53 protein-coding genes (2 of these 53 only partly in view) are annotated in these 57,671 nt (G+C 43.0%); 20 read left to right on the top strand and 33 right to left on the bottom strand.

The genetic code is table 11. The annotated features are described in order from the left end of the window. Both dnaK and grpE read right to left on the bottom strand, forming a co-directional pair. On the bottom strand, positions 1-62 hold the 5' portion of the coding sequence (dnaK, locus tag AC2VOY_RS10080; RefSeq protein ID WP_491831213.1) for a molecular chaperone DnaK. The gene continues 1,858 nt to the left of window position 1, outside the view; the window shows 62 of its 1,920 coding nt (coding positions 1-62); its start codon is at positions 60-62; the stop codon falls past the left edge of the window. 378 nt (positions 63-440) lie between these two features. After that, entirely contained in the window at positions 441-1,073 is a 633-nt protein-coding gene (gene grpE / locus AC2VOY_RS10075) for a nucleotide exchange factor GrpE (protein WP_491831212.1), read from the bottom strand. A gap of 223 nt (positions 1,074-1,296) precedes the next feature. Here grpE and nadK point away from each other — a divergent pair, with 223 nt between their 5' ends. From nadK to AC2VOY_RS10060, 3 genes are read left to right on the top strand one after another with little or no spacing between them, the layout of a single operon-like run. Next, positions 1,297-2,181 (top strand): NAD(+) kinase, encoded by an 885-nt coding sequence (gene nadK / locus AC2VOY_RS10070; protein ID WP_491831211.1) that lies wholly within the window; start codon positions 1,297-1,299, stop codon positions 2,179-2,181. 16 nt (positions 2,182-2,197) lie between these two features. Beyond that, a complete protein-coding gene (locus AC2VOY_RS10065; RefSeq protein ID WP_491831210.1) occupies positions 2,198-2,521 on the top strand; it encodes a hypothetical protein in 324 nt (107 codons plus the stop codon). A 7-nt stretch (positions 2,522-2,528) separates the two neighbouring features. Beyond that, positions 2,529-2,978, top strand: coding sequence for a YaiI/YqxD family protein (locus AC2VOY_RS10060; protein ID WP_491833075.1), 450 nt, complete (start codon positions 2,529-2,531; stop codon positions 2,976-2,978). A 47-nt stretch (positions 2,979-3,025) separates the two neighbouring features. Here the strand turns inward: AC2VOY_RS10060 and AC2VOY_RS10055 are convergent, their stop codons facing one another. Together AC2VOY_RS10055 and syd are read right to left on the bottom strand one after the other, a co-directional pair. Beyond that, entirely contained in the window at positions 3,026-3,808 is a 783-nt protein-coding gene (locus AC2VOY_RS10055) for a Zn-ribbon-containing protein (protein WP_491831209.1), read from the bottom strand. A gap of 58 nt (positions 3,809-3,866) precedes the next feature. Then, entirely contained in the window at positions 3,867-4,412 is a 546-nt protein-coding gene (syd, locus tag AC2VOY_RS10050) for a SecY-interacting protein (RefSeq protein WP_491833074.1), read from the bottom strand. 108 nt (positions 4,413-4,520) lie between these two features. Here syd and queF point away from each other — a divergent pair, with 108 nt between their 5' ends. The 4 genes from queF to xni all read left to right on the top strand — a co-directional run bounded on the left by queF (position 4,521) and on the right by xni (position 10,318). Further along, entirely contained in the window at positions 4,521-5,426 is a 906-nt protein-coding gene (gene queF, locus AC2VOY_RS10045) for an NADPH-dependent 7-cyano-7-deazaguanine reductase QueF (protein WP_491831208.1), read from the top strand. A gap of 15 nt (positions 5,427-5,441) precedes the next feature. Then, positions 5,442-7,790, top strand: a complete 2,349-nt coding sequence (locus AC2VOY_RS10040; RefSeq protein WP_491831207.1) for a tetratricopeptide repeat protein — start codon at positions 5,442-5,444, stop codon at positions 7,788-7,790. 226 nt (positions 7,791-8,016) lie between these two features. Continuing rightward, positions 8,017-9,372: a nucleotide 5'-monophosphate nucleosidase PpnN gene (gene ppnN / locus AC2VOY_RS10035; RefSeq protein ID WP_491831205.1), complete on the top strand. Its 1,356-nt coding sequence runs from the start codon at positions 8,017-8,019 to the stop codon at positions 9,370-9,372. A gap of 148 nt (positions 9,373-9,520) precedes the next feature. After that, positions 9,521-10,318 (top strand): flap endonuclease Xni, encoded by a 798-nt coding sequence (gene xni, locus AC2VOY_RS10030; protein ID WP_491831204.1) that lies wholly within the window; start codon positions 9,521-9,523, stop codon positions 10,316-10,318. 12 nt (positions 10,319-10,330) lie between these two features. Here the strand turns inward: xni and AC2VOY_RS10025 are convergent, their stop codons facing one another. The 7 genes from AC2VOY_RS10025 to thiI form a co-directional block, all read right to left on the bottom strand. Further along, a complete protein-coding gene (locus tag AC2VOY_RS10025; RefSeq protein ID WP_491831202.1) occupies positions 10,331-12,103 on the bottom strand; it encodes a sodium:solute symporter family transporter in 1,773 nt (590 codons plus the stop codon). 161 nt (positions 12,104-12,264) lie between these two features. Continuing rightward, entirely contained in the window at positions 12,265-12,918 is a 654-nt protein-coding gene (gene ompW, locus AC2VOY_RS10020; protein WP_491831201.1) for an outer membrane protein OmpW, read from the bottom strand. A gap of 265 nt (positions 12,919-13,183) precedes the next feature. Further along, positions 13,184-14,275 carry a 23S rRNA (cytidine(2498)-2'-O)-methyltransferase RlmM gene (gene rlmM / locus AC2VOY_RS10015; protein WP_491831200.1) on the bottom strand — a complete coding sequence of 364 codons (1,092 nt, stop codon included), beginning with the start codon at positions 14,273-14,275 and terminating at the stop codon, positions 13,184-13,186. Positions 14,276-14,299: 24 nt separating this feature from the next. Then, on the bottom strand, positions 14,300-14,701 hold the full coding sequence (locus AC2VOY_RS10010; protein WP_491831199.1) for a DUF423 domain-containing protein: 402 nt from the start codon (positions 14,699-14,701) through the stop codon (positions 14,300-14,302). 43 nt (positions 14,702-14,744) lie between these two features. Then, the gene (locus AC2VOY_RS10005) at positions 14,745-15,491 is read right to left on the bottom strand and encodes an alpha/beta family hydrolase (RefSeq protein ID WP_491831197.1); all 747 of its coding nucleotides are present in this window, start codon (positions 15,489-15,491) and stop codon (positions 14,745-14,747) included. Positions 15,492-15,493: 2 nt separating this feature from the next. Beyond that, a complete protein-coding gene (locus AC2VOY_RS10000; protein ID WP_491831195.1) occupies positions 15,494-16,429 on the bottom strand; it encodes a transcriptional regulator GcvA in 936 nt (311 codons plus the stop codon). Between the two features lie 575 nt (positions 16,430-17,004). Then, positions 17,005-18,453 (bottom strand): tRNA uracil 4-sulfurtransferase ThiI, encoded by a 1,449-nt coding sequence (gene thiI / locus AC2VOY_RS09995; protein WP_491831193.1) that lies wholly within the window; start codon positions 18,451-18,453, stop codon positions 17,005-17,007. 166 nt (positions 18,454-18,619) lie between these two features. Here thiI and xseB point away from each other — a divergent pair, with 166 nt between their 5' ends. The 3 genes from xseB to dxs all read left to right on the top strand — a co-directional run bounded on the left by xseB (position 18,620) and on the right by dxs (position 21,842). Beyond that, complete coding sequence (xseB, locus tag AC2VOY_RS09990) at positions 18,620-18,967, top strand: exodeoxyribonuclease VII small subunit (RefSeq protein WP_491831191.1); 348 nt, start codon at positions 18,620-18,622, stop codon at positions 18,965-18,967. 17 nt (positions 18,968-18,984) lie between these two features. Beyond that, complete coding sequence (gene ispA, locus AC2VOY_RS09985; RefSeq protein ID WP_491831190.1) at positions 18,985-19,872, top strand: (2E,6E)-farnesyl diphosphate synthase; 888 nt, start codon at positions 18,985-18,987, stop codon at positions 19,870-19,872. Between the two features lie 83 nt (positions 19,873-19,955). Beyond that, positions 19,956-21,842, top strand: coding sequence for a 1-deoxy-D-xylulose-5-phosphate synthase (gene dxs, locus AC2VOY_RS09980; protein WP_491831188.1), 1,887 nt, complete (start codon positions 19,956-19,958; stop codon positions 21,840-21,842). A 120-nt stretch (positions 21,843-21,962) separates the two neighbouring features. Here dxs and pgpA read toward each other — a convergent pair whose 3' ends face one another. The 8 genes from pgpA to nrdR all read right to left on the bottom strand — a co-directional run bounded on the left by pgpA (position 21,963) and on the right by nrdR (position 28,177). Beyond that, positions 21,963-22,475, bottom strand: a complete 513-nt coding sequence (gene pgpA / locus AC2VOY_RS09975; RefSeq protein ID WP_491833073.1) for a phosphatidylglycerophosphatase A — start codon at positions 22,473-22,475, stop codon at positions 21,963-21,965. A gap of 28 nt (positions 22,476-22,503) precedes the next feature. Further along, positions 22,504-23,562, bottom strand: coding sequence for a thiamine-phosphate kinase (thiL, locus tag AC2VOY_RS09970; RefSeq protein ID WP_491831187.1), 1,059 nt, complete (start codon positions 23,560-23,562; stop codon positions 22,504-22,506). Positions 23,563-23,664: 102 nt separating this feature from the next. After that, positions 23,665-24,132, bottom strand: coding sequence for a transcription antitermination factor NusB (gene nusB, locus AC2VOY_RS09965; protein ID WP_491831185.1), 468 nt, complete (start codon positions 24,130-24,132; stop codon positions 23,665-23,667). A gap of 18 nt (positions 24,133-24,150) precedes the next feature. Then, entirely contained in the window at positions 24,151-24,618 is a 468-nt protein-coding gene (gene ribH, locus AC2VOY_RS09960) for a 6,7-dimethyl-8-ribityllumazine synthase (protein ID WP_491831184.1), read from the bottom strand. Between the two features lie 108 nt (positions 24,619-24,726). Then, positions 24,727-25,833: a bifunctional 3,4-dihydroxy-2-butanone-4-phosphate synthase/GTP cyclohydrolase II gene (gene ribBA / locus AC2VOY_RS09955; protein ID WP_491831183.1), complete on the bottom strand. Its 1,107-nt coding sequence runs from the start codon at positions 25,831-25,833 to the stop codon at positions 24,727-24,729. A 47-nt stretch (positions 25,834-25,880) separates the two neighbouring features. Continuing rightward, complete coding sequence (locus AC2VOY_RS09950) at positions 25,881-26,540, bottom strand: riboflavin synthase (RefSeq protein WP_491831182.1); 660 nt, start codon at positions 26,538-26,540, stop codon at positions 25,881-25,883. A 61-nt stretch (positions 26,541-26,601) separates the two neighbouring features. Beyond that, entirely contained in the window at positions 26,602-27,699 is a 1,098-nt protein-coding gene (gene ribD / locus AC2VOY_RS09945; protein WP_491831181.1) for a bifunctional diaminohydroxyphosphoribosylaminopyrimidine deaminase/5-amino-6-(5-phosphoribosylamino)uracil reductase RibD, read from the bottom strand. A 28-nt stretch (positions 27,700-27,727) separates the two neighbouring features. Next, positions 27,728-28,177 carry a transcriptional regulator NrdR gene (nrdR, locus tag AC2VOY_RS09940; protein WP_491831180.1) on the bottom strand — a complete coding sequence of 150 codons (450 nt, stop codon included), beginning with the start codon at positions 28,175-28,177 and terminating at the stop codon, positions 27,728-27,730. A 381-nt stretch (positions 28,178-28,558) separates the two neighbouring features. Between nrdR and AC2VOY_RS09935 the strand changes: the two genes are divergently transcribed. Then, positions 28,559-29,830, top strand: a complete 1,272-nt coding sequence (locus AC2VOY_RS09935; protein ID WP_491831179.1) for an OmpP1/FadL family transporter — start codon at positions 28,559-28,561, stop codon at positions 29,828-29,830. A 177-nt stretch (positions 29,831-30,007) separates the two neighbouring features. Then, on the top strand, positions 30,008-30,661 hold the full coding sequence (locus AC2VOY_RS09930) for a lipocalin family protein (protein ID WP_491831177.1): 654 nt from the start codon (positions 30,008-30,010) through the stop codon (positions 30,659-30,661). A gap of 116 nt (positions 30,662-30,777) precedes the next feature. On the opposite strand, the gene AC2VOY_RS09925 is transcribed toward AC2VOY_RS09930, so the two are convergent. Beyond that, a complete protein-coding gene (locus AC2VOY_RS09925; protein WP_491831176.1) occupies positions 30,778-31,869 on the bottom strand; it encodes a permease in 1,092 nt (363 codons plus the stop codon). Positions 31,870-32,029: 160 nt separating this feature from the next. On the opposite strand from AC2VOY_RS09925, the gene AC2VOY_RS09920 reads away from it, so the two are divergent. Beyond that, entirely contained in the window at positions 32,030-32,386 is a 357-nt protein-coding gene (locus tag AC2VOY_RS09920; protein WP_491831175.1) for an ArsR/SmtB family transcription factor, read from the top strand. Positions 32,387-32,443: 57 nt separating this feature from the next. On the opposite strand, the gene fghA is transcribed toward AC2VOY_RS09920, so the two are convergent. Both fghA and AC2VOY_RS09910 read right to left on the bottom strand, forming a co-directional pair. Continuing rightward, a complete protein-coding gene (gene fghA / locus AC2VOY_RS09915; RefSeq protein ID WP_491831173.1) occupies positions 32,444-33,289 on the bottom strand; it encodes an S-formylglutathione hydrolase in 846 nt (281 codons plus the stop codon). An 11-nt stretch (positions 33,290-33,300) separates the two neighbouring features. Continuing rightward, complete coding sequence (locus AC2VOY_RS09910) at positions 33,301-34,431, bottom strand: S-(hydroxymethyl)glutathione dehydrogenase/class III alcohol dehydrogenase (protein ID WP_491831172.1); 1,131 nt, start codon at positions 34,429-34,431, stop codon at positions 33,301-33,303. A gap of 177 nt (positions 34,432-34,608) precedes the next feature. On the opposite strand from AC2VOY_RS09910, the gene AC2VOY_RS09905 reads away from it, so the two are divergent. Beyond that, positions 34,609-35,487, top strand: a complete 879-nt coding sequence (locus AC2VOY_RS09905; protein ID WP_491831171.1) for a LysR family transcriptional regulator — start codon at positions 34,609-34,611, stop codon at positions 35,485-35,487. Positions 35,488-35,503: 16 nt separating this feature from the next. Next, positions 35,504-36,616, top strand: coding sequence for a Gfo/Idh/MocA family oxidoreductase (locus AC2VOY_RS09900; RefSeq protein WP_491831169.1), 1,113 nt, complete (start codon positions 35,504-35,506; stop codon positions 36,614-36,616). A 134-nt stretch (positions 36,617-36,750) separates the two neighbouring features. On the opposite strand, the gene AC2VOY_RS09895 is transcribed toward AC2VOY_RS09900, so the two are convergent. Then, complete coding sequence (locus AC2VOY_RS09895) at positions 36,751-38,586, bottom strand: ABC transporter ATP-binding protein (protein WP_491831168.1); 1,836 nt, start codon at positions 38,584-38,586, stop codon at positions 36,751-36,753. 257 nt (positions 38,587-38,843) lie between these two features. Between AC2VOY_RS09895 and AC2VOY_RS09890 the strand changes: the two genes are divergently transcribed. The 4 genes from AC2VOY_RS09890 (at position 38,844) to fhuB (ending at position 45,052) form a co-directional block, all read left to right on the top strand. Next, a complete protein-coding gene (locus AC2VOY_RS09890; protein ID WP_491831167.1) occupies positions 38,844-40,934 on the top strand; it encodes a TonB-dependent siderophore receptor in 2,091 nt (696 codons plus the stop codon). Positions 40,935-41,135: 201 nt separating this feature from the next. Beyond that, complete coding sequence (locus AC2VOY_RS09885) at positions 41,136-41,918, top strand: ABC transporter ATP-binding protein (protein ID WP_491831166.1); 783 nt, start codon at positions 41,136-41,138, stop codon at positions 41,916-41,918. A gap of 28 nt (positions 41,919-41,946) precedes the next feature. Then, positions 41,947-42,867, top strand: a complete 921-nt coding sequence (locus AC2VOY_RS09880; protein WP_491831165.1) for an ABC transporter substrate-binding protein — start codon at positions 41,947-41,949, stop codon at positions 42,865-42,867. A 217-nt stretch (positions 42,868-43,084) separates the two neighbouring features. Beyond that, positions 43,085-45,052, top strand: a complete 1,968-nt coding sequence (gene fhuB / locus AC2VOY_RS09875; RefSeq protein ID WP_491831164.1) for a Fe(3+)-hydroxamate ABC transporter permease FhuB — start codon at positions 43,085-43,087, stop codon at positions 45,050-45,052. Here fhuB and AC2VOY_RS09870 read toward each other — a convergent pair. The 10 genes from AC2VOY_RS09870 to AC2VOY_RS09825 form a co-directional block, all read right to left on the bottom strand. Continuing rightward, positions 45,023-46,306, bottom strand: coding sequence for a DUF2254 domain-containing protein (locus tag AC2VOY_RS09870; RefSeq protein WP_491831163.1), 1,284 nt, complete (start codon positions 46,304-46,306; stop codon positions 45,023-45,025). The two genes, fhuB and AC2VOY_RS09870, sit on opposite strands and share 30 nt — an antisense overlap. 175 nt (positions 46,307-46,481) lie before the next feature. Then, positions 46,482-47,279: a siderophore ferric iron reductase gene (locus AC2VOY_RS09865; protein ID WP_491831162.1), complete on the bottom strand. Its 798-nt coding sequence runs from the start codon at positions 47,277-47,279 to the stop codon at positions 46,482-46,484. A gap of 234 nt (positions 47,280-47,513) precedes the next feature. Next, on the bottom strand, positions 47,514-49,697 hold the full coding sequence (locus AC2VOY_RS09860; RefSeq protein ID WP_491831160.1) for a TonB-dependent siderophore receptor: 2,184 nt from the start codon (positions 49,695-49,697) through the stop codon (positions 47,514-47,516). Positions 49,698-49,836: 139 nt separating this feature from the next. After that, complete coding sequence (locus AC2VOY_RS09855; protein ID WP_491831159.1) at positions 49,837-50,727, bottom strand: GyrI-like domain-containing protein; 891 nt, start codon at positions 50,725-50,727, stop codon at positions 49,837-49,839. Between the two features lie 56 nt (positions 50,728-50,783). Beyond that, positions 50,784-52,073, bottom strand: coding sequence for a tetratricopeptide repeat protein (locus tag AC2VOY_RS09850; RefSeq protein WP_491831158.1), 1,290 nt, complete (start codon positions 52,071-52,073; stop codon positions 50,784-50,786). 8 nt (positions 52,074-52,081) lie between these two features. Continuing rightward, on the bottom strand, positions 52,082-52,921 hold the full coding sequence (locus AC2VOY_RS09845; protein WP_491831156.1) for an energy transducer TonB: 840 nt from the start codon (positions 52,919-52,921) through the stop codon (positions 52,082-52,084). Between the two features lie 29 nt (positions 52,922-52,950). Beyond that, entirely contained in the window at positions 52,951-53,355 is a 405-nt protein-coding gene (locus AC2VOY_RS09840; protein WP_491831155.1) for an ExbD/TolR family protein, read from the bottom strand. Beyond that, on the bottom strand, positions 53,346-53,882 hold the full coding sequence (locus AC2VOY_RS09835; protein ID WP_491831154.1) for a MotA/TolQ/ExbB proton channel family protein: 537 nt from the start codon (positions 53,880-53,882) through the stop codon (positions 53,346-53,348). Before AC2VOY_RS09835 ends, AC2VOY_RS09840 begins: the two co-directional genes overlap by 10 nt. A gap of 1 nt (position 53,883) precedes the next feature. Then, positions 53,884-55,269 (bottom strand): MotA/TolQ/ExbB proton channel family protein, encoded by a 1,386-nt coding sequence (locus tag AC2VOY_RS09830; RefSeq protein ID WP_491831152.1) that lies wholly within the window; start codon positions 55,267-55,269, stop codon positions 53,884-53,886. Further along, positions 55,269-56,240 (bottom strand): DUF3450 domain-containing protein, encoded by a 972-nt coding sequence (locus tag AC2VOY_RS09825; RefSeq protein WP_491831151.1) that lies wholly within the window; start codon positions 56,238-56,240, stop codon positions 55,269-55,271. Before AC2VOY_RS09825 ends, AC2VOY_RS09830 begins: the two co-directional genes overlap by 1 nt. Positions 56,241-56,583: 343 nt before the next feature. On the opposite strand from AC2VOY_RS09825, the gene AC2VOY_RS09820 reads away from it, so the two are divergent. Further along, a protein-coding gene (locus AC2VOY_RS09820; protein ID WP_491833072.1) for a phospholipase A crosses the window boundary here: on the top strand, positions 56,584-57,671 show its 5' portion. 4 nt of this gene lie beyond the right edge of the window; 1,088 of the gene's 1,092 nt are visible here — the first part of the coding sequence; it begins with the start codon at positions 56,584-56,586; the stop codon falls past the right edge of the window.

Below are 57,671 nucleotides of genomic sequence, written 5' to 3'. Positions count from 1 at the left end.
CCGTCAAGTACTGCAACACATGAGTTAGTTGTACCTAAATCAATACCAATGATTTTACCCATTTGAGATTCTCCAAAGAAGTTCGTTATTCAATTTTTGCCTTCCCCTTTAATTGGGGTATTTCGATTAGGTTTCAAGCCTAATTGATGCAAATTCTGTATTTTATTTACGTGGTGTTATCAACACTTACCTATCTATTCAATCATCATCTGGTAAGTGAATAACCTTATGCTCCATAGATAAGGGCGTTTATTTGCTTTTCAAGGGAGAAATTTATTTTTTTTCAAAAAAACCTCAAAAATAGCCCTATCTGTACAAAATATTCGCAAATTCCCCCCTTTCAAGAGAAAGGTTATAAATAACAGGCAATAAAAAAGAGCACACCCGAAAGTCTGCCCTTTTGTTTTAACGCAGTTAGATCGCCAAGGATGACGAGTATGTTATTTAGCAACCATCACCATAGCCGGACGGATCACACGACCATTAAGCTCATAACCTTTTTGCATCACAAGCATCACTGTGTTTGATTCGTGATCTGGGCTTTCTTGCATGCCCATTGCTTGGTGGAATTCTGGATTAAAGACTTCACCTTCTGGGTTAATTTCTTTTAAGCCAAACTTCTCAACCGTTGTCAGCATGGCTTTGTGCGTCATTTCTACGCCTTCAAGTAGAGGTTTAACCACTTCGTTTTCAGCGTCAGCTGCACCAATTGCACGCTCAAGGTTATCAATCACTGGTAAAAGTTCTTCAGCAAACTTATTTAACGCGTATTTGCGCGCTTTTTCAATTTCTTGCTCGCTACGGCGACGCATGTTTTCAACATCTGCGCGGGCACGCAATACAGCTTCTTTTTGCTCAGCAAGTTGGTTTTCACTTGCTTGAAGCGCAGCTAGAAGTGCATTTTCTTGCGAGTTTTCTTCTACGCTTTCTTGCGCTGCATCATCTTCTGAAACAAATTCGTCACCTAGGTCAGCTTCACCGCCAATAATTTGTGCGTCATCAGTTTGAGCTTGCATTTGCTCTTGCTCAACTGCTTCATTTTGCTCTGGGGTGTCTTTTTGTTCGCGTGTCATGGTTTCTCCAAGATATATTTAAATCAAGCTTTTCTCTTTATTCTTAAAGTATAAACTTTATCCACTAAAGGTAGAAAAACCTGCCTTTTCATCAATGATCGAGTCTGCATCAGTGAAAGTTACCTAAAACTGATACACATCATAATAGCTTTAGGTATATTATGGGGATAGAAGTGGTCAATTCAAGCCCTAAACTCATCATTTTTCACAACAAGGAAAATCTATGCAGTCTTGTTTTCCGATTATCGGTATTCTGGGAAAACCTAGAAATCTAAAGGCGATTCAAACTCATCTTGAGCTTTACCATTGGCTCACCGATAAATCTCATCAGGTTATCCTTGATCAAAGACTGGAAGAGTTGCTTCCTGAATTAGATAAAAGCTGCTTTGCGCCGATCGAAGAAATAGGCAAAACAGCCAACCTTGCGATTGTCGTCGGCGGTGATGGTAATATGCTTGGCGCAGCCAGAACCTTATCTCAATACCCGATTGCTGTGATTGGTATGAACCGTGGCAACTTAGGCTTTTTAACCGACTTAAGTCCAGATGACTATCAAGAGCCGCTTAGCCAAGTTTTAAATGGTGAATACCAAGAAGAAGAAAGGTTCTTACTTGAAGCACAAATCATGCGTGATGGGAATGTGAAAAGTCGTAATAGTGCATTAAATGAAGTGGTGCTGCACCCTAATAAAATCGCGCATATGATTGAATTTGAAGTTTATATTGATGAAAAATTCGCATTTTCGCAGCGCTCAGATGGCTTGATTATCGCCACCCCTACCGGCTCAACGGCATATTCACTCTCAGGCGGTGGCCCGATTTTATCACCAAGTTTAAATACCATCTCGCTGGTACCTATGTTTCCACACACGCTTTCAAGCCGACCGCTTGTGGTTGATGGGGATCGTAAACTACGTCTAAAAGTTTCGCCAAACACCCGCGGCACTCAAGAAGTCAGCTGTGATGGGCAAATTTCGCTGCCGGTATCCCCGCATGACGATATTCACATTTATCAAAGCCCACATAGTTTGCGTCTCATTCATCCAAAGGACTATAGTTATTATAATGTGTTGCGCCAGAAACTAGGCTGGTCAAGTAAGTTATTTTAGGGAGAGAAAATTACATATGCAGACCCAAGACATCACCCAAACATTAAGCCAAATTTTTGAAGATTTAACGGCTGAAGGCAAGAAGCCGACCACAGCTTTGGTCAAATCGCGCTTGCCTTTTGCTGTGCCTATGCCTGCCATTATTACCGCGTTAAAAACTTGGCAAAAGCAAAGCCATGTGCCGAAAGTTGAAATAGCTACGCCAGCTGCGCCAAAAGATACCCATGAGCACATCCAAGCGCTCCAGCTGCAACTTGATGAGGCGCTAAAAAACCTCGCCCTAGCAGACGAAAAAATCGCTCAACTGGATCAAAGGATCACACAACTTGAATCAAAGTAATTTTACCATTTGGGTCGACGCCGATGCCTGCCCAAAACCTATGCGTGAGATGATTATCCGCGCCGCCGAGCGCACTAAGATAAAAACTGTATTTGTTGCCAACCATCCATTGCCTTTACCTAAGCGTGAGATGATCTCACAAATACAAGTCAGTGCTGGCTTTGATGTTGCGGATCACGAAATTGTAAAACGTGTTCAGGCGAAAGATTTAGTCATCACTCAAGATATTCCACTTGCGGATGAGCTCTTAACTAAAGGCGCGCAAGCGCTAAGCCCTAGAGGGGAGTTATTTACTAAGGAAAACATAAAGTCGCGTTTAAACATTCGTGACTTTATGGAAACCATGCGCGCAAGTGGGGTTCAAACTGGCGGCCCAAATGCCTTATCCGAGGCAGATAAACGCCAGTTTGCAGGTCATTTTGATCGGATTTTAAGTCAGGCTTTGCGCGGTTTATAACAAATGCGGCTGATAACAAATATTGTTATTTCGCCAAGTTTTATGACTTATTTCAAATGATCCCATGAGATGTTCGAGACTAAGCGGCAATCATCGCACTTAAAATGAAACATCTCATGTGCGGGTTCATCAAGCAGCCAATCACCGCCACAGCGTGGGCATTTGCGCGCTTTTTCTGCCACAAGGCTCTCACCGCCAACGCGATATAAATAATAATATGTCGGCACCTTAGTCACATATTCCAATCGCCCACGTAAATCCCACCCGCGGCGGAACAAGTCACTGTTAATATCAGTAATTTCACGCAGCGCAGCGTGCTCAGCTTTGCAGCCGCCAGCCATTTGCAATTCATCACAGGCTTGCCACTCAGTTTGCCACTTTATTAATGACTTGTGATCGCCATTTAAGGTTGGCGGATTGCGGTATAAAGGGATCGGCATAAAGTTATCCCCATCACGCAGCGGTGAGCAGTTATGCACATAAGTGGTATATAAAATCTGCCAACTTGGCGCTATGTCGGACTGCGGAGCTGTGTATTCTGAGTTCATATCTTGCCCTAAAAGACGTATCTTAGGCGCCAAGACATAAGCATCGGATAATTCTTGCCAACGCTTTTTCACATAGTTGGAGTGATTTTTCGGATGTAGGCTATCTTGCTCAGGACAAATGGCGCGCAGGCGAAAACTTGCCTCGCCCATAATGACCGGAAACTCACGGCCTAAAATTTGCCCGTTAAAACGTAGCGCTTCAACCAACGCGTTGATTGCTTTTTCTACTGCGTTAATCGTGGTGTTATCAAAACATTCAAAATCTAATTCGACTAAATACACTTATTGCTCACTTGCTTCATTTTATTTATTTGGTGTCTGGCTAAAGCTTAGACGCGGTTTAAACGTCAACCTCACAAGCACTTAAAAAGCTTTCTAAATCTTCACTGAGCACGTCAATTTTATCCGTGCCTAAACGCTCAAGCAGCACATTGCCCGTAATGTTACAAATAGAAATCACGTCCGTATCACTATCCAGCGCCCCAATAAAGACGGTTGGTTTAAGCTTTAAACGTTTTTGCGTCACCAAGTGGCCTAAAATATTTTCTTGCAGACGCTCAAAGTCATCTGCGCTCCATGCTTGCAGCAATACAAAGGGTTTGCCTTGCCACAAAAGGTTAAGATCGGCGCTATATTGGCTACCATAAAAAAGGTGAATATCCGAATGAATGGCAATTTCAATCCCCTTTTCAACGCCTTCGAGCTGTTTCACTTGTTCATGGGGAACGGCTTGCCAAAGTTTGTCACCATTTTCAGATGTCACTAAACAAGGCGATTCAATTTCAGCAAGTTCACCTGCAGGTGGCAGGCTTTGGTGTTTTTCTTGCCAAGCATTTATATATTTTTTAGTTAAATCAATAAGACACATACTAATTGGATTGTTCATTTCAAACTCACTTGGCAAATAATTTTTAGGCATTCCAACCGCTCAATGATGACAGCAGCGGATGGATTGAGTAACATGCGCCTATTCTAATCGATATTGATGTTAAATATGACTACTTCTTGCGAAAAAAAAACAGATATACAAAATCCCCAAACCAACAAGATTGACAGCCATTATGCCAAAGCAGAAGCTTTAAAAGAGCTGACTTTAGGTAAAAGCACAAGCTATACCGATGTCTATGATCCAAGCTTACTGCAAGCGGTGTCGCGTCAGCTTAATCGTGATGAGCTCGGTTTATCGGCTCAGCAGTTGCCGTTTTTCGGTTGTGATATTTGGACTATGTATGAAATATCTTGGCTCAATATCAACGGCTTACCTCAAGTTGCAATCGGTTATGTCAGTTTACCTGTGACGAGCGCAAATTTAATTGAGTCTAAATCATTTAAGCTTTATTTAAATAGTTTAAATCAATCTAAATTTACCAGTTGGGATGCCGTCAAACGCCACCTTGAGCGTGACTTATCTGAGTGCGCGGGCGCTGCAGTCGAAGTACACTTATATAAGCTGAATAAATTTAATCAAGCTAGCATTGATACGATGCAAGGCACTTGTATTGATGAGCAAGATATTATTATTCAAAGCTACGACTTTAAGCCTGAGTATTTAAAAAATAGTACGAGCGATGAAGTGGTAGAAGAAAGCCTGCATTCACACCTTTTAAAATCAAACTGTTTGATCACCAGCCAGCCAGATTGGGGCAGTGTCGAAATCATTTACAAAGGCAACAAAATCTCACACGAAGCGCTATTACGTTACTTAGTGTCATTTCGTAATCATAACGAATTTCATGAACAATGCGTGGAACGTATTTACTGTGATATTATGAAGTATTGCCAGCCTGAAAAGCTTACTGTGTATGCACGTTATACGCGTCGTGGTGGTTTAGATATCAACCCCTATCGTTCAAGCGAAGAGACCTTACCAGAGCATTTCACGCGCCTTGCAAGACAGTAATCAACAGGAAGCAAGATGAAAATGAATCTATATATAAATCAAAAGTATAACAAGCTGCTTAGTGCTTTTTGTTGTCTTATTTTGACGTTTTTATACTTGCTTCCAATGCCAAGTTTTGCGCTTGGCGTGTACTCCTCACCTGAGCTTAATACAGCTGAAAACATGCTCGAGATTGATCCTAATGTATCACTTGAAGCGAGCAAAGATTTTTTGCAAAAGCGTAAGTTTGTCGATCAAAACACTGCAGAATCTAACATCAAACGCGATACGACTGAATCGAGTAGTCGCTCACCTGCAAGCACTGTACATGCCTTGCAAGTCATGGCTCGTGCATATAATAAACTCGATTTAACCTCGCTCGCATTGGCAACCGTTGAACGCGCTGAAAAAATAGCTATTGATTACAAGCTCACGTATTTAAGTATTCAAAATGACTTAATTCGTTCAGAGATTTTATGGCATCAAAATCCGTCTGCGCAACAAATTATCTTTATTTTAAATAATACCGAAAAGCGTTTAGAAGCCAATGATGCTAAATCACCACTGGCTGTGAATGAGTTAAAAACCAAGTTATATTTATTGAATGCGAAAGTCTTTGCCTCAAACAACGAGTACCAGCTTGCGCTCCAAGCTTATGAAAATGCCAAAGAAGTTCTATCTAACTTACCTGATACTCAGCTCAAAATACGCTACCACTTAGGCCTAGGTAATTTCTATTTATCGCAAAAAGATTACGATAATGCCTTAACCCAACTTTTAACCAGCTATTGGATGTCGGTGGAAAGTGGTGATAGCTTTTTACTCGCAAAAACGAATTATACCCTTGCCAACCTATTTTATACGCGCAAAGTGTTAGATAAATCCCTTGAACATATTAATGAAGCAGCAGACTTTTATAAGAAATACCCAGAATCTAAACAGCTGATTAGAACAATTTCTTTAATTGCAGATATTTATTATCAGCAAGGTCGTTATAATTTGGCTTTAGCGCATTATTTAAACATTCTAGATAATACAAAAAACCGTACCGATGTGGATAATGTCAATTTATGGCTTAATATTGCTAAATCTTATTTAAGTATCAACTCCCCACATCAAGCGCAATTATATTTAAAGATGGCCAAGCCAATTTTAGATGCTAGCCTAGATTCAAACATCAAAGCTAAATTTGAAATATTAAACGCCGCCCTTGCGATGCAAGAAAAAGAATATAACCCAGCGATTAATTACGCATTAAGAGCGGTGAACCTTGCAAGTAATCAAGACACAAATGAAATTAAGCTAACTGGCTATTTGATTCTATCGAAAGCCTATGAAGCACTTAATCGTACCCAAGATTCCTTGAAAGCGTTGAAGCTTTACCAATCACTTTTTGCCGATCGCACAGCGAAGTTTAATGCGGTCAATGAAGATATCTTTAAGCAGCAAAAAAACATTATTGAGCAGTCGCTTCACTACACTACACTTGAGCGAAAATTATCCCTTGCTGAGCAAAATACGATTAAATATCAACGAGTCAGTATCTTTGGATTTGTGCTTACTTGCCTACTTTTATTAATGCTTATTCGACGCATTTATAATAACAAAAACACCCATAATGAACTTGAGAAGCAAACTCAGGAGCTTTACACTCACCCACGCACCAAGCTGCAAAACCTGCGTATGCTCAATGCAAAGCTGCCCAGTTCTTTAGAGCAAAGCAGCAAGGTACTAGAGCAGTGGCGCTTAGGTGAAATCATTGAAGAGCCGTTAACCGATCGCCTCCACTTTGTGATGTTCTCGATTCCCAACTTGACCAAGTATTATCTCAGTCAAGGATATCATTCTGGGCTTGAGTTGGAGCAAGCCTTGGGCGAGCATTTAAAATCGCAAGTGCAAGAACCGGGAAGAATTTATCATTTCTCCGACACTTTATTTTTATATATCACGCCGCAAGACTATCCCAAACGCGGCCCAGAAGAGATTTTTGCCCAAGTCCAATCTTGGCTCAAGCCCTTCCCTGAGCTTTCTTCTAACTTAGCCGTTGGAATGGCTGAATATCCTTTTGTATCAAAATCCTATAATGCATTAAGCGCAGAAGATTTACTTGATATTTTGCTTAGTACGGTTGGCCTGCATCCCAATATATGGCAAGCCCTTGACTGCCCAAGTAAGCCAAAATGCTCGCAAAACTGGATTGAGATCTACACAATTAATAATGCCCCTGCTGCAAGCTTTGCCAGCGATAGTATTCGTCATGCGTGCTTACGCTCACTTAACCAAGGCTTAATCAAAATACGCTCCTCTTACCCTGATGATGATTTAGTGCGTCAGCTTTATATCCAGCAGCTCAGCCTAGCCAGCTTATCTAATTCTGGTAGCTAACACTTTTAGAAACCCCGTGAGCGATCGCATTGCTTCACTTGCCTTTGATAAGAAGAGGTTATGAGCTCTCAGTTTATTGATTTGACTTAATAATTCACTAGATATATTTGATGAAGCAGAGTAGGGTTAAAGTCATCACTTAGTGATGTAAATCAGTCGCGACAGCTTTCAAGGCGCAACTGATAACATCCTAAGGGCAGATATAAATAAGAAGGAGCTAGCCTTTATGATGACTCAAATCAGCCCAACAGGGGCAATGGATTTGCTTTCTCAAGTAGAAGTTACCAAACTTGAAAAAGCGGCAACAAGTGATATTTACCAACTTTATCGCAACTGTAGCCTTGCTGTGCTCAACTCAGGCAGCCACACAGATAATAGTGAAGAACTGCTCAGCCAATATGAAAGCTTTGAGGTCGAAGTACTGCGTCGTGAACGTGGGATTAAGCTTGAACTAATTGATCCACCTGAGCATGCGTTTGTCGATGGTGTGATTATTCGAGGCATTCAAGATCACCTCTTCTCTGTGCTACGTGATATTGTCTTCACCCATATTCAGTTCTCTGAAATTCAGCCGTGGAAACTCCATGATCCTACGCAAATCACCAATGTTGTATTTGGGATTTTACGTAATGCGCGCGCGCTGCACTCTGGCTGTGAGCCTAACTTAATCGTCTGCTGGGGCGGCCACTCAATTAATCCGATTGAATATCAATATACCCGTGAAGTGGGCAGTGAACTTGGCCTACGCGAAATGAATATTTGCACAGGTTGTGGCCCTGGCGCAATGGAAGGCCCAATGAAAGGCGCGGCGGTTGGACATGCCAAGCAGCGTTATAAAAACCCGCGTTATATTGGTTTAACCGAGCCATCTATCATTGCTGCCGAGCCGCCAAACCCAATTGTGAATGAGCTCATCATTATGCCGGACATTGAAAAGCGTCTGGAAGGCTTTGTGCGTATGGGGCATGGGATCATCATCTTCCCTGGCGGCCCGGGCACAGCGGAAGAGCTTTTATATATTCTTGGCATTTTAATGCATCCAGAGAATAAAGATCAGCCGATGCCTGTGGTCTTAACCGGTCCAAAAGAAAGTGAAGATTATTTCAGATCGCTCGATCAGTTCATCCATGACACACTAGGCCCAGATGCACAAAAGCATTATCAGATTGTAATAGATGATCCAGCCAAAGCTGCCCGAATCATGAAAGATGCGCTGCCTAAAATTCGCGAACACCGCAAAGAAATTGGCGATGCGTATAGCTATAACTGGTCACTGCATATTGATCCAAGCTTCCAAGAACCTTTTGCGCCAACCCACGAGTCCATGGCTGCGCTTGATTTGCATCTCGATCAAGCTCCTGAAAAGCTCGCGGCCAATTTACGCCGAGCATTCTCTGGGATTGTAGCGGGTAACGTCAAAGCTGAAGGCATTCGCGAGATCAAGAAAAAAGGCCCGTTTATCATTGATGGTGACCCTGTCTTGATGGAAAAAATGGATACCCTACTCAATGATTTTGTTGAGCAGCAGCGGATGAAATTGCCAGGCTCTGAATATGTGCCTTGCTATCGAGTCAAGCGCTAAACATCTCTAAAACTAACGACCTCTAAAACTAAACAACGGCTGGTTTCGACTGGCCGTTTTTGTTTAGTATTCAATGAAGTTTTGTTAAGATAAGCCTGTTTTATTTCCCACTTAACTTATTATTTTCCACTCAACTGAAAGGATGCTTATGTCTGCTCACCTTGTGATCATTGATGCTTTAAACTTGATTCGTCGTATTCATAGTGCGCAGCCCGATCCAAGTGATATCCAGCGAACCATCCAAACTAGCCAACGAACTTTAGATCGGATTATTGCAGAAGCAAACCCAACCCATATGGTCGCCGTGTTTGATCATCATGAAACAGGCAATCTTGCTAAGCAAAATCGTGGTTGGCGCAGTGAGTTACTGCCTGAATATAAGCAAGATCGTAAACCTATGCCAGACCCCTTGGCACAAGGCTTAGATAGCATTCAAGAAGCTTGGTGGCAAAGCTATCAGCTCGATTCGGTATTAAGTGAAGGCGATGAAGCGGATGATTTGATTGCAACCTTGGCCGAGAAAGTCACCGCGGCGCAAAGTAAAGCGACCATTATCTCAACCGATAAAGGCTACTGCCAACTCTTGCAACCTAACCTCTTTATCCGCGATTATTTTCAGCACCGCTGGCTAGATTTTGAGTTTGTCAGTAATGAGTTTCATGTGCGCCCGGATCAACTCACCGATTATTGGGGCATTGCTGGGATTTCATCGAGCAAGATCCCGGGGATTCCAGGCCTTGGACCAAAAGCTGCGCAAGAGATCTTAAATCTCTATCCAAATATTGAAGCAGCCAATGCCGATCCTGAGCTTTTACCTAAATATCGTAAAAAGTTTGATGCACATTTTGAAAGCGCCCAAATCTGCAAAAAAATCGCTCGCCTAGATACCCAAATGCAATTAGGCTTTAATCTCAAAGACTTAAGGTTTAGCCCAACTGCCTCTTGATCTGCAAGCATATTATTTTGTGTCTTGGCTGATGACGCTCTCAACTGCCACCTGCTTTGCGCCTACTTTACTGTGATAAAGCATAAAGCCTGCAGCGATAATAATGACGCCTATGACGGCAAAAATAAGCTTATGCATACCGGTTTCAAAAACTAGCCCAACAAGAATAATCAAACCGCCAAGCACTTGGGATAATCGACCTAAATACATGCCTTGGCGCTTATCTACCCAAGCTTCTTCCTCACTCGAGATATTCGTTGCCAAGTTATAATAAAGCTGCTGCAACTCTTTTGCGCGCGCTCCTTGCGGCGGTTTATAAAAGAACTTGGTCGCGACAAAAAAGCCACCTGTGATCACTATATGCGCAATCACCATCGCAGCCACAGTGAGGTCTACTGACTCACGGTGAGTGAAGGATGTGGCATCAAAGAGCGGCAATAACCAGTTCACTTCAAACACAAATTGCATAAAACAAGACACCACAAGGCCGACGATTAAAGTCGCCCACGCAGCCCAATCTGGCGTTTTTAGAATGACTAAGGCAAGCAAAGATGGGATCACCAAAGGCATTTGCAATAAAGCGCCAAACAGCATCATTAAGTCAAAAAAGCTATATTCTTTAATCGAAGCAAAAATAAGCGCCGCGGCAACTGAAATCACCCCATTAAATAAGGTAGAGATCTTACTCATGCGCATTTGCTGCGCCTCGGTCGCATCTGGGCGGATCACAGATTGATAGACATTGCGGACAAAGATCCCTGCGTTGCGATTTAGCGCGGTTGTCATTGGCGAAATAGTTGCTGCTATCATGGCTGCGAGCACTAAGCCTAAGATCCCTTTTGGCATATAATATTGAATAAAGAAAAGATACGCTGCGTTATTGGCACTAGCACCAAGATTTGGATAGTAGGTGCTTAAATCTATATGCATGGTTGCAGCGACCCAAGGCGGGATAAACCACATTACAGGACCAATCACAAATAAAAGCCCTGCCACCCAAGCCGCTTTACGTGCTTCTTTTTCATTAACTGTGACCAAGAAACGATAACAAGACATCGCATTATTGGTTCCCATCACTTGCTTAGCCGTAATGATCACCACCCAGATCACGAAAATTTGCCAGTAGTTTACGCCAGTGCCCATCACGGATGGAATTTCTGATTGTTCGATTAAAGCCGTTGGGCCACCAATATAAATCAGAGCATAAGCGCCCACAGTGAGGGTTATTGCCATCAAGAGCACAAGTTGGATCACATTGGTCGCAGAAACCGTCCATGCCCCGCCACTGACAGAAATAAAAGTCACCAAAGCGCCAACAAATAAAATCGTAATATAAAGATCGATATTAAAAATAGCCGCGACAAAAATAGCTAATCCATTGAGCCAAATCGCAGCAGAAATAGTTGTGATCGGAAATTGGAGCCAAGTAAAGATTTGCTCAGAGGTTTTACCATAACGCTGACGAATTACCTCCATCGCAGTTTCAACTCTAAGTTTACGATAACGTGAAGCAAAGTATGCTGCGGCGACAAAAAAACCAAGCGCATTACCCCAAAATAAAAATAATACGGCTAAGCCATCTTCATAAGCTTTGGCCGCCGCGCCAGTAAAAGTCCAAGCTGAAAATTGCGTCATAAACGCGGTAGCGCCAGCCATCCACCACATCATGGCGCCGCCACCACGAATAAAGCCAGATGAATTTTGCGTAAAACCTTTGAATACGATTGCTGCAATAATGATGAAAATAAAGTAACCAATGATAATGCCTATATCTAGGGAACTCATGCGAAGCCTCATTGTAAATATCAAGCAAAGGAAGGGATGTATTAAAATAATACAATTATACAAAATGAAACAATAGTTTATTTTAAAAATAAAAAATGCCCAGTATAAAAAATACTAGGCATCTCTCAATTTTAAAATATATTTATGCGAAATGATTCTTATTAGAAGGTATAACCCACGCCAATCATATACACAACAGGATCAATATCTATGCTATATTTTTGACGCTCACCACCTGCATAAAATACTGCATCGGTTTCAATATCTGCATACCAAACTTGGGCATTGACGAACCATTTATCATCTAGCATATAGTCCATCCCTGCGTGCACAGCCCAGCCTACTGAGTTATCTAAAGACAAATTGCTTAAGCCTAGATCCTTTGCACCTTGATTTAAGTCACTGTCAAAGAAGTTGGTAAAGTTAATCCCTGCGCCAACATACGGACGCCAAGTTGACTGCGCATCACCAAAATAGTATTGCAACATCAAGGTTGGTGGCAATTGTTTGGTATCACCAACCTCACCTAAACCACCGACTGAAATATCATGCTCAAAAGGCGTTGCAGCCAGCAGTTCAATACCTATATTATCCGTTGCCATATAAGTGAAGTTAAGGCCTAACGCCCACGCATCATCCACTTCAAACTCACCATTACCTAAAACATTACTGCTGTCTTCATTAGGAGACACATTAATTGCACCCGCGCGAACTAAGAAATCACCTGCTTGGTGTGCATATGTTGGGAGTGCAAAGGTAGCAAGAGAGGAGCTAATCGCAAGGGCCGTCAGCGTTTTTGTTATAGTTAATTTCATGGTTTTTCCTCAAAAGTGATATAAATGTTAAGAAACCGATAAAGTGGTGAATTTCTTAACATAAAAAGAATGGACTTGGCTAAAATGTCACACTTTTGTTAAGGAAAAAATGATCTTTATCAATTTTCACTTTTCGTTTAAAAAGCGATGATTCTTTTTGTGAGGGATATCCAACTAACTCTTTAGGATTAAGCATAAGTTGACATCAAAGGGAGGTTTGACTCGCCCCAACCCATGAAAGTTAGAGCGAGAAAATAGCGAGAGATTAGTGCGGAGAGATATTTGATAACACTTGGATATGAACCGTAATTTCTTCGCGATCATGATATAGATGCTTGGCTTGGAGCTTAAACTTCACTTCATATTCGGTTAAGAAAGCTTTTAAGTTTTCAATATCTTCAAGCACTTCATCATAACGGCCTTTCATCGGCAGCTTTAAGTTAAAGATAGCTTCTTTGGCCCAACCACGAATCAGCCACTGGCCCATTAACTGTGCCACACGAGATGGTTTTTCGATCATGTCGCACACCAGCCAAGTAACGTTTTTCTTCATCGGCTCAAATTTAAAGCCATCTTCAGCATGGTGCTTCACTTGGCCTGTATCCATTAAACTTTGCGCCATCAAGCCATTATCAATCGCATGCACAAACATAGAACGCTTAACCAGTTGATAGGTCCAACCGCCCGGGCAAGCACCTAAATCAACGGCCCACATACCAGGCGCAAGACGCGTGTCCCACTCTTCTTTTGGAATAAAGACGTGGAAAGCTTCTTCAAGCTTAAGGGTTGAGCGACTCGGCGCATCACTTGGGAATTTCAGTCTTGGAATACCCATGAAAAACTGCGAGTTGTTTTTAGTTAATGAATAACCGATATAGCACTGACCCGGTGCGATAAAGCAAATATGCAGCACTGGTTTTTTCGGGTTATCTTTTTGAAATAAGAATTTTTTGCCACGCAGTGCGCCACGTAATGGCACAGTAAACTTACGGCAGAACTTTAACAGCTCTTTTGCTTCATTCGTATCTGGGGTTTCAACACGCAAGTCACCGCAAACTGGCATAGTTTCTAAGCCGTCAATGGTTTCAAGCACAGGCGTAATGCGATCTTCACTTGGTAAATCTTCAACAAGATCTGAAACCGCCATCATTTGACGTGCAAAAATCAGACTCTTAAAATCGATTTTTTCAATTAGGCGATCGGCATCCCCTTCTTGATAACACTCAAAGACGACATAAGCTGAGTTTTTCTTGACGCGCGGAAAACCAAAGAGCTCAAGATCATTGGCTTTGTCTTGAATTTCACCTGCGCATTCTTTCTCAAAGCCTTGGCGACAATAAATTAGTACCTGTTTCACAGATCCACCTTGTTGATATAAAAATTAAGATTTAGACATCTTAAGTGCAGCCAAAAATAAATTAAACCAACCGACTAAAAAGAAGACACCACCTAAAGGCGTGATTGGCCCAAAGAATTTGACTCCAGTTAAAGCCAGCGCATAGAGGCTGCCACTAAAACAAAAGATGCCGATGATAAAGCAAATTGATCCAATCACCAATCTTTTATGTACGATTTGGTCGACTTCTTTTGCTATCAAAATAGAGCAAGCCAGAAGCGCCAACGTGTGCCACATTTGATATTGGACACCGGTTTTAAAAACTTCAACTAAATCAAGGGAGATTAACTTAGTTAAACCATGCGCAGCAAAAGCGCCTAACGCAACACTAGCCAAACCACTTAACGCAGCAAAGATCAAAATTCGAGTCCCATTACACTTATGCATTTTCTTCTCCATTAAAAACCGGATCATGTGACAGCCGCTTTAGTTAAAGATGTTGCGTCATAAACTTAAGCAAACATAAAGAGGCTGTTGAAATATGCGCAGCCTGAGTTAAACCCGACTTCACTCTTGGCTTAAAACTATGATCGCCATCTTCTAGCCACTCAAAATCAAGTTTAGGGTCAAGTAATTGCTGCGCTTGATAGTTTTTCACCTCTTCAAGTGTTCCCATAGTATCACGCGTACCTTGCACTATCAGAATTGGCTTTTCGATTTTTTGCAAATGCGCAGATTTTAATTTATCCGACTTTGGCGCGTGGAAAGGAAAACCTAAGCACACCACACCACGAATCGGCAGCGCTTGAATCGCCTCCGGCTGCATTTGGGCTAGCGCCGTCACATTGGTTTTACTCTGCGAGCTTTCAATGCAAGCCGCTGAATTGGCGAATAAACTCGCCATGCGCCCGCCCATCGACTTGCCAGCAATAAATAACGGCACATCCGAGCCGAAAAAAGGCTGCATCATTTGATAATAACAATTTAAAAGTTTCGGCGCGCGATCAGGCGGTCGTTTGCTTTGATCTTCAATCCGCTGCTGCATATAGTCAAAGTTGAATCGGATCAGCTCAAGGTTAAACTGCAACCCCTTTGCTTGGTTTAATAGCTCTTGGCTAAAGCGATCCATCCACTCATGCGTCATCCCAGCTCCTGCGCCATGAGCCAGAAAAAGTCGAGCCTGTAGCGGCGCAGTCGCGCTGACGCTGTGTTCAATAATTTGCTGCGAAGCTGTCATTATTATTTACCGCCTAAATCACGATAAATACGATCATCACGTAGCAAGTCTTGCTCACTCGCCGCCTTTTGTAGCATCCAGTCTCTAAAGGTTGCGACGCGGCCTACATCGGCTTGCTTGGCATCACAGACGACATAAAAGGCATTTTTACTCACCAGCACTTCATCAAAGGCTTGCACCAAACGTCCGGCTTCCAGCTCAGGTTGCACCAAAACATTATTGACTAGCGCAATCCCTTGCCCATGCGCCGCCGCTTGGATCACCATGCTTGAGTGACTAAAAATGGGCCCTTGGTTAAGATTGACGCTTTCAATATGATGCTCTTTGGCATACTGCTTCCAGTCTTTACGCGAGCTATCATGCAAAAGTGTATGCGCTTTTAAGTCTTCCAAGGTATTGAGCGGCTTGTCACCAAGCAAAAGTTGCGGTGAACACACAGGCAAAAGACATTCAAGATAAAGCTTATCAGCGCGCACGCCCGGCCAATTGCCGCGACCATAATAAATCGCCACATCGACATCATCGGTTAACAGGCCATCATCCATATCAACGGCTTTAATACGCACATCAATATCTGGCTGCTTAGCATTAAAGTCAGCCAAACGTGGCACCAGCCATTGAATCGCAAAGCTTGGGCTCAGGCTTATGGTTAACGCGCCCTTTTCGCTACGCTCTAAAACTTTATCCGTGGCATCGGCAATTTCAGTGAAAATATCTTTGATATCTAAAAAATAGCCTTGGCCTTCTTCGGTTAACAAAAGCGAGCGATTACGACGACGAAACAGTTTGATCCCCAAAAATTCTTCTAGCGCTTTGACTTGGTGACTGACTGCGGCTTGGGTAACAAATAATTCTTCTGCGGCGCGGGTGAAACTTAAATAACGGGCTGCGGCTTCAAAAACACGTAAAGAGTTCAGTGGGGGTAAACGTCTCGCCATAATATGCCTACTATAAATGCCTTCATTGAGGTGAAAGGAAGAGTAAAAGTAATGAATAGAGATAACTAATTTTGTGATCTGAATCTTAACTGATTTTATGTGAGCGCGTCTAGTTAAGATTAGAAAAACTTATCTGAACCATTATAAATTGTCCCTTGCTGAAAGTGTGATAAAGCTCTATATTTCACCCCACATTAATTCGGTGCACATGCTGCTGCTTGTGGACAGGTTCAAGTCTTTTTTGAATTTCATTAATGGTAATGTTGTGTTTGCATGACTCTCAGAGTTTTGCTTTGCTAGATCACCCCTCATTGATTTAGCGATTTAGAATTTGAATGATTCAAATACTTGCCGTATCTTTTGATGCGGCTTTTTTTTGCCTGCTATTTCCCCTTCAAAATCCACGTATAAAAAAACGCCAACCCTAGGGCTGACGTCTGATTTAAAAAACAGCGTTTCAATAAGTAAATCTTATCTTGCAGTTTTCATCTGTAACTGAGATCCAATATCCAAAATAGTTGGGACTGTAACAGTGCAGCTAACGCAGTGACAGTTCCAAATATGAAGGATATTGATTATGGACGGTAAACTTTTACATTACTAAAGCCCAAATCTTGCAGATAAAGCGCCTGCAAACGGCTCATTACACCGCGATCACAATAGAGTAAATACTCTTTGCTTTGATCTAGGTCGCCAAAGTTGGTCGCTAGCTTATAGAAAGGTAAGTGAGTCACTTGTGCCCCTTCCACTTCTAGCGGGTTTTGATCTTCTTCATCTGGGCTACGAATATCTAAAATCACGCTGTTTGTAGCAATTTCTTGCACTTGCTCGATTTCTGGCACTTGCTCTTGGGTTTCTTCTTCCACTGCGCGAATATCCATCACGCGAGCGTTCGCTACCACTTCTTCTAGAATAGAAAAATCAAAGTTTTGTTCTTCTGCTTCTAGTTTCGCTTTGACCGCTTTCACCGTTGGTTTTTTCGAGATCACGCCGCAATACTCTGGCATGACTTTGGCAAAATCTTCGGTGCCAATTTCACGTGCAAGCTTGATGATATCTTCTTTGTCCCAGTTAATAAGCGGACGCAAAATCAAGGTATCTGTGACGTTATCAATCAAACGCAAGTTAGTTAAAGTTTGGCTTGATACTTGGCCAAGCGCTTCGCCTGTGATCAAAGCTTCAATGCCAAACTTCTCTGCAACCATGCCGCCTGCGCGCATAAACATACGCTTAAGCACAACGCCCATTTGACCGTCATCGATGTTTTCAAGAATTTGCGCAACCACTGGTTCAAAATCAACCGAGATGAATTTCACCTTAGCTGAAGAGCCATATTTCTTCCATAAGAAGTGCGACACTTGCTTCACGCCGATTTCGTGCGCAGGACCGCCCAAGTTAAAGAACAAGAAATGAGTTTTTGAGCCACGTTTAATGTGCAGATAGCTTGAAACGCCCGAGTCAAAACCGCCTGAGATAAGGCTTAAGACATCTTCTTGCGTGCCAAGTGGGAAACCGCCTAGACCTTGATGACGTGCAATCACTTGGTTTAGTTTGTCTTGCGCCAGTTCAACATTCACTGTGACGTCAGGATTTTTCAGCTTCACTTTCGCTGACTCAACCGCTTGGTTTAGACCGCCGCCAACATAACGCTCAAGATCAATTGAAGTAAAGTCATGCTTACCGCGACGCTTCACACGCACAACAAAGGTCTTGCCTTCAATCTTGTCACGACTTTGCTCTAACACTTGTTCATAAATGTCGTGCATGTCGGAAAATTCAGACTGTAAGACTTCTAAACTATGATGGATACCCGGCGTGTGGGTTAAAATTTGTAGCACTTGGTCATAATATTTATCAGACTCAGAGCTCACTTCAATGTGGTCACGACGGTTGAATACGGCAACAGACTCTGTTTCTCGTTTGATAATATTACGAATATTGCATTCCAAAACACGGGTGAAACGCTTACGCACTGAATCACTTTTAACAAAGATTTCTGGATGGGGTTTGACAATAAACTTCATATTATATTTTCACTTGAGGATAAAGGCGCAAAATTATACACAATATTTCCATTTAAGTCACTTTTGTATCGCTGTTAAGGAATTTAAACGAGTTTTTACGCTTAAGGTATTGTATCATTTGGCAAACCCTTTAAGCTTCATTTGTAAGTTAGCAAAGATAGGCAAGATGATGACGAATTCAAATCAAAACCAAGACTTAAATTTAAATTTTGAGCAGTCGCTTAATGAGTTAGAGCAACTGGTTCATCAACTCGAATCAGGCGAGCTTTCCCTTGCTGATTCATTGAAAAAGTTTGAACGCGGCATCCAACTTGCACGTGTCAGCCAGCAACAACTCACATCTGCGCAGCAACAAGTTGAAATTTTACTGTCAGATCAGGATAATGCCGAACTTGCTGATTTTAACGCACAAGATGGTGTGCAAGAGCGACAAGCCAACTACTCAAATCAAAACCAAGCGCCAACTCGTAATATAGATGACGTTCCTTTTGACCTAGATGACACTCCTTTTTAAGTGGTATGAGTTTTTAAATGACACAGATGGATTTAACAAGTTACCAAGCGCTAAGTAATCAAACCCTTAGCCAATGGTTAGAGACGCTTCCTGCCAAACAAAACAAGATGATCCAAGCCATGCATCACGGTTTATTGCTCGGCGGCAAACGTGCGCGTCCTTATCTTGTGTATATTACAGGTGAAATGTTTGGGCTTAAGACATCAGACTTAAATACTCCCGCTGCGGCAATTGAATGTATTCACGCTTATTCGCTTATTCATGATGACTTGCCCGCGATGGATGACGATGATTTACGTCGTGGTCAGCCCACTTGTCACAAAAAGTTTGATGAAGCGAGCGCTATTTTAGCTGGTGATGCGCTCCAGACGTTGGCTTTTGAAATTCTCGCCAATGGTCAGCTTGCCTCTCAATCTGAAAGCTATCGCATTGAGTTAATTAAAGAATTAGCCAAAGCATCGGGCGCTAATGGCATGTGTTTAGGCCAAGCGTTTGATCTTGATGCGGAGAACAAGCAAGTTGATCTTGAAACTCTTGAAACTATTCATCGAAATAAGACCGGAGCTTTGATAAAATGCGCCGTTCGAATGGGTGCGATTTGTGCTGGCGAGCAAGGCATCAAAGCGTTAGATAAGCTTGATCGCTACGCCGAAGCTGTGGGGTTAGCCTTCCAAGTGCATGATGATATTTTAGATATTATTAGTGATACTCAAACCCTAGGTAAGCCGCAAGGCTCTGATCTCGAGCATAATAAAAGCACCTACCCTGCCCTGTTAGGCCTAGATGGTGCTAAACAAAAAGCCTTAGATCTAGTTGCGGATGCACAAAAAGCATTGCAAGAAATCCCATTTGATACACACTTACTAGAAGCATTTGCAAATTACGCTATCGAGCGCCGCAATTAATCATCGATAACGCAACCCTATATAACAGCTGGCATATACAGCAATAACATTTATGCAGCAATGACAATAAAGCGCGAAGACCTATGACACTTGATATCTCAAAATATCCAACACTGGCACTTGTAGACACGCCAGATGACTTACGTATCCTTCCAAAAGACCGTTTAGAGCCTTTGTGTGATGATCTGCGTACGTATTTATTAAACTCTGTTAGCCAATCAAGTGGACACTTAGCTTCTGGTCTTGGCACAGTCGAGCTTACCGTTGCCTTGCATTATGTTTATAACACGCCTTTTGACAAGCTTATTTGGGATGTTGGTCATCAAGCTTATCCGCATAAAATTTTGACCGGTCGCCGCGAACGCCTCACTACTATTCGCCAAAAAGATGGGCTGCATCCTTTCCCTTGGCGTGAAGAAAGTGAGTACGATACTTTATCTGTCGGTCACTCTTCGACCTCAATCAGTGCCGGTCTTGGGATGGCAATTGCTGCGCAAAAAGAAGGCCAAGGACGTAAAGTTGTCAGCGTGATTGGTGATGGCGCGATCACCGCAGGCATGGCATTTGAAGCCATGAACCACGCAGGCGATGTGCACCCTGACATGTTAGTCATCTTAAATGACAATGAGATGTCAATTTCTGAAAATGTTGGCGCTTTAAACAATCACCTAGCTCAGCTGTTAACCGGTGATTTTTATACTTCGATTCGTGAAGGTGGTAAAAAAGTTCTGTCGAATATGCCGCCAATTAAAGAGCTTGTACGCCGCACGGAAGAGCATTTAAAAGGCATGGTTGTGCCAGGCACTATGTTTGAAGAGCTGGGTTTTAATTATATTGGCCCGGTTGATGGGCACAATGTGGAAGAGCTAGTTAAAACGCTGAAGAATATGCGACAGCTCAAAGGCCCGCAAGTGCTTCATATCATGACGAAAAAAGGCAAAGGCTATGAGCCAGCGGAAAAAGATCCGATTGGTTATCACGGCGTGCCAAAATTTGATCCAAGCCATGATAGCTTGCCTAAAGCAAAAGATCCTAAACCTAGTTTTTCAAAGATTTTTGGTGACTTTTTGTGTGATATGGCAGCCATAGATCCAAAACTGATGGCAATCACTCCTGCGATGCGTGAAGGCTCAGGCATGGTGCGTTTTTCAAAAGAATTTCCTGAGCAATATTTTGATGTCGCAATTGCCGAGCAGCACGCCGTTACCCTTGCCTCTGGTTTTGCAATTTCTGGCTTAAAACCAATTGTTGCGATTTACTCGACTTTCTTGCAACGCGGTTATGATCAATTGATCCACGATGTGGCAATCATGAACTTGCCTGTGATGTTTGCAATTGACCGCGCAGGGATTGTCGGCGCAGATGGTCAGACTCACCAAGGGGCGTTTGACATTAGCTTTATGCGCTGCATTCCAAACATGGTGATTATGACGCCAAGTGATGAAAACGAATGCCGTCAGATGCTTTACACTGGCCACATGCACCAAGGGCCAAGCGCAGTACGCTACCCTCGCGGCGGCGCAACCAATGCCCAAATCCAAGAGCAAATGACAGTGCTTGAAATCGGTAAAGGTTTAGTCGTGCGTCCGATGAAAGATGAAACGAAAGCCGAGCCAAAAGTCGCGATTTTAAACTTTGGTACTTTCCTAGCCAGCAGTTTAGAAGCGGCGCAAAACCTAGATGCAACGGTTGCAGATATGCGTTTTGCCAAACCGCTTGATACTGGGCTGATTGATACGTTAGTTGCTAGCCATGATGTGCTCGTCACCATTGAAGAAAATGCGATAGCAGGTGGCGCGGGCGCGGGCGTGATTGAATACTTAATGGCGAGTAAGCAAATTAAACCTGTGTTGCAACTTGGCCTACCGGATAAGTTTGTTCCACAAGGCACTCAGCAAGAGGTTTATCAAGACCTTGGTTTAGATGCTGTTGGCATTGAGCGTCAAGTGCGTGATTATTTAGCTAAATAGTTAGCGAAATAGCTAACACAAAATAAAACCAGTAAAAGTTAGTCTTTTAAAACCTCCCCACATCGCCAAGTTTGGCGTGGGGAGGTTATATCAAATAAAGTGATTTAAACTAAATACCCACTAAACAATATACCCACTAAGCAACGCTAAGAAAATTGCAGCCATGACCCCAGCAGCAATATCATCTATCATGATCCCAAAACCGCCGTGCGTATTTTTATCAAGCCAACTGATTGGCCAAGGTTTTATCATATCAAAAATTCGAAAGAGGACGAAACCTGCGCCGATAAGCTGCCAATTATAAATATCTAAGCCCATCATCAGCACGGGTAACATAGTGATCCAAAAGCCAACAAACTCATCCCAAACAATCCCGCCATGATCATGCACTTCCATCGCATCAGATGCTTTTTGGCAGATAAGATTGCCTAGCCACCATGAAAATAGCACCACAGCAATATAGACATAAAGCGGCAAGTGCATCAGCACAAGATAAAATGGGATCGCCATTAGAGTGCCCATAGTCCCGGGAATGATTGGCGATAAACCACTGCCAAAGCCCACTGCTGACAAATGCCAGAGGTTCTTTAAGTCTAGCTTTTTCAGTGCGCTGCGCTTGTCTTGGCTGCTCATTTTAAATTTTGGCGTATGTTGTGTCATCTTAAGTCCTAAAGTGGTCAAAACCTGCAAGCTGCCAGTCTAGCTTTTGCTGATTAAGAAATAGCTCAATGTTTGGCGCAGCATTTTGCGTGCACTGCCCGATACACGCAATGGGTGTCTTCGTTTTCGTAGCAATGGTTTGAATTTTATCAAAATCTTGTGCAGAGATAGTAAAACAAATCTCATACTCTTCGCCACTTGTTAGTGCCATTTGCAGCGCTTTTTGATGATTCGCATCAAGATTATTTAAGCTTTTAACACTTTGACTGACTTGATAAAAGCCAAGTACGTCTGGTGCAATGGGTAAGTCTTGCAGGTTTATCTGCGCGCCCAGCTTTGAGGCTTTTAGAATATGCGCCAAATCGGCAACTAGGCCATCAGAAATATCAATGCAGCTTGTGGCAAGGCCGCGCAATGCTTCGCCTAAAGCAACTCTTGGGCTGGCATCAAAGTGGCTCTTAGCAAGCCTTGCTTCAAGCTCTGTTAATGTATGATCTTTTACTTGCTTCGCCTGATTTAAAATCACCTCAAGCCCTGCGCCTGCTGCGCCCAAATCACCTGATACACAAATTAAGTCACCCGCTTTTGCCCCGTGGCGATATAAAGCTTGGCCCTGTGGAATAAAGCCTTGAATCGTAAAGCCTATATTTAATGGCCCAGACGTTGTATCCCCACCAATGAGCTGTAAATGATATGCATTGGCTAATTCAAACATACCTTGGCAAAATTGCCCAAGCCAGTCTTGTATACTAAGACCGGTTTGTCTTTCAAACTCAGCAGCTTTAGGCAAAGTCAGCGCGAGTGATAACCAAGCCGGCGTCGCCCCCATCGCGGCCAGATCGCTTAAATTTGAGGCAAGGGTTTTATGTGCGATAAGCCTTGGATCGGCGTCAATTAAAAAGTGTGTACCTGCAACGCATGAGTCCGTGCTGATCGCAATTTGCATGCCTTGCGGCGGAGTTAAAATGGCGCAATCATCCCCAAGACCGAATGCAACATCACCTCGATTTAGCTGCTGCTTGGCAAAGTAGTCTTTGATCAGTTCAAATTCTCCAGACATGCATTATTCCCTTAGTTACAGACAACAAAAAGGCCAGCAAACGCTGACCCCTTAGATTGCACTTCAAGTTTATCGAGTTAACGATAAAAACTCAAAATACTCTTATTTTTTACGCACATGTGGCGCAGCTTTATCTAATACACCATTGATAAACTTATGGCTATCTTCTGCTGCAAACACTTTTGCTAGTTCAATCGCTTCATTGATTACAACTTTATATGGAACATCGTCACGACGCGTCATTTCATACATAGCAAGACGTAAAAGTGCAAGTTCCATCATATCCAAGTCTTGCATTGGGCGAGACAGATATGGACGAAGTTTGCTATCTAGGTCATTGGTTGATAACACAACGCCAGATAAAAGATCTTGGAAGTAAGCAACATCTGTTTCAGGTGCTTTTAAGCTTGGCTCTTTGGCATGATGTTCTTCTTCATCATACTTTTCACCAGTTAAAAACTGCTGTTCGATAGTTGCTAGGTTTTCCTTGGTTACTTGCCAAGAATAGATTGCTTGTAGTGCAAATTGACGTGCATTACGACGTGCGGCTGGATTCACGCGAGCCCCCATATATATAAAGTGTTGAAATTAGTCGATTTGACTTAATACATTAATCATTTCTAGTGCGCTTAGAGCGGCTTCATTGCCCTTGTTACCAGCCTTGGTTCCCGCACGCTCAACAGCTTGATCGATTGTATCAACTGTTAATACGCCAAATGCAACAGGTAGGCTATATTCAAGAGAAACTTGAGCAAGACCTTTGTTACACTCGCTACATACATAATCAAAGTGTGGTGTACCACCACGAATAACAGTACCTAGTGATACGATTGCATCAAATTTACCTGTTTTCGCAACACGTTGCGCAGTCAATGGAAGCTCAACGGCTCCAGGGCAACGAACCACAGTGATATTTTCATCACTGACTTGACCATGGCGCTTTAACGTATCAATTGCGCCAGAAAGTAGGCTTTCATTGATAAAGCTGTTAAAACGAGAAATCACAATTGCGATTTTAGCATTTGGTGCAGCGAAGTTACCTTCGATCACTTTCATAGTGTCATCCTTACAAACGGTTTTGCTAGAAAAAAGATTAACTCTAGTGAGAATCGGCGGATTTTATCACAAATTCTCACTTTTTGTTTAACTATTTTTAATTAAAAATTATTCAACCACGTATTCAACCACGTTCAAGCCAAAGCCTGACAGCGAGTGGTAACGCTTATTCTCTGACGATAGCAAACGCATATCCGTGATCCCAAGATCAGCTAAGATTTGCGAGCCCACACCAACGCGACGTGATGTGCCTTGTTTTTTTGCAAGCACTGGCGCTTTGCCTTGATCTTGAGCTTCAAATGTTTTCACTTTATGAATGAGATTTTCAGTGCTTTCTTCATGACCAAGCACAACCAATACACCACCTTCTGCCGCGATTTTTTGCATTGCATCATCCAAGCCCCAGCTGCGATCAGCGCTGCGATCAGAGCGAAGCACATCGGTAAATACATCTTGCAAGTGCACACGAACTAAAGGTTTATTGGTTAAATCACCGTGACACATTGCAAAGTGAACTTGGTTATCAATCGTGTCTTTGTAAGTCACAAGATTAAACTCACCAAATTGAGTCGGTAGTTTACACTCAGCGACACGCTCAATAGTGGTTTCTGTGTTATTACGATATTCGATAAGATCAGCAATCGTGCCAAGCTTGATGCCGTGCTTCTCACCAAAGATTTCAAGATCTGGGCGACGCGCCATTTCACCATCATCTTTTAGAATTTCAACGATAACCGCTGCTGGCTCAAGCCCTGCTAGACGCGCTAAATCACAACCTGCTTCCGTGTGGCCTGCGCGAGTTAACACGCCACCATCTTGCGCTGAAAGTGGGAAAATATGTCCGGGTTGAACCAAATCTGACGCTTTGGCATCTTTTGCCACAGCAGCTTGCACTGTCACCGCGCGATCTTTAGCTGAAATACCAGTGGTCACGCCTTCTGCGGCTTCAATTGAAACCGTAAACGCCGTGCTATATTGCGCCGTGTTGTCCGTGACCATTGGCGGCAAACCAAGTTTTTCGCAACGCTCTTTCGTCATGGTCAGACAAATCAAACCACGGCCATGAGTGGCCATAAAGTTAATCGCTTCTGGCGTAACATGTTCAGCTGCAATGATGATATCGCCTTCGTTTTCACGATCTTCATCATCCATTAAAATCACCATTTTACCTTGGCGAATATCTTCAATAATCTCTTCTGGGCGACTAATAGCCATTTTTAATTCCTATTTAATATTCATCTATACGCTGGGTATATTTGTGCTTACGCAAAGCCATTTTGCGCCAGAAATTCCATTGTCAAACGTGATTCTGGTGCTTCTTGTTGTTCATTTTTACCTAAAAGTAAACGCTCTAAGTAACGCGCAATCACGTCCACTTCAAGGTTAACTTTACGCCCGACAGCAAAGCTATCTATCGTGGTTTCTTCGCTGGTATGCGGCACGATAGTGATTTTAAACGCATTTTTGCGTAAATCATTCACAGTCAAGCTAATCCCATCAATCGTAATCGAGCCTTTATGGGCAATATAACGCTCTAAACTATCTGGCACGCTGATCCAATATTCAACCGCGCGGCCAACTTGATTGCGCTCGATAATTTCACCTATATCATCCACATGACCAGAAACAATATGCCCACCAAAACGAGTGGTTGGCAACATAGCTTTTTCAAGGTTCACTTGTGAGCCGACATCAATTTGCGAAAAACTGCTGCGCTTTAAGGTTTCAAGAGATAAGTCGGCTTGGTAGCTATGATTATCAAACGCAATCACAGTCAAGCACACGCCATTGGTTGCAATACTATCACCAAGTGCCACATCAGACATATCAAGCTTGCCGACTTCAACAGTTAAGCGAATATCTTCCCCTTTTGGGGTGATCGCGGCAACTGTGCCAACCGCTTCAACGATTCCTGTAAACATAAACGATTCCAGTAAATATAAATAATTTTAATAAAATGCATGACTGGGTCATGAAGACACTTTAGTTAATTCTTTTCATGGTTAGGCGAACATCTTCACCAACTTGCGCCACATCGGCAAGGCTAAAACAGGTTAATTCTGACATTGACGTTAAGCCTGTGATCGCGGTTAAACCTTGGGCATCATCACCCATTAATTTTGGCGCAATATAGATAATCAGCTCATCAACTAAATCAAGCTCGAGCAAATTCGTGGCCAGGGTTCGCCCTGCTTCCACCCAAATATGATTGACTTGCTCATCACTTGCTACTTGTTTAAGGATTTGTTTTAAATCAAGGTCATTCTCAATGAAAACCACTTCACCAGGGGTATTCATCAGCTTTAAGCTTTGTGAGTTTTGCGCGTTGATGCTTTGTTTACGGTTTAAAATGATCCGCTTAGGCTGGCGCACTGGCAGCTTATATTGATTTTTAACCGTTTGCGGCAACTCGTCAAAGCGCACATTTAAGCTGGCATCATCACGCAACACTGTGCGGCTGGTTGATAAAATGGCTCCCGCTTTGGCGCGATAAACCTGCACATCCGAGCGCGCAGGGCTAGCTGTGATCCATTTGCTTTCGCCATTGGCAAGCGCGGTTTTGCCATCTAAACTCATTGCAAGTTTAAGCTGCACATACGGCATGCCAGTTTTCATCTTTTTAATAAAGCCAAGGTTTAAGGCATGGGCTTTATCTTCAAAAAGACCAACGTCCACTTGAATTCCCGCAGCGCGTAGCATCTCGATTCCGCGACCAGAAACTTCAGGATTAGGGTCAACCATAGCGCATACCACACGCGCCACTTTGGCTTCGATTAAGGCTTTGGCGCAAGGCGGCGTACGGCCAAAATGCGAACAAGGCTCAAGGGTGACATAAGCAGTGGCACTTTGCGCGCTCAAGCCTTTTTCTTTTAACATGGCTAAGGCATGTACTTCAGCATGCGGCGTACCGGCACGTAAATGCGCCCCTTCACCAATGATTTGTCCATCTAAAGAAATCACGCAACCCACATTTGGATTGGGCGCTGTGGTAAATTCACCTTGTTTAGCAAGTTCCAAGGCACGCGCCATCATGCGTCGATCATGTGGCGAAAAAGGTGTTTGCGCTTGCATATATTTCATTTTTTGCTTCTTATTCTTCTAGATGCGATTAATCTTCAAGGCGGGCGATTTCTTCACCAAATTCACGAATATCTTCAAAACTGCGATACACAGAAGCGAAACGGATATAAGCGACTTTATCTAAGCTTTTCAGCTCATCCATGACCAAGTTACCTATCATATCACTCGGCACTTCACGTTCACCTGTGGCGCGTAATTTAGACTTAATGCGGCTAATGGTGAGCTCGACATCATCGGCGCTCACTGGGCGTTTTTCTAATGCGCGTTGCAAACCACCAACCATTTTATCTTCGTCAAATGGTTCTCGGTTACCGTTTGTTTTTACAACTTTCGGCATCACAAGTTCTGCCATTTCAAAGGTTGTAAAGCGCTCGCTACAACTTAAACATTGACGGCGGCGGCGCACTTGATGACCGTCAGCAACCAAGCGTGAATCAATCACCTTGGTCTCGGTCTCACAACAAAATGGGCAATGCATATTTGCTCTCCTTAAACTTTTGTATAGTTTAGCCGATTTCATAGTTTGAAGCGACAGGCTGTGTTTGTTTGCAGCAAAATTAAGCAAATATCCCTGCTTTGGTAATGATTTTGTCTAAAAGAGTCGAAATAAACAGAGTTTTAAAAAAATAACGCTATAGTTTTATAGCCATTGATTAAGTTATTGGTTTCCCTATCAATATTAATGACTTCTAATTAATCGCCCAGTGTTTTTAACTTAAATATCACCACACATTCGCAATGGTCGGATTTGTGATACTCCTTCCTATCTGCATAATGCGCCCTCACTTTTCGAGCGACATCACATTTTTATGTAAGTTCATCCTTGCAACTTGCATTACTTTTTGTTTTAGGACACTCCATGACATCTCAAACTTTTCGCCGCACACTTACTTCAAGTCTTGTGGCCGCAAGTCTTTTGTTTGCAACAAGCTCAGCTTTCGCAGGCGGTTATCAATTAAATAACCAATCAGCCAAAGGCTTAGGCCGTGCGTTTGCAGGTGATGCGGTAATCGCAGATGACGCTTCTGTAATGTCGCGTAATGCTGCGGCAATGACGATGTTTGATACCGATGCGATTTCATTTGGTATGAGTGTTGTTGATACTGATATTCAAGTAAAAAGCGGCACTTACCACCCAATTGTCGGAGCAGATCAAGACACTTCTTTTGATCAGGCCGGCGATACATCTTACGTGCCAAACATGTATTACATCCACCCAGTGAATGACAAATGGGCGATTGGCTTTATGGGTTACACCAACTTTGGCACTAAAACCGAGTTCGATGACAGCATGGTTGGCGTTGAGTATGGCGGCCTAACGGATGTAAAAAGCTTTAACTTAGGCTTTGCTGCAGCTTATCGCGTCGATGAGCACTGGAGCTTTGGCGCAGGAATTGACGCCATTTACGGTGAAGGCAGACTAAAGCGTAGCTACACTGCGCCAAAATTAAAGCCTTGGGGTGATGATCCTAGCGCGCAAGAAGTATTAGATATCGATGCAAATGGATGGGCATTTGGCGCAAATGTTGGCGTTGTCTATGAAGTGAATGATAATCATAGATTTGGCTTTAGCTATCACTACAGCCCACGTTTAGATGCAAAAGGTGATGTCACCATTGCTGGCGAAACACATAAAGATACGCTTAAACTGCCACTACCGGACATGATTGAGTTTTCTGGTTATCATCGCCTAAACAATGCCTTTGCTGTGCACTACAGCATCCAACATGTGACTTGGGATGAGTTTGATACACTCGATTTAGAAAAAACTGGCGCAATCAAAAACTACCAATGGGAAGATACTTTCCATTATGCAATTGGCGGAACTTGGTACGTCAGCCCTGAGTGGACTCTTCGCGCAGGTTATATGTACGATGAAAGTGCGCAAGGCGATTATGGATCGGTATCTGTGCCAGATTCTGCGCGCAACTGGTTTTCAACCGGTGCAACCTATGCATGGAATCAAAACTCGGCTATCGACTTTGGCTTTACTTACCTAATGGGTGAAGACAATGATGTGCATGAAGCTTATACATTCCCAGCAGAATCTGATAACGAGCTGACTAGCATTGATGCGGTAACACGTGCGGATGCACTGATCTTTGGTTTGCAGTACAGCCATAGTTTCTAATTAAAAGTTACTAGCAATCAAGAATCTAAGGGTAAGCCATCATGGTTTGCCCTTTTTTATTTGTAACTCATAAACATATATTTTGATTTGAATTTCATCTATAGTAAGAAAACTAAATATGCTTTATCTTAGCTAAGACAAAAAGCATAGATATCGATAATAAAGAAGGAATTTGATATGAAACGTTTGATCACAAGTGTTAGCCTTTGCGCTGCCCTCCTTGCTGGTTGTACTGGCACTCCAAAAGGCATTGAACCTGTGAGCAATTTTAATGCCGAGAACTTTTATGGCACATGGCATGAAGTCGCGCGACTTGATAACTCGTTTGAAGAAGGCTTAAGCCTAGTCACAGCTTCATATCAACCGCTGCCAGATAACCAAATTTCAGTCACTAATCGCGGCTTTAATATGGCTGAAGGTAAGTGGGAGCAGGACACAGCGAAAGGTGAGTTTGCCAAAGACCCACAAACAGGACACCTTAATATCTCTTTCTTATGGCCGTTTGAAGCAAGCTATGTCGTCTTCTATCTTGAAGATGATTATTCTGTCGCACTTGTAACGAGTCATAATAAAGATTATCTATGGATTTTGTCGAAAAACCGTCAATTACCAGAATCTGAAATTCAACGCTATGTTTCCATCGCCCAAGAAGCAGGCTTTGATACCAGTAAGCTAATCTTCGATAAAGATAACCAAAATCTTTTAGAGGGCGTTCAAGCTTTATATAAATATGAAGAAGATGCTGATCGCGTCACGCCGCTAAGTGAAGAAGAATACACAGATGCAGAGCTACACATTATGCCAGCCCAGCATGCTGCAAAAATCAATTAAGTGATAGACGCTTAAGCGCTTAACTGACAAACAAAAAAGTCGCCAAGTAATCTACTTAGGCGACTTTTTTATACGCGTTGCAATGCTTTAAGTTTAGCTATAGTGACTATGGTGTATTAAACAATTAGATAGTTATATAAGAACCCTGCACTAATCGCCATGCTTAAAACCACCACTAAAAATGCAATAATCATCTGAATTTTAAAGATAGATTTAAGCAAGATCACTTCCGTTAAACTCGCCCCTGCACTGCCAATAATTAATGCCATCACTGAACCTAGCGCCATCCCTTTTTGCACTAATGCTGCGCTTAATGGGATCACAGCTTCAGCGCGAATATATAAAGGAATACCAATCACGGCAGCCACTGGAATCGCATACCAATGCGCAGTGCCCGTATATTTTGTGATAAATTCTGTTGGCACAAAGCCATAAATAAATGAGCCGATAAAAATACCTAACATCAAATACGGGAAGACTTGTTTAAAATCAGCCCAAGTTGAACGCCAAATTGCTTGATACATGGCTTTGGAAACTTTTGGTTTCTTGGTTGTTTCACCAGCGCAGCAAGAAGACGACTCAACTTTTGGCGCAGAAGCGCAGCAAGATGATTTATCTTCAATATTTGGTTCAACTTTCGACTCACTGCTGCAACAGCTTGACGTCTGCTCAGCTTTTGGCTCTGAGCTACAACAACTTGATTTTTCTTCGGCTTTCGGCTCACTGCCACAACAAGAAACTTCAATGCTGCCTTGGTAGGCTTCTTCTTTGACATAACGCTCAAAGCCAAGCTTTTCAAGCACGACGCCAGCAATAATTGACACAGATAAGGCTAATACAAAATAAAAGATCGCCACTTTGGCGCCAAAGGTCACCACAAATAAACCAATAATAATTGGGTTAAGTAGCGGGCTGGCAAACAAGAACACCATCATAGGGCCAAAGCCTGCGCGTGCGCGCAATAAGCCTTTCAAAAATGGGATGGTCGAACATGAACAAAAAGGCGTGATCGCACCAGATAATGCAGCAATCACATAACCTTTGCCATGTCTGGAGCTGAGCAAATTTTGAATTTTTTCAGGGGTTAATACGACTTGCAATAAACCCACTAAGTAGCTGATGACTAAAAATAAAACTATTAGCTCAGCGGATAAAAAGGCAAACATTGACGCGGCTTCTTTGAGCATGGCAATCCAATCTATTGGCATAGGAGTCTCTCTTAAACTACATTTCGATAATTATGGAAATAATAAGTGACAGACATTTTTTGTCAATATATTTCTATATTTTTCGAAATATTCTTAGTATCCTAGCCAAAACTCCTCAAGGCAGGTACTCTTGGGGGTAAGTAAGCAGGAATAAAAAACTATGCAAGTAGAAGAAATCGCAAAAGCACTCAAAGAGTTAGGTCATCCAATCCGCCTAACCATTTATAAAACCTTGGTCAAGGCCGGCTACCAAGGCTTAACCGTCGGCGACTTACAAGCGCGACTTCAGATCCCAAATTCGACTTTATCGCACCATATTTCAAGCCTTATCTCAGCGAATCTGATTAAACAAGAAAGACAAGGGCGAAGCTTATTTTGCATTGCGCGTTATCAGCAGTTGCAATCTGTGATTGCTTATTTACTTGATGAATGTTGTATTGAAGAGGTGGAAAAAGAAGTAGAGAATCAATTCGATACCACTGAAAAAGATTCTGAGCAGATGCAAAAAAGCCTTTAAACCTAGCATCACGACACACTAAGATTAAAGGCTCAAGTTTTGCATTATTTTAATACTTTAAATTAAATATTCGGCATGAAAGCGCAGATGCTGCTCAATAAAGCTCGCAATAAAGTAATAACTATGATCATAGTTAGGATGCGCTTCAAATTGAACCGGATAACCGACAGATTGCGCCGCATGGACAAAGTTTTGTGGCTTTAACTGAGTTTCGACAAACTCATCCGCGATGCCTTGGCTAATCAAAATCGAAGGTAATCCTTGCGGATCTTTGATTTTTTTCATCAACTCGGTCGCATCATATTTGGGCCACAATGCTTTATCTTCGCCTAAATATGCGGTAAATGCCTTTTGCCCCCAAGGACAATCCATAGGATTCACGATTGGGCTAAAAGCAGAAATCGAGGTATAACGCTGCGCATTACGAAGCCCTATCATCAAGGCGCCATGCCCACCCATAGAGTGACCAGAAATCGCACGCTTACCCGACACTGCAAAGTTCGCTTCAATGATACTTGGCAACTCAAAGCTCACATAATCATACATCTGATAATGCTCAGCCCAAGGCGCTTGCAATGCATTGACATAAAAGCCAGCGCCTTGCCCAAGATCATAGCTCTCATCATTGGCAATGCCTTCGCCACGCGGGCTCGTATCCGGCGCAACAATGGCTATTCCAAGCTCACTTGCGACACGCATTGCGCCAGCTTTTTGCATAAAGTTTTCATCCGTGCAGGTTAGGCCAGAAAGCCAATATAAAACAGGCACTGGCCCTTTGCTGGCTTGCTCAGGCAAAAAAATGGCAAAGCTCATTTGCGTCTTGGTCGCTTGGCTTTGATGGCTATACCTTTGATGCCAACCGCCATGACAAAAGTTCTCACTAATTTTTGTGATTTGACTCATTTGATGCGCCCTTACTTATCAAAATGAATCACAGTTCGGATGCTTTTGCCTTCATGCATTAAATCGAAAGCTTCGTTAATTTTATCTAAGCTCATGGTATGGGTGATAAAATCACTAAGCTTGAACTCACCTTTCATGTAGCGTTCAACATAATCAGGCAACTCACTGCGACCTTTCACCCCGCCAAACGCTGAGCCTTTCCACACACGTCCTGTCACCAATTGGAATGGACGGGTTGAGATTTCTTCGCCTGCGCCCGCAACACCTATGATCACCGACTCGCCCCAACCTTTGTGACAGCACTCAAGCGCACTGCGCATCACGTTCACATTGCCGATACATTCAAATGAATAATCTACGCCGCCGTCAGTCATTTCAACCACAACTTCTTGAATTGGCTTATCGCAGTCATTTGGGTTAATGCAATCTGTTGCGCCAAGTTGTTTTGCTAAATCAAATTTAGATTCGTTAATATCAATCGCAATAATGCGTCCAGCTTTCGCCATGGTTGCGCCGATAATTGCGGATAGACCAATCCCGCCGAGACCAAAAATAGCGACCGTATCACCTTCTTGGACTTTCGCCGTATTCATCACCGCGCCCATGCCAGTGGTGACGCCACAACCAAGCAAGCAAACTTCTTCAAGCGGTGCTTCTTTATTCACTTTAGCGATAGAAATCTCTGGCAAAACTGTATATTCAGAGAAAGTTGAAGTGCCCATATAGTGAAAAATTGGCTCACCATTAATTGAAAAACGAGTTGTGCCATCTGGCATCAAACCTTTGCCTTGGGTTTCACGAATGCGCTGGCAAAGGTTGGTTTTTCCAGAGGTGCAGAACTTACAAGTGCCACATTCTGGGGTATAAAGTGGGATCACATGATCGCCCACAGCAACGCTAGTCACGCCTTCACCGACAGACTCAACAATGCCGCCACCTTCATGACCTAAAATGCACGGGAAAACACCTTCAGGATCGGCGCCAGAAAGTGTGTAAGCATCGGTATGACACACACCTGAAGCTAAAATTTTAACCCGAACTTCACCCTTTTGTGGTGGCATCACATCAACAGTTTCCATTTTTAACGGCTCACCCGCTTGCCATGCGACAGCAGCTCTTGATTTGATCACTTGTGCACTCATACGCTTACCTTCCTTTCATAAAAAGATCGCAAACTCTAATCTAAGCATACTTTAAAATGCTTATCTCAAAGCGAGATCGAAAATAAAACAACTGCTTAGAATTATATACCTCTTTCTAAAAATGATAATTTCCATATAATAAAAACACTTTTACCAAGTAGTAACAATAGGAAAGATATGCTTTGGGAAGGAATTTGTGAATTTGTTGCAGTAGCGCAGACTGGAAGCTTTACTCAAGCAGCAAAACAATTAAAGCTTTCGACCGCGCAAGTGAGCCGCCAAGTCAAAAACCTCGAGCAGCGCCTTGGCGTCACCTTGGTTTATCGCACCACGCGTCAAGTCAGCTTAACTCAAGCAGGCGAGCAATATGCAATGGAATGCCAAGCGATTTTAACTCAGTTAAATTTAGCTCAAGATAAGCTCACCCAAGCCAATGCCTCGCCCAAAGGACACCTTAAAATCTCCGCCCCAACCGCCTATGGTGAGCGCCATATTGCGCCGTTAATCAATGACTTTTGCTTGCAAGAGGCAAATCTTAGCGTCGAGCTTGTGTTAACCAATCAGCAAATTGATTTAACTCGCGATAAGATAGATTTAGCGATCCGCTTAGGTCAATTGCAAGACTCAAGCATACGGGCGAAAAAAATTCGTGATCGCAAAGTCTACCTTTGTGCGTCCAAAGATTATTTAGACAAACACGGCACCCCGCAAAACTTAAAGGATCTCAAACAGCATAATTGTTTGCTTGGCTCGCTTGGCTATTGGCGCTTTTTCATTCCTAAGACGCAAAAACAGCAGAGATTAAAACTCAAAGGCCAAATCATATGTAATAATGGTTTTGTGTTGCTCGATGCGGTAAAAAAAGGTTTAGGAATAGCTCAACTTCCTGATTATTATGTAGAAGATGCGCTTGATGATGGCAGTGTGTGTTCAATTTTAGATGCTTATCAACCTAAGCAAGACGGGGTCTGGGCGGTGTATCCAAATGCGCCAACGCTGTCTGCGAATACGCGTTATTTACTCACTTACTTAGAAGAAAATTTACCCAAAATATAATCACAATGAGGGAATCATGAAATTAGGATTTATTGGATTTGGTAAAAGCACGCATAGATATCATATGCCGTTTATTGATACCGCGAAGGATGTACAAGGCAATAAATGCTTTGAGGTGATTGGTTATTATACTCGCGGCTCACGCCAGTTTGAAATGCCGTATCCGCACTTGCCACAAGATTTAACTCGCTTTGAGTCAGTCGATGAGTTATTAAAAAGTGAGGCTGAGATTATTGTTATCACCACGCCTTCTAGCACTCACTTTGAGTTTGCGCAAAAAGCGATTGAAGCAGGCAAGCATGTGATTATCGAAAAACCTTTTTGTGACACCCTTAATCAAGCCAAAAGTCTTTTTGAACTTGCCAAGGCAAACAATGTAAAAATCATGCCGTATCAAAATCGCCGCATGGATAGTGATTTTCTAATGGCAAAACAAATTCTTGAGCGCACAGATATTGGTGAGGTGATGGAGATTGAGTCCAACCATACTCACTATCGAACCGATGGCATTGATCATCAAGGCACTAAATATGATGGCAGTGTCTATGGCCATGCGGTGCACTTTTTAGATCAAATCGTTAGCCTTTATGGTGAGCCAGATGCGCTGGTTTATGATCTTGCTAATCAAAAAAATGCTTATTTAGGCACGGGCGAGGCGATGGGCTTTACTCAAGAGACACTCAGTGAACGTGGTGATGCCGGCAATTTTGAAGCCCATGGTTTCCCCGAAGATCACTATGATATTAAGCTTGTTTACGGCAATTTACGTGTTCGCGTGCGTTTTTCACAACTCACAGTCAAAGCGCCGCCACGCTGGATCATCAACAGCACGCTCGCAACCTTTGAAAAATATGATATTGACCAACAAGAGCGCGATCTTAAGCAAGGGATATTCTTAGATTCGCCAGATTTTGGCAAGGATCTAGAAACAGGTGCAGGCACGCTTTATTTCTTGGATAAAACCGAGCAAATTCCAAGCATTTATAAGCATTATACTGCATTTTATCAAGATATTTACCAAGCTTTGCAGCAAGATACTCAAATGCCAGTGACAGAGGAAGAAGCTTTGATTGTGATGAATCTGATGGAAACCATTGTGACAGGCAAGGCATATAAAAAACTAAGCTAGTTGAAGTGATTTATAGCTTCTAGCGCATAAAAAAAGACTCCAACACTTTGAGATAAGTTATTGGAGTCTTTAGCTTTATAGCCTCTTTTCAATTAATCAAAAAGGCTATGTGACAGCTTCAAGGATGAAGAATATTAGTCATCTAAACCAATAAACCCGCCCGTCTGGTGCGCCCAAAGCTGCGCATAAATACCTTTTTGCTCAATCAACTCTTGGTGACTGCCTTGCTCAACAATCTGACCTTGATCCATCACAATCAAGCGATCCATTGCCGCAATGGTGGATAAACGGTGCGCAATCGCAATCACGGTTTTGCCTTCCATTAGCTCATATAAGCTTTCTTGAATTGCCGCTTCCACTTCAGAATCAAGCGCTGAGGTCGCTTCATCCATAATCAAAATTGGCGCATCTTTTAGCAATACGCGAGAGATCGCAATACGCTGACGTTGACCGCCAGAAAGTTTCACCCCACGCTCACCCACTTGCGCGTCATAACCCACATTGCCAAAGGTATCTGTTAGCCCTTCGATAAACTCATGCGCCTTGGCTTGCTTAGTCGCTGCAATCAATTCTTCTTCGGTTGCATCGGGTTTGCCGTACAAGATGTTCTCACGAATGCTGCGGTGTAAGAGTGAGGTATCTTGGGTGATCATCCCAATCTTGCTACGCAGTGAATCTTGCGCCACATGGCTGATGTCTTGGCCGTCGATCTCAATCGTGCCAGTTTCTAAGTCATAAAAACGCATCAAGAGGTTAACCATGGTGGATTTACCCGCGCCAGAGCGCCCAACTAGGCCAATTTTCTCACCCGGTTTAATGTTTAAATCAAGATGGTTAATGATTTTCTTGTTCGCTTCACCATAGTGGAAACAAACATTGTTAAACTTGATTTCGCCTTGCTTCACTTCAAGTGCTGGTGCGTTTGGTTTGTCTTCAATTTCAACAGGTTTAGAAAGCATATTCATACCATCGATCACAGTCCCGATGTTTTCAAACATATTGCTCACTTCCCACATGATCCACTTCGACATGCCTTGCACGCGCAGCGCAATGCTGATCGCAACCGCAATCACGCCAACAGAAACTGCGGCGTTCATCCATAGCCCAATAGACAGCGCAGCAATCACAAATAAAAGTGCATAGTTAATAAAATCAATACTTAACACAAAGCAAGTAGCTAAACGCATTTGCGCATAAACCGTATGCAGAAAGCCTTTCATGCCTTTTTCAGCATATTCAGTTTCACGGTTGGTGTGGGCAAATAGCTTCACTGTATTGATATTGGTATAACTATCTACAATGCGCCCTGTCATGGTTGAACGCGCATCGGCTTGCTTGGTCGCGACAGCTTTCATGCGTGGCACGAAATACCACAAAATGCCGATATAAGCACACAGCCAGACTAAAATTGGCAGCATTAAAGAGACATCTGAGTTTGCCATCATGATGATCATCGAGGTGAAATACACCGACACATACACCAGCACATCCACAAGTTTCATCACGGTTTCACGTACTGCAAGCGCCGTTTGCATGACTTTGGTGGCAATGCGCCCTGCAAAATCATCTTGATAAAACGTCATGCTTTGACGCAACAGATAACGGTGCGCGAGCCAACGCACAGACATAGGATAGTTACCCAATAAAGATTGGTGCATGATCATCGAATGGGCAAAGGCAAGAACAGGGATCACGACGACAACTAAAAAGCCCATCCAAAACAGCGTCCAACCTTCTGCTGCCCAAAAGGTTTCAGGGGTATGCTGGCCAAACATATCAACAAGTTTGCCGATAAAGCCTAATAAGGTGACTTCCACAATCGCAATGATTGCGCTCAGCGCCGACATAATCGCCAGCGGCAATTTAAAACCACGGGTGTAATAAAGTAAAAAAGCCACCAGATTCTTAGGTGGCATTTTCGGCTCTTCTTTCGGGAAAGCTTGAGTCAAGCCTTCAAAAAATTTGAACATAAATAGGTTTCCAAAAGTAGGTTATTTGTTGCAGATGTACAGATACATCGAGGCAAAAATACATTTTAAAGCTTATCTAATGTTTTTGATAGTCTAGATGTTAAGAATTGGTAAAATTAAAACAGCTTTCCATTCTTGATCTAGATCACTCTTAACGAAAAGTTCAATTTATTTTGCAAATTAACACTTCTATTTCATTTTAAAATACATATAATTCACAAATACAAATTATTCTCATTCATATTATCGGATATTTTATGCCCACCTTATCATTTTCTCAATCATATTTGAGTAAAGCTATTCGCTCTTCCTTGCACGCTGCGCTGCTTTTACCTTTGACTTTTAATTTTGCGCATGCGGCAGATGACAATTCTCAAGATGAGAATATGGATACCATGGTCATCACAGCTTCTGCGATGAAAGTGCAAACCCCACTTGCTGAGTCGCCACGTAGTGTTTCAATCGTCGATGAAGAACAACTTGATGAGCGTAAACCAAGCTCATTGGATGAAGCGGTTCGCTATCAATCTGGCGTTTTAAGTCAGCCTTATGGTAGTGATACCAATACGGAATGGTTTAAAGTTCGCGGCTTTGATGCAGCAACCTATTTAGATGGTAACCGCTTGTATCAAAATGGTTATTACACTTGGACGCTTGAGCCGTTTGGCCTTGAAAGCATTGAAGTATTAAAAGGCCCTGCATCGATTTTATTCGGTGAAGCGCCTCCAGGTGGTGTCGTCAATGCAGTCAGCAAACGTCCACTTTATGAAGATACTGGCATGGTTGAAGTGCGTTATGGCACGGACAGCTTTGCACAAGTTGGCCTTGATACCAACACAGTTTTATCGGATACGGTACGTTTTCGTTTAGTTACTATGATGAACCAGCAAGATGGCGATCTTGATGGCACAGATAATGACAGATTCTACATCGCGCCAAGTCTTTCTTGGGACGTAACCGATGCGACCAACATTACTTTCTTAGGTTCGGTTAAACGTGACAATGGCGTGCCAACTGGCGGTTTCATGCCTGCATATGGCACGCTTTTCCCAAATGCTGAAGGTGACTACATCGATGAGCATACCAACTTAGGCAACCCAGATGTCGATAATAATGACAACTTGCAAGTCTCTGTTGGCTATGAGCTTGAAAGCTATCTCAATGATGTGTGGACGTTAAAACAAAATGCAAACTACTCTTACACTGATTTAGAACTAACTAGCTCTTATGCATACGGCAGTGAAACCAGTGAAGAGCTTAGCCAAGGTATTTTATACCGTGATGGGGATACTCAAACCTTTACTATCGACACCAGCGCAATTGCTGAATTTGGCACAGGCCGCTTTGAGCATACAACGCTAATGGGCGTGGAGTATGAATACTTCAACAATGATGGTCTTGAGTACGATAACTGGGCTTGGAATACGATTAACTCTTTCGATCCTGACTATAGCGATCGCCCTGCACTTGATCTTAGTGATGCACAAAGCAAAGAATACACCAAGAACTCAACTGGTGTGTATGCCCAGCATCAAGTGAAGTTTGATGGCAAGTGGATCGCCAAAGCTGGCGTGCGTTGGGATAATATTGACCTAGACATTGATAACCATACTTTCAATACTTCAGAAAATATTGATGAAGATGAAGTGTCATGGAATGCAGGTGTGATGTACCTTTCAGACATCGGCTTATCACCATACTTTAGCTACTCAGAATCTTTTGAGGTGATCCCACAAACAGACCCAACAACAGGTCACGCATATAAGCCGCTTGAGGGTGAGCAATATGAAGCAGGTATCAAATACGAACCTAGCTTTATGAATGGTTATCTGAACCTTGCATGGTTTAATATCGAGCAGACCAATGGCTTGGTTTATAACCCAGAGACTTACGTATCAACCCAAGCGGGTAAACTAGAGTCACAAGGCGTTGAATTTGATTTAGTTGCGCAAACTGACTTTGGTCTAATGACGCGTGCAAACTATACCTATACGGATGCACAAACCACGGATATGGAAAAATTCCGTACTCCGCTTATTCCGCGTCACGCTGCTTCAGCATGGCTTGAATATGACTTTGGTTATCTTGGCCTCACAGGCTTTAGCATGGGAACAGGTGTTCGTTATACTGGCTCTACAACTGGTCATAATTCAACCGGTGCAAGCATGCTTAATGTGCCGAGCTACACAGTTGTCGACATGATGGCAAAATATGAAATCAACGACGATTGGAAAGCACAAGTGAACGTGAATAACCTGGGCGATCGTGAGTTTGTTTCAAGTTGTGATTACTACTGCTACTATGGCGAAGGCATTAACGCGACAGCAAGTTTAAGCTACCAGTGGTAAGACTTAAATAAACCCAAGCCTTGTGACTGGTATTTGATGTATCACAAATATTTGTTCAAGGCTTGAGTTATAATGCTGACAAAATAGAAATTAGATTAGTTCTCATTTATAATCGCGATATCCGTCAAACAAGCGCCCAGATCAAACGGGTGCTTTTTGCATTTATTTCACCCTGTATTTTCTAATATAACTAGGCTTAGCATGTACCAATTGTCTGATATTCGCGTTCATCGCGGTGGTCGAGATATTCTTAGTATCAAAGACTTAACTATCCCAAGTGATGGCTTTACCGTGATCCTCGGCCACAATGGTTCGGGCAAATCAACCATGGTAAACCTACTTGCAGGGCAAGCGACCCCAGATGCTGGCAAAGTCACACTGCAAAATCAAGATGGCAAAATACAGGACATCCACCAATTAGGCGCTAAAGATCTCGCACGAGAAGTTGCCTTTTTGCCACAAAAACTGCCTGATGTTGCCGGCTTAACTGTGCGTGAACTGGTAAAAATGGGACGCTTTGCATGGCGCGGCGTGTTTGGTCGTTTCCAAAAACAAGATCACAGCGTGATTGAAGCGGCAATGCAAAAAACAGATGTCTTAAAATATGCCGACAGTCTTGCAGATAAACTTTCAGGTGGTGAGCGCCAACGTGCTTGGGTATCAATGTTACTGGCGCAAGAGTCCCCAGTGCTGATTTTAGATGAACCAACGTCTGCGCTCGATGTGCATCATCAATATCATTTAATGGATCTGCTTCAAAGCCTAAATAAAGAAACAGGTTGTGGCGTGCTCGTGATCTTACACGACATCAACCTTGCGCTGCGTTATGCCACACATATTGTCGCCCTCAAGCAAGGTGAAATCGCCTTTAGTGGCCCAACTCAAACGATTCAAGATGAAGCGCGTTTATCTGAGCTTTATCAAACCCCAATTAAACTGATTGATCACCCAACCCAAGCGCAAAAACTTGCGGTGGTGTGTTGATTTATCATAAGCCAATAAAGAGAGCCTGATGAAATTCAATAATGCTTTATTCTCAACCTGTTTATTTGCAGCAAGTCTATGTTTTTCAAGCCTTAGCTTGGCAGATATAACAGTCACAGATAGCCGCGGCGAGCAAAGGTTAAAAGATCTGCCGCAACGAGTCGTGACCTTAAACTGGGATCTAACAGAACAAGTGTTAGAGCTTGGCATCACACCTGTTGGCGCAACGGATATTAAAGATTATCAAGAATGGGTAGTGAAGCCGCAAATTCCATCGCAAGTGGTTGAACTTGGTACTCGCGCCGAGCCAAACCTTGCTGAAATTGCCAAACTAAAGCCAGATGTTATTTTGGCTGCCAGCCCACAAAAAGACTTGATTGCCAAACTAGAAACCATTGCGCCAGTGCTCTATTACGCAAGTTATAGCCCAAATACCAATCACGCGAAAGAAGCCATTGAGAACTTTAAGCAAATAGCACAAGTTTTTGATAAAGAAGAGCTTGCGGCGCAAAAATTAGCGGCAATGGATGAGTCTTTTAAGGCGCTCAAACAAAAGCTAACGGATAAGTTTGGTGACACTTTACCGCCAGTTATGGCAATGCGTTTTGCGAGCCAAAATGCGGTGTATTTATATACTGAAAACTCAACTACTGTGTATGCATTAAATCAGCTTGGTTTAACTGCGCCAATTATGCCACCCGAGCAAGAATGGGGGATTAGCCAGCAACCTATTCAATCGTTAAAAGATCTAAAAGATGCCTATGTGGTTTATTTTGGTCCATTTAATGAGCAAGATAAACTCGATAAATCAATGCTTTGGAATGCGATGCCGTTTGTTCGTCAAAAGCATGCAGGTGAAGCGGCTGCGGTTTGGAATTATGGTGGCGCGATGTCGATTGAGTATATTGCTCAGTCTGTAACCGATGCGCTTTTAAAGCTTGAAAATTAGTAACCTGCGCAGGCTTGTTAAGTAGGTATCAATCACAACGAGTTTAGAACTTAAAATTGCTTATGTGTAATGCCATAGAGCAAAGTTTAAAAATGCAAGGATGCATTTTTTAAAGTGACCATGGATGGCTTGAGCGTCTTTGCGTCATGGCATGCACATAAGCAATAACCGCAGAAATCAAAAACTCTCACCCATTTTATTTACAACCGAGACAGACATGACACGCCAATTAAAATTAACAATACTAACCTCACTTTGCTTAATTTTTATTGGCATACTCAGTTTGCAAATTGCAAACCCACTCAGCCTAGATCACCAAATTTCGCTCATTTTCGGTCAAGAAGCCGTTGAATTTGATGAATTTAACTTCACCTTTGGGCTATTGCCACGCCTTGTGATGGGGATCATGGTCGGCGCCATCTTAGGCTTAGTTGGCAGCCTGATGCAGCAGCTCACCCAAAACAACCTTACCTCCCCCCTCACCTTAGGTACATCTTCTGGTGCTTGGTTAGCGCTCATCATTTTAAATGTGTTTTGGCCAAACCTTGCCGGCGATATGCAAGCTGTTGCTGCCATGTCTGGCGCAATGATTTCGATGATCTTAGTGATCACCATTGCAGGGTTTAAAAACATCACCGGCTTGCCTTTGATCTTATCTGGCATGGTGGTGAATATCTTATTTGGCGCAATTTCAACCGCAATTATCTTGCTAAATGATCAATACGCGCAAAACGTCTTTATTTGGGGCGCAGGCGATCTGGCGCAAAATGGTTGGGATCAAGTCATTTGGCTCTTACCAAGAATTGCCCCAGCTATCTTACTACTAGCATTTGCGCCGCGAATTTTAAGCCTGATGCGCTTAGGTCAACAAGGGGCAGCGGCGCGCGGTTTAAATGTCTTGCCAATGTTCTTTGCATTGATTTTAATTGGCCTTTGGGTGGTTTCTGCCTCAATTACAGTCGTTGGGATGATAAGTTTTATTGGCCTGATTGCGCCAAATGTTGCCAGAGCCTTAGGTGCGCGCACGCCACGTCAAGAATTAGTGGCCAGCATGATCATTGGCGCTGTTGGCTTGCTTCTAACTGACATCATAGCGAAAAGCGTCAGCCTTTGGACGGTAAGCCTAGTGCCAAGTGGGACTGCGGCAGCGGCAATGGGCGCACCAGCCCTGCTTTGGTTTAGCCGCCGTAACTTACGCGCCCAAGATCAAGTCTCTATCAAACTGCCGCCAAGCCGGGATCATATCTCGCCGTTAACCATGCCAATCTTGGTCGTGAGCGTACTCGCTATGTTGATTGTCAGCAGTTGCCTAAACATGACCCAAAGCGGATTTGAATTTGCACTGCCGGATGCATTTAATTGGGGATTGATATGGCCAAGATTTAGCACCGCATTTTTTGCAGGGGTCGCGCTTGCGATTGCCGGCACCATGTTGCAGCGCCTGATTTATAACCCACTCGCAAGTCCTGATATTTTGGGGATCTCCGCTGGGGCAAGTTTTGCCTTGATCGGGGCGAGCGTCTTTTTTGGCGTGAATATTTTTGAGTCAGGATCTTTGGTTGCCTTTATCGGCAGTATGTTGGTGCTTGGGCTTATCTTGATTTTAGGACGACGCAATCAATTTGCCCCTGCCAGTTTGATTTTGATTGGTATTTCACTCGGCGCTTTAATTGATTCATTAGTTCAATTTGCACTGGCGCAAAATGCGCAAGATAGCTACGCAATTATCAACTGGTTAGCAGGCTCAACCTATCGCGTCAGCCCGGCTTCAGCTTGGACTTTAATGATAATCACTAGCTTATTAGCCATAGTGAGCCTAGGTTTATCTCGCTGGCTAACGCTGATTTCAGCAGGCCGCGCCTTTGCCCGTGCGCGCGGTTTAAATGTTCAACTGGCAAGTGTGCTTTTACTGACAATCGTTGCCCTGCTTTGCGCCTTAGTCACCAGCAGCATGGGCCCTGTTGGTTTTATTGGCCTACTTGCGCCGCACATGGCTGTGATGCTTGGAGCTAAGAAAGCTAAAGAGCAACTGATTATCGCAGCGCTTACGGGCGGGTTATTAATGCTTTGCGCCAACTGGCTTGGACAAGTGATTTTATTCCCCGCGCAAATTGCAGCCGGGACATTAGTCTCAATCATTGGCGGCAGCTACTTCTTACTTCTGTTGATCCGTGGACAAAAGTAAGCTTTTTGCCTTGATCTTGTCGAGATCGGGCACAAAGCTGATGTTTTGCTCACAACGAGTTAAGCTATCACGAGCATGCGAGATGGCAGCAAGTTTCATCTCTTCATTGCCGCATTGATACAAGGCTTCCAAACCATCTTGTAAGTGGATCATCACCTCTAAGCATTGGGCACCATCACGCGCGATTGGCATAAAGCCATCATCAAATAAATCTTGGGTCGCTAGGGGCGGAATGGTGACATATTTATTTTCGACCTCGACTTCTTTGTCACATTGCTTTTGCCAAATCGTTAGCAAACGCACTAGACTTGTGATCACCTTAATTGCTGTGCCCGGATCATTGACCGCAGGTGACAAGGCTTTGCTGGCAATTTCGGATAAGACCACAAATCCAAATCTCGGGTCGCTTTCAAACACCCTATCAGCGCCTAAATAAAAGTGCTCTTTTAACTCATCAATATCTATCTCAAGCTCTTGGGCTTTATTTTCTGAAACATCAAAGCGCGCCAAAACATTTCCAACAGTTAAAAAATCTCCCGGCATTTTTACCACTTGCACTCGGATGTCATTTTCTTCCCCCCAGTTTTCAAGGGCTTCTAAATCGACATATTGCAAATAACCAACCATCTCATTGGTAATCTGCATTTCAAAGGCATCTTCTAAGTCATAAGTCGCATATTCAAAGTAGTTCGATTCAAGTAAAGACTTTTTGGAAACGGCTTCAACCCTGTCGATGGTATTTCCCACACGTCCAAGGCGCGCTAAACAGTCGACCCAATAGATAAAGGTCAGCACAACGCCAGCAAACACGATGCAAGTACAGATAAATAAGATAAATAAACTAGAGCTACCAAAGCTGTCGTTTTTAACTGCAATTAAGGCAACGATACTGTAAATAAATGAGCCAATGAAACGAGATAAAGCATTTTTGGAAACATCATCGGATGCGACAACACTAAAGGAGCGAGGCGTGGTGGCATTACTGGCTGAGTTATATGCGGCAACCATGTTACCAATCGAAAAGGTTGCGATTACTAACATGCTTGAGGCCATGATTTCGAGCAAATCTTCTAAGGACTCAAGCTTTATTTTGTAGATAAATTCATGAATCGGCAAAAAGTCGACAAGTTTTGCCAAGATCACCACAAATATGGAGCAAATGCAGATCCATAAAGGCTTTACCCAAAGCTTATCTTTAAGTTGGTGGTATAAGAATTTTAGGCGTTTGTGTGTGATCATAATCCCTAAGTCCATTTACACTTTCCATCCCTGAAGCTGCAACTTCAATGATTTTGAGTGATAGTTATTAATAGCTAGACTTTAAGCTTAGCCTTTTCGCTTATCAATTGAAACAACAAGTGCTTAATAAAGCAACACTTTTATAGGTTCCAAGATAGTTTAAGACTGAGTTTTGGATTAAAATTTTTGACTATTTCTTTCTCGGGCAATTGCTACACACACCGCCACCTTTGGTGCGATAAGCAAGGCAACAAGAGGTGCGGGTATAAAGCCAGTCACCCGTTTTAGAATGGGTAAGATTCGCAAGGCTTTTACTTGGCAACTCAAATGCATTGAGCCAGAGCTGGGCTTCATCTGTGACGGATATATTCGCCGCAAATTTGGCTAAATCAGGGTCGATACCTACCATATGTTTAGCCGCTTGATGCTGCAAGCGGGTCAGACAAACCACAAAACTATCTGCGAGGATTTGATTGCAAAAATGTGGACGGATGCGCACATGTTCAGCAAGCTGTTCACGGTATTGATTAAACACTGGGACTAAATCTGCGCCCACTTTTTCAATCAGGTGCGTTTTATCATCGCTATAAAAATCTGCGCCATTTAAGCCATAACCAGAAATAAAGTTAAGCTTAGGTTGCCAGACTTGCGCCATAGATGAAAAATCGGGCACAGCGCCAAGACGATACACACTCAGCAAACTGGTATACACCCCCTGCCAAGTTAGCAGCCCCCACAGACGCGTTAGCCAATAAGCTTGGCCCGCTTCTTGATATTGGCTTTGCAAGTGCTGATAGATTTGCGAGAGCTTGTCACTATTGTCATCAAAGGTGAAAAGATGTTGATTGGTTTGCGCTGCATACACAGGCATAATATCTTGCACGGGTGCAAGTTTTGCTTGGTCAATCGATGAGAAAACAAAGCCATCTAGATACTCAGTCACAGACTTACTGGTTGCAAATAAATTGTGGTATCTGACATCTAGCATAACTTGCTCTTTTGGCTTTAATTGAGAATCTTAATGATATTAATTATCAAAAATATTGTAAAGAAAAAGTTGTTTGATTTTAATTCAAATTGAAATGTTTAACGGCTTTCTTTTTATACAAAAATGCCAACTTAAAACTTCTCTTTCAAGAAGATAAGCTGGCATTTGCATTGATATATTCTAAGTCAAAGTTTTGCCAAACAAGTTTTTAATCAAACAAGTAGCGGTTAAGGCTTAGAACTTATAATCAAAGCCGACTTCAACCGTACGCTCTTGACCATACCAACAGTTTGCGCTGTCATAACAGGTGAAGTTATCTTCATCAAACACATTGTTCGCACTCACGCTTAGTGATGCACCAGATAAACTAGATGACAGTTCAGTTAAGTCATAACTTGCTGATAGATCAACTAAAGTATAATCAGGTACAGTGTCTGTATTCTCTGCATCCATCTCACGCTCGCCAACAAAACGTACCCCAGCGCCGAAACGCGTGCCAGCTAAAGCGCCATCATAGAGGTAGTAGTTTGACCAAAGTGTCGCGCTATGTTTAGGTACATAAATTGGACGCTTGCCTTCTAGACCATTGTTTGAATCTTTGGTGATTTCGATATCTGTATAAGCATAAGATGCTGCCACATCCCAGCTATCTGTCAGCATAAACTTGCCTTCAAGCTCAAGACCTTGTGAACGCACTTCACCAACTTGTAAGTAGTACCAAGGGTTATCTGGATCAGACATCAACACATCTTGTTTTTCGATATTGAAATAGGCAGCTGTCACAGTTTGCGCCATATCTGCTGATTGATACTTCACACCGACTTCAAATTGCTTACCAAGCTCTGGTTTATAAGTATCACCATTTTCATCAAGCTTAGCCGTTGGCTGGAAACTGGTTGCATAGTTGGCATAAGGTGAGATGCCGTTATCAAAGGCATATAAAGCGCCAACACGGTATGAGAACTCACGTTGGCTTTCTTTGGTCACGCTACCAACATAGTTACTTTCATATTCATAATGATCAAAGCGTCCGCCTGCCATCATGGTCAATGCACCATATTGCATTTGATCTTGGAAGTAATAACCTGTTTGCTCAATATCAACTTTATCTGTATACACAGTGCCGCTTAATGCTGACGCATTGATAATATCGTTATTTGGGCTAAATACATTAAATGTGCCAAATTGCGCATCTGAGCCATAATCTGTGTAGTCTGATTTACCATTAAGTTTTTGATAATCAAAGCCAAATAAAAGGTTGTGCTCAAGCTCGCCCGTCATCACAAAGCCAGACACTTGGTTATCAATCACAAAGCCTTCAGACTCTTCATCCGTGCTATAGATATAACGCTCAAGATCCCCTGTTGAAGCATCATAACCACTTGCCACATGGTAAGTATTATCTTGATGCAAATCAGCATTTAAATAGCGTGCATTTTGTAAAAATGACCAGTCTTGATTAAATTCATGATTGATTTTATAACCCACCATCAAGAATTCACGCTCAAACTTGCTCCAGTTTTCATCTCCGACAAACATGCTTTTATCCATGCTGCCGTTTGAGTTTGACCACACGCTTCCCGACGCTGGAATAGCTGAGTTCATCCCCATGTTAGGATCATTTTGATAATAAAGGTTTAAGTTTAAGCTGGTTTTATCCGTCATCTGCCAGTCAATCGATGGCGCAATCAGATAACGCTCTTCTTCGGTATGATCGATTTGACCATCTTTTTTACGCGCCTTGGCAATCACGCGATAGTTCACATCGCTGTCGCCAATTTGACCCGTTGAGTCAAAGGTCGCTTCAGCAAGATTACCTGTGCCCGTAGCAACACCAACTTGCGTGCTATGCTCTTTTTTCGGCGCTTTACCAATTAAGTTGACCATACCGCCCGGAGGCATTGCGCCATAAAGCACAGAACTAGGACCTTTGAAGATCTCCACTTGCTCAAGAGCAAATGGGTCGATTTGAGGCTGCAAGTTCCAGCCAACTAGATATTGCAGCACCAGACCATCGTAATACATCTGATCATTATCAAAGCCGCGAATATTATAGTTGTCATACATGGTGACGCTGCCGCCTTTAAGCTCAGCATTCACACCCGGGACATAACGCAAAGCTTGACCGACATTACTCACGCCACGCTGCTCAAGATCTTCACTTGTAACCACAGAGATCCCTTGCGGGGTTTCTTCTGGCAATAAGGCAGTTTTGGTTGCAGTGTTACGGTAAGTTTTACCCAGGACAGTCATCTGATCCATTTCATCAGATGCAGATAAAGCCTCATCTGCAGCAAATGCAGGGCTAGCTAAACTCGCAATAATGCTTGTGGTAAGAATTGAGAGCGCGAAAGGGTTTGACTTTGCACGGCGCAAAGCAGAAACAAAAGATTGTGGGCGCTTTAAGTTTTCTTGCATGATTTCCTCTAACTGTTCATCCTGAACGCAAATAAGAATAATTATCAAAGCGAGATGATACTTATTTTTAATTAGAGAAAGTTAACAATTTGGTGCAACTTGTGAGAAATCTTTATCTAAAGGCTGATGAAATGAATGATTAGAGCTTAACGGCTTGAATTGGCAACCAGTATTCCATTTGTCGGCTTGCTTCGCCTTGATACTGATAATCGGCAGGATAAATTTCAAGCTCAAAGCCATCAATGGCTTCATAGCCAGACTCAGGTAGCCAAACCGTAAGCAGCCAAATCACATTTTGGGCTAAGGCTTCAATGTTCCCAATATGGGTGAAAACAGCGTAAGTCTGCTTGGGTAAGTCACATTGGCTGACATCAAATGGCTTTAAATCTTGTGTTGAAAATTGAATATCTTTCGTAAGCCTAATGCCAGCCCAATAGGTTAAGCTCTCAGCTTGACGAGTATCGATCACCCCTATTCGAGGCGCATCATTTAACGGTTGAAATTTATCATAAAACTTTTGCCAAATGAGCGGCACTTGGGCTGCAAAGTTAGGTTCTTGCGAGAGCACGCCTTGGATTTCATCATGGCACCCGATGAGACTAAAGGCTGGCTTAGTCTCAATACGAATTTGCTTAAATGATTCTTTAGAATGGTTAAGAGCCTCATCAATCGACAAGATTGAAAAAGGCTTGCGGATCCCAGTTAAGATTCCTTGTTTGCGATAGGCCCTTGGGCTTTGTCCAAAAAATTGCTTAAACGCGCGGCTAAAGCTAATTTCTGAATTAAAGCCGAGCATGATGGCAATATCTAGGCTTTTCATTTGTGTGGACACAAGCAGCTCTGCCGCACGGCTTAATTTAAGCTCGCGGATATATTGAGCAACGCTAACCTTGGTATATTCACTAAAGACGCGTTGCAGCTGCCAGCGTGACCAACAGCTTTTTTGCGCAATCATCTCAAGGGATAAAGGCTCCTCAAGGTGCTGATGAATAAATGCCAGCACCTCGGCAAGGCGTTTAATTTGCGCCATAACATGACCTTACCCCAGTTTGGGACATAAACTGCAATGGCAGAATAACTTGAAACTTATGATGCATTTGATCCTGATGTATCAATTTGCGCCACTTGTTCAGCTTGATCTTCTAGCGCATTTTGTTTCACTTCTTGCTGCATAGCAATTTTTGACTCTAAAAAGCCAATCCAAGTTTGCACTGAATCAGATGGTACGCGCTCATGAAAGCGTTTGGCATTTGCTAGTGCATCATCGTAACGCTCTAATTTATATAAAATATTTACTTTAGCTAAAGCGTAATCATCTGCGCTTGTATAAGGCTTGGCTTTATCAACGACTGCCAACGCTTTTTCATATTCACCTTGCTGAGTTAAAAGCTGAGTCAAAGGCCAATAAAATTTACCCGACTGCTGAGCTAAGGTTTGCCATGCGCCAATTGCCTTATCCCAATCTTTGCCCATTTGCCAATAGTTAGCTTGGGTTTGCAAATTAGCCAGCGTTTGCTCTTTAGGGTATTGCTTAAATAGCTCGCTATAAACGCGCGCCGCTTTTTCATAAATGCCATTTTGCGCATAAAGTTGCGCCAGCATTTGATAATCTGAAGGGGTAAACTCAATCCCCTGCTGCTTGGCTAGCGAATAGGTGCTGACTGCTTTTTTATATTGCTCAGCTTGTACTTGGGCATAAATCTGCTGCTGCCACCAATTTTTATTGTTTGGCTCAAGGCGGATCAGCTCATTGACTGTTTTATCCACCCCTGACCATTGTTTTAAATTGGTTTGTGCATAGAGCTTCATTTGCAAACTTTGAATTTTTTGCTTGTTATCTTCAGGCTTAAACTTGCTTAAATACTTCACGCTTTGCGCCCAGTCTTCTTTTTGATAAAAAGCTGCGGCTAAACGAAAGTGAATTTGGTTTAAGTCTTTGTAGAAATCCGCGCGCTGAGCTGCACTTGGTTTATAACCGCTACTTAGCAGCGCTTGATAGTGCTTGATAGCCTGATCAGATTTTTGCTCGCTATATAAAATATCAGCCAGCATGCGTCTGGTTTGCCAAGTTGCTTCACTATCAAGGACTTTATAATCTAAGGCTTTGTTCAATGATGCGATAGATTTAGCTGAGCTTTGCTGCTGCCAGTAATAAATTCCAAGCATGCGCGCAACAAATGCCTTGTCATAATTAGACTTGGTTTTGGTTTCATTTAAGGTTGCAATAGCCTTATTTAAATCGCCTTTTTGCTCATAACGCTCCGCCGTTAATAGGCGGCCTTGAGTGTAAGGCGTCACCCCAGCTGCAAGCACTGGTAATGCTTGCAAACTCGCGCCAAGGCAGCAAGATAAGATGAGTAACTTAAACTTTTTCATCATCACCTCTAACGATTAATTTTAAATTCGATTTTCACTTTTTGCCCCGGCTGCTTCACCGCTTGACCATTGACCATTTTAGGTTGGTACTTCCAGCGGCGTAGCGCTTGTTGCGCATTACGTGAAAACATTTGATTTGGGACAGCTTCAACCACAGAAATCCCCTCAGGTTTGCCTTGCTCATTAATGGTAAATGACAAGACAACATAGCCTTCCATATTGCGTTTTAATGCGCGCGATGGATAAGTTGGCTCAATACGTGAAATTGGGCTCGCTTGAGTCGATTGCCCAACCCCAGCAGGGCCTGTTGCACTTCCAGCTTTGCCTGTTGTCGCAGCAACTGCTTTAGCCGGCGCTGGCGCAGCAGCTTTTGCAGGCGTCGCTTTGGCAACTACAGGCTTAGGCGTAGGTTGTGGCTTTGGTTTTTCAACCGGTTTTGGCTTTTCAACTATGTTATCCAAAGACGGCATTTTCACATCGACGCCAAAGTCATCAGCGACAGCTACATCTGTTATCGGCGTAATATCTGGCTCAGCTATTTGCGGCTCAGGCATCTCTGGCGGTGGCGCTTCAACGCTTTGCGGTACTTCTGGCTGCGCTGGCGCATCCGGTAAACTGCGCTGACGACTTGCCGAGCTTGAATCAACCTCTTGAACTATCATTTCAATGCGGGCTTTTTTCTCTGTCTCTGGGGCTTTTTTTGCTTGGCCTATCATCCAAGACATTAAAGAGAACAAGCCAAAAGCTACAATTAAAGCCACAGGCAAAGCAACGCCATAACGAAAGCCGTTATGATTTAAAAAATTATCTCGGTTGAAAAAGCCAACCTCTTTACTTGCCATATCCATCGTCATCTCTATTTATTTTCGGTTGCGCGCTATTTATTCTCTGTTGCAAGAGCTATTTTGCTGATCCCTGCCCCTTTGGCAGCGTCCATCACTTTTACAACCGTTCCGTTATACGCATGTTCATCCGCTTGGATCACCAGGCTAGGATCAGGTTTATCCGTGATAAGCTGCGCTAGACTTGCACTGACGCGCTCAATATCAACTTGTTTTTTGTCGATAAAAATAGCGTTATCAGCGGTCACGGCAACAAAAATACCCGCATTATCTTGCGCGGTTGAGTTTTGCGCTTGTGGGCGATTCACCTCAACCCCTGACTCGTTCACAAACGAGCTCGTCACGATAAAGAAAATCAACATGATAAAAACGATGTCGAGCATCGAGGTTAAATCAACTTGTGCTTCTTCTTTTGCTTTTGCTTGACGAATTAATCGCATCCGCCGCTCCTTAATTGCTGTTCTAAATGTAATGCCTTGCGTGTCGCCACTTTCACAATTCGTGAATGCGCAAACAAGCCTGCAAGTGCTGCGACCATTCCTGCCATCGTTGGTAGGGTCGCCATAGAGATCCCTGACGCCATCAGCTTAGGATCGTTACTGCCAGACATTGCCATTAAATCAAAAACTTGGATCATACCTGTCACAGTACCTAACAGCCCAAGCATAGGGCAAAGGGTGACAAGCGCTTTAATAAAATCAAGGTGCTGGTTTAAAGCTAAATGCGCCTCTTGCAGCATGCCTTCTTTTTGCGCCAGCGCATACCATGAGTCATGCTCACGGCGGGCTTGCCAACGGGTTAAAAACTTTTGTTTGAGTGCTGGGTAGTTAAAACTTAAAAACAGCACTCGCTCAATAATCAGTAACCAACAAATAAAGACAACAAAAGCTAAAAACCACAGCACATGCCCGCCTTGCGCCATAAAACTGGCAAGGGATTCGGGTAAGTAATTGCTGAGGAAATTCATCTTACGCACCTGCTGTTTGGCTTTGTGGCGCTTGGTTTGCCGCTAGGTTTTGAGCCGCTTTTTCATCTGCTTCTTCCGCTTGCTCAGCCACTAAGCTCACGCCTTGTTTTTCTAAAATGCCGCGAATCGCTTCTGCGCGGTTAGAAAGTAGATTGTGTGCGAGCAATAAAGGAATTGCCGCAACCAGACCAAGAACCGTCGTCGTCAATGCCATTGAGATCCCGCCAGCCATGACTTTCGGGTCGCCATTACCAAACTCAGTGATCACTTGGAAGGTTTGAATCATACCAGTTACAGTACCAAGTAGACCAAGCATAGGCGCAAGCGCTGCTAGAAGTTTCAGCATCGACAAACCACGCTCAAGACCATGCTGCTCATCTAAAATAGTTTCAAGCAGACGCAATTCAAGCGAATTAATCGATTGATGCTTCTCTTTGTTATACACATTTAAGATATTGCCAAGTGGGTTATCGCTTGGGTTTTGCGGATCTTTTAGCTGCTTTTTGATTTGCCCTTGGGTTTTACTTAGGACAAAACCACGCACTGCTGCGATGCCAAGGCCGATAAGTAGGAGCACAATAATCATTTTGCCGACGGCGCCTGATTGGTCGATACGCTGCATCAAGCTTGGCTTGTTCGCATATTGGCTGATAAGCTCACCACGGCTTGGGTCAAGTAGTAATGGCTCGCCCGCTTCAACGCTTGCAATGGTCGCTGAATCACTTGGCTGAGCTAAATAAGGCGCAGCTTGTTGGCGGCTAAAGTCCCAAGTTAAAAAGCCTGACTCGCCAAGAAGTGCCATGTCACCGACTCGCACAACGGGTTTATCTTGTTTGCTGCCATCGCCTTGCACAAATGCGAGATCTTGTTTGACAACTTCTGCTGCGCTACGCGCTTTGTAATCTGCCGCTTGCCAAAGATTGGTCAAGTCCGCCATTGAAGGCAGCGCTTCGGTATCAATAACTTTAACTAAGGTTTTATCAAACTCAGCGCCATCGCCTGCAAGGTATGAGGTTTGATACGCATCATGTAAGCTTTTCGCTGCTTGTCGCGCCACACCAAAAACTTCCCCAAGGCTACCTGTTTCAAGCTCAAGGTTTTGATTAAGCTCAGCAAGTTGTGCTTCATTCGCGCTAAAGGTTTCACTCAGCGCTGCATTTTTTTCTTTAATTTGAGAAAGTTCGCCAGCAAGCTTGTCGTACTCTGCTTGCATTTTTGCGCGATCCGCTTCGCTGACTTGAACGCGCTTGGCATTAATGGATTGCTCAACTTGTTGAGTTGCTTTGGCTTTGTCATCTAGCTGGTTAATGTCATCAGCTAACACGTTTTGCGCGGCAAAGCTTGAAATTAAAAGGCTTGAAACCAGTGCAAGTTTAAACTTCTTCATTATTTTTTCTCCGTATTCGCACTTTCTTGTGCTTGCACTGTTTGTTCATCTGATGCAGTTGCGTCCACAGCAGCAAGGCTTGCTTCATCTGCATTTTCGTCATTATTTAAAGATGGAATCACGGCTTCTTTGCTCGCCAGCGCTTTCGTTTGCGCCAGTGCATCAGAGTTTGTTTGCACGCTTGCTGACAGTGGTAAATCAACCATTTCAGGTGCGAGTTTGCCAAGGGCTAATTCAAACGCGCGGTTTGCCATCATCACTTGATTTGCATCCATTTCTTGCCATGCTTTTTGCTCATTTGACCATAGCCAATGAGTTTGCTGATCTTGACTGCGTGCAATCAGGCTGACTTGACCGAGTGCCAATAGTTCGACTTCACGCTTGTCGCCGGCTGCAATTTCAATTTCATCTTGATAAGTCGAAAGTTTGTTACCGTAATCGACTTCGATTTGATATGCCTCTAAAATGCGACGAAATTTCTCCGCCTCACTGACATCCGCGCGCGCCATTAAATCTTTCAATTTTTGCAGGCGTTCTTGACGAATCGTGGTTTTATACGGCAATGCTGATTGGGTTTGTAGATCTTCGAGCCCTGCAAGCATACGGTACATAAGCGGCACAATCCCTTCACGGGTTTGACTCATTTGCTCACGCTCACGTTGCGCTTTTTCAAGCTCGGCTTGCTGGCTTTCAACTAATGTTTGAAGATGCTTTTGATAAATACTTTGGTTTTCAATCTGCTCTTTCATTTGTTCAATCTGAGTCTGCATATCAAGAGTTTTATCTGCATTTTGATTGATTTTTTGTTGAGCATTGATAGCTTCTTGGTTGGTTTGCGTCTCGATGATACGTGCGGTATCTAGCGCATCGGCAAAGCTTGGCAGACTCACGAGCAAGCTTGAGCTAAGCACGCATAAAGATAAATCTTGTCTTACGCGAGCTAATTTTGATTTATTATTAAAAAACAACATGTTAGCGTCCAAAAATTGAAAACGAATGTAAGGCATTATCACCTAGCATGAAAAGTTGGATTTATTCTATATCAATTTAATTGAAAAGTTAATGATAATTATTCCTATTTCACGAAATCTGAAAAAAGTAATTGATCGAGATCATGACAAGCAAAAATTTTCAAAATATATTTTCAGTATCCAAAAATATTAGCTAAAACCTAGTCAGCGCCTAACTTAAGGTTTAAAATTCATTCAGAATCAAAGATAAATACGATGTATTGATATCGGAATCAAGGGGCAAGGATTGACCACTCAAACCAAACTTTCCACTGTCGCAGTGCCTAAACCTGCGCCGAAAAACATAGCTTCAAAACATTACTTGGCGCTCCTATGCTCAAGTTTCCTAAGCCCCCTAGCATGGGCGGATGACGCTTGTTTACTCGAGCAAATGAAGACCCAAGCAGCAAACAAAACTTTAGGTGAGATCCGTGATTTTTGTGAAATCAAACCGGCACGCCAAACGCCTAGTGATGACCTGCAAGCCAAGCATCAAGAAGAATCAAACACAGTCGCAAGTGTTGAAAAAGCAGCGGAGCTTGAAAGCTTTAAAACAAGCGCTAACGGCGAAGAGCCGCAGCAAGAAGATTTAGCTATCACCAATCGCCGTGAACGTGAGCGAGCAAATGCCTTTGATCCTTATGTGATCATCCCGCACCGAATGAATTATATCCTGCCAATAAGTTACATGGATGACATCAATGAAGAAGCATATGTCGGGACTAAGTTTGAAGGCGAAAACAAAAAGCAAGAAGCTAAGTTTCAGATAAGCTTTAAAGTGCCCGTCAATTATGATGATATTTTCTTTGAAGACGATGGCTTATTTTTTGGCTTTACACTCAAATCTTGGTGGCAGGTTTATGCTGATAATATTTCACGCCCGTTTCGTGAGACCAACTATCGGCCTGAACTTTTTTATGTCGCGCCAACATCTTGGGAGCCTATGGGTGGGCGTACTTGGCTTGCCTTTGGGATTGAGCACCAATCAAATGGCCAAAGCCAAGAGTTATCAAGAAGTTGGAACCGACTTTATACTAGCTTTTTGTATGAACAAGAAAACCTAGCGATTGCGCTGCAACCTTGGTGGCGTTTACCTGAAGATGATAAAAGCGATCCTGACGATTCTGATGGGGATGATAACCCAGATATTGAACATTATATGGGTCACTTTGAATTAACTGCGGCCTATCAGTGGCGAGATTATGAGTTTTCATTCTTAGGCAGACAAAACTTTAAATACCATAAAGGTTATGCCGAACTTGGCTTCACCTTCCCACTTTATGGGCGTTTGCGTGGATTTGTACAATATACAACAGGTTATGGTGAGAGTTTGATTGATTATAATAATAGTCAAAATCGTATCGGAGTCGGGATTGCCTTAACTGATATGCT

The sequence above is a fragment of the Vibrio sp. KMM 9700 genome, assembly GCF_058545285.1.
The sequence above is the reverse complement of the archived record's forward strand: the minus strand, read 5'-3'. Positions and strand labels throughout refer to the sequence as shown.

Excerpts from the sequence above, each read along its gene's own strand:
- thiI (WP_491831193.1), bottom strand. The coding sequence starts at position 18,453 with ATGAAGTTTATTGTCAAACCCCATCCAGAAATCTTTGTTAAAAGTGAT.
- ompW (WP_491831201.1), bottom strand. The coding sequence starts at position 12,918 with ATGAAATTAACTATAACAAAAACGCTGACGGCCCTTGCGATTAGCTCC.
- ribBA (WP_491831183.1), bottom strand. The coding sequence starts at position 25,833 with ATGGCTATTAGTCGCCCAGAAGAGATTATTGAAGATATTCGCCAAGGT.
- xni (WP_491831204.1), top strand. The coding sequence starts at position 9,521 with ATGTCTGCTCACCTTGTGATCATTGATGCTTTAAACTTGATTCGTCGT.
- AC2VOY_RS09950 (WP_491831182.1), bottom strand. The coding sequence starts at position 26,540 with ATGTTTACAGGAATCGTTGAAGCGGTTGGCACAGTTGCCGCGATCACC.
- AC2VOY_RS09845 (WP_491831156.1), bottom strand. The coding sequence starts at position 52,921 with ATGGATATGGCAAGTAAAGAGGTTGGCTTTTTCAACCGAGATAATTTT.
- AC2VOY_RS09865 (WP_491831162.1), bottom strand. The coding sequence starts at position 47,279 with ATGCTAGATGTCAGATACCACAATTTATTTGCAACCAGTAAGTCTGTG.
- AC2VOY_RS09850 (WP_491831158.1), bottom strand. The coding sequence starts at position 52,073 with ATGAAAAAGTTTAAGTTACTCATCTTATCTTGCTGCCTTGGCGCGAGT.
- grpE (WP_491831212.1), bottom strand. The coding sequence starts at position 1,073 with ATGACACGCGAACAAAAAGACACCCCAGAGCAAAATGAAGCAGTTGAG.
- thiL (WP_491831187.1), bottom strand. The coding sequence starts at position 23,562 with ATGTCTGGAGAATTTGAACTGATCAAAGACTACTTTGCCAAGCAGCAG.
- AC2VOY_RS09900 (WP_491831169.1), top strand. The coding sequence starts at position 35,504 with ATGAAATTAGGATTTATTGGATTTGGTAAAAGCACGCATAGATATCAT.
- fghA (WP_491831173.1), bottom strand. The coding sequence starts at position 33,289 with ATGAGTCAAATCACAAAAATTAGTGAGAACTTTTGTCATGGCGGTTGG.
- AC2VOY_RS10010 (WP_491831199.1), bottom strand. The coding sequence starts at position 14,701 with ATGCATAAGTGTAATGGGACTCGAATTTTGATCTTTGCTGCGTTAAGT.
- queF (WP_491831208.1), top strand. The coding sequence starts at position 4,521 with ATGACTACTTCTTGCGAAAAAAAAACAGATATACAAAATCCCCAAACC.
- syd (WP_491833074.1), bottom strand. The coding sequence starts at position 4,412 with ATGAACAATCCAATTAGTATGTGTCTTATTGATTTAACTAAAAAATAT.
- dxs (WP_491831188.1), top strand. The coding sequence starts at position 19,956 with ATGACACTTGATATCTCAAAATATCCAACACTGGCACTTGTAGACACG.
- ppnN (WP_491831205.1), top strand. The coding sequence starts at position 8,017 with ATGATGACTCAAATCAGCCCAACAGGGGCAATGGATTTGCTTTCTCAA.
- AC2VOY_RS09840 (WP_491831155.1), bottom strand. The coding sequence starts at position 53,355 with ATGCGATTAATTCGTCAAGCAAAAGCAAAAGAAGAAGCACAAGTTGAT.
- fhuB (WP_491831164.1), top strand. The coding sequence starts at position 43,085 with ATGACACGCCAATTAAAATTAACAATACTAACCTCACTTTGCTTAATT.
- AC2VOY_RS10005 (WP_491831197.1), bottom strand. The coding sequence starts at position 15,491 with ATGACAGCTTCGCAGCAAATTATTGAACACAGCGTCAGCGCGACTGCG.
- pgpA (WP_491833073.1), bottom strand. The coding sequence starts at position 22,475 with ATGAGCAGCCAAGACAAGCGCAGCGCACTGAAAAAGCTAGACTTAAAG.
- AC2VOY_RS09855 (WP_491831159.1), bottom strand. The coding sequence starts at position 50,727 with ATGGCGCAAATTAAACGCCTTGCCGAGGTGCTGGCATTTATTCATCAG.
- ribD (WP_491831181.1), bottom strand. The coding sequence starts at position 27,699 with ATGAAATATATGCAAGCGCAAACACCTTTTTCGCCACATGATCGACGC.
- AC2VOY_RS09860 (WP_491831160.1), bottom strand. The coding sequence starts at position 49,697 with ATGCAAGAAAACTTAAAGCGCCCACAATCTTTTGTTTCTGCTTTGCGC.
- AC2VOY_RS09880 (WP_491831165.1), top strand. The coding sequence starts at position 41,947 with ATGAAATTCAATAATGCTTTATTCTCAACCTGTTTATTTGCAGCAAGT.
- xseB (WP_491831191.1), top strand. The coding sequence starts at position 18,620 with ATGATGACGAATTCAAATCAAAACCAAGACTTAAATTTAAATTTTGAG.
- nusB (WP_491831185.1), bottom strand. The coding sequence starts at position 24,132 with ATGGGGGCTCGCGTGAATCCAGCCGCACGTCGTAATGCACGTCAATTT.
- AC2VOY_RS09825 (WP_491831151.1), bottom strand. The coding sequence starts at position 56,240 with ATGTTGTTTTTTAATAATAAATCAAAATTAGCTCGCGTAAGACAAGAT.
- AC2VOY_RS09885 (WP_491831166.1), top strand. The coding sequence starts at position 41,136 with ATGTACCAATTGTCTGATATTCGCGTTCATCGCGGTGGTCGAGATATT.
- AC2VOY_RS09930 (WP_491831177.1), top strand. The coding sequence starts at position 30,008 with ATGAAACGTTTGATCACAAGTGTTAGCCTTTGCGCTGCCCTCCTTGCT.
- AC2VOY_RS09835 (WP_491831154.1), bottom strand. The coding sequence starts at position 53,882 with ATGAATTTCCTCAGCAATTACTTACCCGAATCCCTTGCCAGTTTTATG.
- AC2VOY_RS09905 (WP_491831171.1), top strand. The coding sequence starts at position 34,609 with ATGCTTTGGGAAGGAATTTGTGAATTTGTTGCAGTAGCGCAGACTGGA.
- AC2VOY_RS10025 (WP_491831202.1), bottom strand. The coding sequence starts at position 12,103 with ATGAGTTCCCTAGATATAGGCATTATCATTGGTTACTTTATTTTCATC.
- nrdR (WP_491831180.1), bottom strand. The coding sequence starts at position 28,177 with ATGCATTGCCCATTTTGTTGTGAGACCGAGACCAAGGTGATTGATTCA.
- AC2VOY_RS10000 (WP_491831195.1), bottom strand. The coding sequence starts at position 16,429 with ATGGCGAGACGTTTACCCCCACTGAACTCTTTACGTGTTTTTGAAGCC.
- AC2VOY_RS09890 (WP_491831167.1), top strand. The coding sequence starts at position 38,844 with ATGCCCACCTTATCATTTTCTCAATCATATTTGAGTAAAGCTATTCGC.
- AC2VOY_RS10040 (WP_491831207.1), top strand. The coding sequence starts at position 5,442 with ATGAAAATGAATCTATATATAAATCAAAAGTATAACAAGCTGCTTAGT.
- AC2VOY_RS09895 (WP_491831168.1), bottom strand. The coding sequence starts at position 38,586 with ATGTTCAAATTTTTTGAAGGCTTGACTCAAGCTTTCCCGAAAGAAGAG.
- ispA (WP_491831190.1), top strand. The coding sequence starts at position 18,985 with ATGACACAGATGGATTTAACAAGTTACCAAGCGCTAAGTAATCAAACC.
- AC2VOY_RS09910 (WP_491831172.1), bottom strand. The coding sequence starts at position 34,431 with ATGAGTGCACAAGTGATCAAATCAAGAGCTGCTGTCGCATGGCAAGCG.
- nadK (WP_491831211.1), top strand. The coding sequence starts at position 1,297 with ATGCAGTCTTGTTTTCCGATTATCGGTATTCTGGGAAAACCTAGAAAT.
- AC2VOY_RS10065 (WP_491831210.1), top strand. The coding sequence starts at position 2,198 with ATGCAGACCCAAGACATCACCCAAACATTAAGCCAAATTTTTGAAGAT.
- AC2VOY_RS09830 (WP_491831152.1), bottom strand. The coding sequence starts at position 55,269 with ATGAAGAAGTTTAAACTTGCACTGGTTTCAAGCCTTTTAATTTCAAGC.
- ribH (WP_491831184.1), bottom strand. The coding sequence starts at position 24,618 with ATGAAAGTGATCGAAGGTAACTTCGCTGCACCAAATGCTAAAATCGCA.
- AC2VOY_RS09935 (WP_491831179.1), top strand. The coding sequence starts at position 28,559 with ATGACATCTCAAACTTTTCGCCGCACACTTACTTCAAGTCTTGTGGCC.
- AC2VOY_RS09925 (WP_491831176.1), bottom strand. The coding sequence starts at position 31,869 with ATGCCAATAGATTGGATTGCCATGCTCAAAGAAGCCGCGTCAATGTTT.
- AC2VOY_RS09920 (WP_491831175.1), top strand. The coding sequence starts at position 32,030 with ATGCAAGTAGAAGAAATCGCAAAAGCACTCAAAGAGTTAGGTCATCCA.
- AC2VOY_RS09870 (WP_491831163.1), bottom strand. The coding sequence starts at position 46,306 with ATGGACTTAGGGATTATGATCACACACAAACGCCTAAAATTCTTATAC.